At 40.7% G+C, this 41,471-nt stretch carries 36 protein-coding genes, 4 tRNA genes and 1 rRNA gene; 10 read left to right on the top strand and 31 right to left on the bottom strand.

What is annotated here, in order from left to right:
• Nucleotides 1–232 precede the first annotated feature (232 nt).
• The 21 genes from ACQKL0_RS19580 to ACQKL0_RS19480 form a co-directional block, all read right to left on the bottom strand.
• Complete coding sequence (locus ACQKL0_RS19580) at nt 233–1,027, bottom strand: MBL fold metallo-hydrolase (protein ID WP_402991125.1); 795 nt, start codon at nt 1,025–1,027, stop codon at nt 233–235.
• A gap of 6 nt (nt 1,028–1,033) precedes the next feature.
• Nucleotides 1,034–1,828 (bottom strand): two-component system regulatory protein YycI, encoded by a 795-nt coding sequence (locus tag ACQKL0_RS19575; protein WP_402869982.1) that lies wholly within the window; start codon nt 1,826–1,828, stop codon nt 1,034–1,036.
• Nucleotides 1,815–3,140 carry a YycH family regulatory protein gene (locus tag ACQKL0_RS19570; RefSeq protein ID WP_402955079.1) on the bottom strand — a complete coding sequence of 442 codons (1,326 nt, stop codon included), beginning with the start codon at nt 3,138–3,140 and terminating at the stop codon, nt 1,815–1,817. The genes ACQKL0_RS19575 and ACQKL0_RS19570 overlap by 14 nt, the downstream gene beginning before the upstream one ends.
• On the bottom strand, nt 3,137–4,969 hold the full coding sequence (gene walK / locus ACQKL0_RS19565; RefSeq protein WP_402869978.1) for a cell wall metabolism sensor histidine kinase WalK: 1,833 nt from the start codon (nt 4,967–4,969) through the stop codon (nt 3,137–3,139). Before walK ends, ACQKL0_RS19570 begins: the two co-directional genes overlap by 4 nt.
• A 5-nt stretch (nt 4,970–4,974) precedes the next feature.
• Nucleotides 4,975–5,682 (bottom strand): response regulator YycF, encoded by a 708-nt coding sequence (gene yycF / locus ACQKL0_RS19560; RefSeq protein ID WP_402869975.1) that lies wholly within the window; start codon nt 5,680–5,682, stop codon nt 4,975–4,977.
• A gap of 274 nt (nt 5,683–5,956) precedes the next feature.
• Entirely contained in the window at nt 5,957–7,378 is a 1,422-nt protein-coding gene (locus tag ACQKL0_RS19555; protein WP_427591669.1) for a peptidoglycan DD-metalloendopeptidase family protein, read from the bottom strand.
• A gap of 421 nt (nt 7,379–7,799) precedes the next feature.
• Nucleotides 7,800–7,872: transfer RNA gene (locus ACQKL0_RS19550), tRNA-Phe, on the bottom strand.
• 45 nt (nt 7,873–7,917) lie between these two features.
• Nucleotides 7,918–7,993, bottom strand: a tRNA-Asp gene (locus ACQKL0_RS19545).
• Between the two features lie 26 nt (nt 7,994–8,019).
• A tRNA-Glu gene (locus tag ACQKL0_RS19540) sits at nt 8,020–8,091 on the bottom strand.
• Between the two features lie 8 nt (nt 8,092–8,099).
• A tRNA-Lys gene (locus ACQKL0_RS19535) sits at nt 8,100–8,175 on the bottom strand.
• A 221-nt stretch (nt 8,176–8,396) separates the two neighbouring features.
• Nucleotides 8,397–9,689, bottom strand: a complete 1,293-nt coding sequence (locus ACQKL0_RS19530) for an adenylosuccinate synthase (RefSeq protein WP_402869971.1) — start codon at nt 9,687–9,689, stop codon at nt 8,397–8,399.
• A gap of 333 nt (nt 9,690–10,022) precedes the next feature.
• The gene (gene dnaB, locus ACQKL0_RS19525) at nt 10,023–11,387 is read right to left on the bottom strand and encodes a replicative DNA helicase (protein ID WP_402869969.1); all 1,365 of its coding nucleotides are present in this window, start codon (nt 11,385–11,387) and stop codon (nt 10,023–10,025) included.
• A gap of 156 nt (nt 11,388–11,543) precedes the next feature.
• Nucleotides 11,544–11,993, bottom strand: a complete 450-nt coding sequence (gene rplI / locus ACQKL0_RS19520) for a 50S ribosomal protein L9 (RefSeq protein WP_402869967.1) — start codon at nt 11,991–11,993, stop codon at nt 11,544–11,546.
• Nucleotides 11,990–13,960, bottom strand: a complete 1,971-nt coding sequence (locus ACQKL0_RS19515; protein WP_427689127.1) for a DHH family phosphoesterase — start codon at nt 13,958–13,960, stop codon at nt 11,990–11,992. The genes rplI and ACQKL0_RS19515 overlap by 4 nt, the downstream gene beginning before the upstream one ends.
• 33 nt (nt 13,961–13,993) lie before the next feature.
• Nucleotides 13,994–14,935: a YybS family protein gene (locus ACQKL0_RS19510; protein ID WP_402955085.1), complete on the bottom strand. Its 942-nt coding sequence runs from the start codon at nt 14,933–14,935 to the stop codon at nt 13,994–13,996.
• A 335-nt stretch (nt 14,936–15,270) separates the two neighbouring features.
• Nucleotides 15,271–15,510, bottom strand: a complete 240-nt coding sequence (gene rpsR, locus ACQKL0_RS19505; protein WP_053348323.1) for a 30S ribosomal protein S18 — start codon at nt 15,508–15,510, stop codon at nt 15,271–15,273.
• A 45-nt stretch (nt 15,511–15,555) separates the two neighbouring features.
• Nucleotides 15,556–16,086 carry a single-stranded DNA-binding protein gene (gene ssb / locus ACQKL0_RS19500; RefSeq protein ID WP_427591667.1) on the bottom strand — a complete coding sequence of 177 codons (531 nt, stop codon included), beginning with the start codon at nt 16,084–16,086 and terminating at the stop codon, nt 15,556–15,558.
• Nucleotides 16,087–16,154: 68 nt separating this feature from the next.
• Nucleotides 16,155–16,439 carry a 30S ribosomal protein S6 gene (rpsF, locus tag ACQKL0_RS19495; protein ID WP_402869958.1) on the bottom strand — a complete coding sequence of 95 codons (285 nt, stop codon included), beginning with the start codon at nt 16,437–16,439 and terminating at the stop codon, nt 16,155–16,157.
• Between the two features lie 172 nt (nt 16,440–16,611).
• Nucleotides 16,612–17,712 (bottom strand): redox-regulated ATPase YchF, encoded by a 1,101-nt coding sequence (gene ychF, locus ACQKL0_RS19490; RefSeq protein WP_402869955.1) that lies wholly within the window; start codon nt 17,710–17,712, stop codon nt 16,612–16,614.
• Nucleotides 17,713–17,879: 167 nt separating this feature from the next.
• Nucleotides 17,880–18,077, bottom strand: a complete 198-nt coding sequence (locus tag ACQKL0_RS19485; protein WP_402869952.1) for a DUF951 domain-containing protein — start codon at nt 18,075–18,077, stop codon at nt 17,880–17,882.
• 22 nt (nt 18,078–18,099) lie between these two features.
• Complete coding sequence (locus ACQKL0_RS19480) at nt 18,100–18,939, bottom strand: mechanosensitive ion channel family protein (protein WP_402869949.1); 840 nt, start codon at nt 18,937–18,939, stop codon at nt 18,100–18,102.
• 392 nt (nt 18,940–19,331) lie between these two features.
• On the opposite strand from ACQKL0_RS19480, the gene yyaC reads away from it, so the two are divergent.
• Nucleotides 19,332–19,964, top strand: a complete 633-nt coding sequence (yyaC, locus tag ACQKL0_RS19475) for a spore protease YyaC (protein WP_402869946.1) — start codon at nt 19,332–19,334, stop codon at nt 19,962–19,964.
• Nucleotides 19,965–20,057: 93 nt separating this feature from the next.
• On the opposite strand, the gene ACQKL0_RS19470 is transcribed toward yyaC, so the two are convergent.
• The 10 genes from ACQKL0_RS19470 to rpmH form a co-directional block, all read right to left on the bottom strand.
• Nucleotides 20,058–20,918, bottom strand: a complete 861-nt coding sequence (locus ACQKL0_RS19470) for a ParB/RepB/Spo0J family partition protein (protein WP_402869943.1) — start codon at nt 20,916–20,918, stop codon at nt 20,058–20,060.
• Nucleotides 20,911–21,672 (bottom strand): ParA family protein, encoded by a 762-nt coding sequence (locus ACQKL0_RS19465; protein ID WP_402871289.1) that lies wholly within the window; start codon nt 21,670–21,672, stop codon nt 20,911–20,913. The genes ACQKL0_RS19470 and ACQKL0_RS19465 overlap by 8 nt, the downstream gene beginning before the upstream one ends.
• Nucleotides 21,673–21,904: 232 nt before the next feature.
• Entirely contained in the window at nt 21,905–22,771 is an 867-nt protein-coding gene (gene noc / locus ACQKL0_RS19460; RefSeq protein ID WP_402869940.1) for a nucleoid occlusion protein, read from the bottom strand.
• A 351-nt stretch (nt 22,772–23,122) separates the two neighbouring features.
• Nucleotides 23,123–23,839, bottom strand: a complete 717-nt coding sequence (gene rsmG, locus ACQKL0_RS19455; RefSeq protein WP_427591666.1) for a 16S rRNA (guanine(527)-N(7))-methyltransferase RsmG — start codon at nt 23,837–23,839, stop codon at nt 23,123–23,125.
• A gap of 31 nt (nt 23,840–23,870) precedes the next feature.
• The gene (mnmG, locus tag ACQKL0_RS19450; protein WP_402991108.1) at nt 23,871–25,757 is read right to left on the bottom strand and encodes a tRNA uridine-5-carboxymethylaminomethyl(34) synthesis enzyme MnmG; all 1,887 of its coding nucleotides are present in this window, start codon (nt 25,755–25,757) and stop codon (nt 23,871–23,873) included.
• A gap of 21 nt (nt 25,758–25,778) precedes the next feature.
• Nucleotides 25,779–27,164: a tRNA uridine-5-carboxymethylaminomethyl(34) synthesis GTPase MnmE gene (gene mnmE / locus ACQKL0_RS19445; protein WP_402869932.1), complete on the bottom strand. Its 1,386-nt coding sequence runs from the start codon at nt 27,162–27,164 to the stop codon at nt 25,779–25,781.
• Between the two features lie 375 nt (nt 27,165–27,539).
• Nucleotides 27,540–28,160 carry an RNA-binding cell elongation regulator Jag/EloR gene (jag, locus tag ACQKL0_RS19440; RefSeq protein WP_407406703.1) on the bottom strand — a complete coding sequence of 207 codons (621 nt, stop codon included), beginning with the start codon at nt 28,158–28,160 and terminating at the stop codon, nt 27,540–27,542.
• Complete coding sequence (spoIIIJ, locus tag ACQKL0_RS19435) at nt 28,157–28,945, bottom strand: YidC family membrane integrase SpoIIIJ (protein ID WP_402869925.1); 789 nt, start codon at nt 28,943–28,945, stop codon at nt 28,157–28,159. Before spoIIIJ ends, jag begins: the two co-directional genes overlap by 4 nt.
• Before the next feature lie 161 nt (nt 28,946–29,106).
• On the bottom strand, nt 29,107–29,460 hold the full coding sequence (gene rnpA, locus ACQKL0_RS19430) for a ribonuclease P protein component (RefSeq protein ID WP_402955098.1): 354 nt from the start codon (nt 29,458–29,460) through the stop codon (nt 29,107–29,109).
• Nucleotides 29,461–29,541: 81 nt separating this feature from the next.
• Complete coding sequence (gene rpmH / locus ACQKL0_RS19425) at nt 29,542–29,676, bottom strand: 50S ribosomal protein L34 (protein WP_402869919.1); 135 nt, start codon at nt 29,674–29,676, stop codon at nt 29,542–29,544.
• Nucleotides 29,677–30,639: 963 nt separating this feature from the next.
• Between rpmH and dnaA the strand changes: the two genes are divergently transcribed.
• From dnaA to ACQKL0_RS19380, 9 genes are all read left to right on the top strand, one after another.
• Nucleotides 30,640–31,989: a chromosomal replication initiator protein DnaA gene (dnaA, locus tag ACQKL0_RS19420; RefSeq protein WP_402869917.1), complete on the top strand. Its 1,350-nt coding sequence runs from the start codon at nt 30,640–30,642 to the stop codon at nt 31,987–31,989.
• 191 nt (nt 31,990–32,180) lie between these two features.
• A complete protein-coding gene (dnaN, locus tag ACQKL0_RS19415; RefSeq protein ID WP_402869915.1) occupies nt 32,181–33,317 on the top strand; it encodes a DNA polymerase III subunit beta in 1,137 nt (378 codons plus the stop codon).
• Nucleotides 33,318–33,529: 212 nt separating this feature from the next.
• Nucleotides 33,530–33,742 carry a S4 domain-containing protein YaaA gene (gene yaaA / locus ACQKL0_RS19410; RefSeq protein ID WP_402869913.1) on the top strand — a complete coding sequence of 71 codons (213 nt, stop codon included), beginning with the start codon at nt 33,530–33,532 and terminating at the stop codon, nt 33,740–33,742.
• Nucleotides 33,743–33,763: 21 nt separating this feature from the next.
• Entirely contained in the window at nt 33,764–34,882 is a 1,119-nt protein-coding gene (recF, locus tag ACQKL0_RS19405) for a DNA replication/repair protein RecF (protein ID WP_427689124.1), read from the top strand.
• Nucleotides 34,883–34,894: 12 nt separating this feature from the next.
• Nucleotides 34,895–35,146 carry an extracellular matrix regulator RemB gene (gene remB, locus ACQKL0_RS19400; RefSeq protein WP_402869910.1) on the top strand — a complete coding sequence of 84 codons (252 nt, stop codon included), beginning with the start codon at nt 34,895–34,897 and terminating at the stop codon, nt 35,144–35,146.
• Between the two features lie 73 nt (nt 35,147–35,219).
• The gene (gyrB, locus tag ACQKL0_RS19395; protein WP_402871286.1) at nt 35,220–37,145 is read left to right on the top strand and encodes a DNA topoisomerase (ATP-hydrolyzing) subunit B; all 1,926 of its coding nucleotides are present in this window, start codon (nt 35,220–35,222) and stop codon (nt 37,143–37,145) included.
• Between the two features lie 95 nt (nt 37,146–37,240).
• Nucleotides 37,241–39,820, top strand: coding sequence for a DNA gyrase subunit A (gene gyrA, locus ACQKL0_RS19390; protein ID WP_402991096.1), 2,580 nt, complete (start codon nt 37,241–37,243; stop codon nt 39,818–39,820).
• 205 nt (nt 39,821–40,025) lie between these two features.
• The gene (locus ACQKL0_RS19385) at nt 40,026–41,093 is read left to right on the top strand and encodes an HD-GYP domain-containing protein (protein ID WP_427689130.1); all 1,068 of its coding nucleotides are present in this window, start codon (nt 40,026–40,028) and stop codon (nt 41,091–41,093) included.
• 312 nt (nt 41,094–41,405) lie between these two features.
• A 16S ribosomal RNA gene (locus ACQKL0_RS19380) occupies nt 41,406–41,471 on the top strand; the annotation flags it as partial.

Here is a 41,471-nt window from a genome sequence, read left to right as displayed (position 1 = left end):
GAAAAATTTAACGGCCTTTCCCCGATTGAATATCGAGAAAAGGCCGCAGCTTGAAATACTCTTTTTTTATTGTCTACTTGACAGGGTTATGTGCATACTGCCTCTTTTTTTATCATCATTTTTCTATTCATTCAGTACTAACCAACCAATACCCTTTTTAATCCCCTTACTAACTAACCCATTAAAAATAAAAAAGGAATGAAGCAGGTTTCCGCACTCATTCCTTTACTCATTATAGTGTAACAAGCTCTGTTGGTCTTTTGGGATCCGTATCGTAGAGCGAAAACTGCTCGCCAACAATAATCCCTTTCGTTTTTAAGGTTTGCTCCACTGACATTCTTGCAAGGTCTTTCATATTATTATCCATACTTAAATGGGCCAAGTATATCCGTTTCGTCTTGTCCCCTGCCACTTCACTCATGGCAAGAGCAGCATCTTCATTGCATACATGTCCAACATCGCTTAAAATCCGGCGCTTGATGCTCCATGGATATCGACCCATCCGAAGCATGGACACATCATGGTTGCTCTCAAACACATAGGCATCAGCATTCGTGATGATGCCTTTCATCCGATCGCTGACATAACCTGTGTCGGTTATGACCACAAGTTTTTTTCCTCCCTGATGGAACACATAAAACATCGGCTCGGCAGCATCATGAGATACACCAAACGATTCAATATCAAGGCTTCCAAAGGTTTTGACTTGTTCCATTTCAAAGGCGAATTTCTGTTCAGGAGAAATCTCCCCGATGGAACGCTCCATTGCTTGCCATGTCTTTGTATTCGCATATATGGGGAGCTTATGTTTTCTAGCGACGACTCCCAGACCTTTAATGTGGTCGCTATGTTCATGCGTAACCAGGATTCCAGAAAGCTTGGACATATCTCGGCCGATATCCCGAAATAATCCTTCCAAGGCTTTCCCACTCAATCCCGCATCGACAAGGAAAGATTGGTCCTCCGTCTCCACGAACAAGGCATTTCCCGTACTCCCACTTGCGAGTACACTAAAATGCATAGTCATCTATACTCACTCCAGTATTTTTTCTTCTGTATTTAACTCAATCACTTCGCCATCGAACGCATTTACGAATAAATCCGTTTCATCGTTCACGACTACCCACCATGTCGGTACAAGAAGATGTGAGAACGATGTGGTTTGCAACGAATTATAAAATCCAAGCTTTACGTCCGTAACTTCGTCTTTTGATACGATATCACCATGACTATATAAGGCATAAACAGCATCCAGGTCGGAATACAGCTCTTTCGGTTTATTGAACTTTTCAATTCCCACTAAATATGTCTGCTCATAGGAGGTCACTTCGGCTTCCTTATTCAGATACAAAGTGACCTTTCCTTTACTGTTGTTAAAAAACATCTTATTGTCGGAAACCTGATAGCAAATGATGGTTTGATTATCCTTATCATAGCTCCAAAACCCATATTCACTTCCGTATAAAATGTGATCCTTCAGGAATATGGTAACATCCGCGGGATGAATTTCTTTGCCTAAACTGATGGGCGTTTTTAATGAACCGACCAGCTTATTCCCATCTATAATATTTACTTTCTGGTTGTTTAGATTCTTTAGTTCTTTCTTATCAAATGTTTTACTTTTTGCAATTAAGAATTGATCCTTTACCTTTTGCTTCGAGAGCGGAATGGTTTTGATCTCGTCTTCTTTTAGAACTTCCTCATAGGAAGACTCTGCAATGAATTCATATTGGTTATCATTGATTTTCTCAAGAAACTGATACAGTAAAAATATATTCAATATGAAAAATACCATTATGAATATGGATTTTGTATTATTCCAATCCATCGTTATCGCCTCCTGCATTTTCGTCAACAGGCGCAATCAACCACTTTTCACCGGAACGGTAATACCAAGTTGGTTCCAGTGTAACGAGAGTAACGAGTTTAGAGTCCAACGATTTGTTTAACTTATAACCTATTGAAATATCTTGCACACTATCGAGATCGATGTTCCCGTTCTCTTCCAGCTGGTTCAACACTTCATTTCCTGTAGGCAAGGTCACTACAGATCCTTCTGATGGCAAGACGGAAGCCAATGAGAAGTAGGGACGTTGATAACTATAAATATCTTCCTTCCCCCAAATCTGCTCGATTTCAGTCATTCCATATTCGTTGAAAGCTGGATAACCATCTATAAATAAACGGAATACCACACGCTGCTCATTTTCCGACATATAATCAAATCGGTAATTACTACCTTCCCACCCGGCATGATCATTGATGAAATCAATGCTTTTTTCCAACAGCTCACTAGAACTGCCGAACACTTTACTCTTTTGGGCAGGGTTTATATACGAGAGAATATAATTTTCATTGTTGACTGACAACAGTCTTGTTCCGTCGGAGTATTCCTCGCCTCGGGTTACCGTTTCTTGACGAACATATTTAGGATTACTGAATAAGGCATCTTTCAGATTCTTAACGTCCAGATAATCTATATAATATTGATATCGGTTGACTTCCACGGGCTTTTCCGGAACAAAAATCGTCCTTTTATCATGTAACGTATGAGCTGTATAGGTAGGATAACTTTTATTATAGAACTTCTCACTGAACTTTCTAAGGTCCTTAGTAGGGACCATTCCTTGATGGATTTGTTCATGTTCATAAGAAACGAAATAAACGGCTGATTGGTCACCGCTGATATCCTTCTGCTTGATCACGATCCGGTCAAAGGTAAAGCTCGCCATATCTTCGTCCTTTACATCCAGTACCGTTTTATATAAAGACATCGGTACATCATCGGAAAAGTTGATCTCGATTGATCTATCCTCATGGACGAAATCATCGAAGTCCCTTTGAATCATCTTCAATGACATCTGCTTTATATCACTAAACGTCCATTGGGAAAACTCTTTCTCCATTCTTTCGATTTTTTCGGGATCGATTGTCTGGAAATGCTGTCCGTTACGATGAAAAAGAACACTGACGGGTTTTATGACATCACTGACAATTTGTTCATCACTCTTGATTTTAATCAGATCGGATTCATCGATTTTTTTATATTCAGGCTCGTACGTCCAAATACTCCATGTCAAGAAAACGCTTGTCCCAACTAAAATAATCAGTATGATACTTTTCGCACGTTCAAAATTCATGCCCAATCATCCTCTTCTTCCTGTTCGTAAGGAAGTGTAAAGAACACTGTAGTTCCTTTTCCATCCACACTTTCCGCCCAAATTTTTCCTCCATGGGCAACGACCATTTCCTTTGCAATCGCCAGCCCAAGTCCAGTCCCTCCAAGATTCCTTGCCCGCGCTTTATCCACTCGGTAAAATCGGTCAAAAATCTTATCGATCACTTTCTTAGGGATACCGACACCTTGATCGGTTACGCTAATCACGATAAAGTTTTCCTTTGGCCTGATACGGAATGTCACTTGACCTCCTTCAGGAGAATACTTCAAGGAATTCGAGATGATATTATAAAGAACCTGGGTGATCTTGTCTTCATCAATGTCGACAAAATACGCGTCCTTTGGTATGTCTCTTTTAAAAGTAATATCGTCATTTTTCGTCATTTCAAAACGATCGATAATATGGTCATAGAACTTATTCAGATTCACCCATCCGGTTTTAAGCCGGTAATCTTTACTGTCCATTTTTGAAAGCTGTAACAGGTCATTTACAAGCCTGATCATCCGCTCCGTTTCATTTTGTGTGACACTTAAAAAGGCAGGGGCAATCTCTTCATCTTTCCAGGCACCTTCAGCCAATGCCTCGAGATAGCTTCTCATCGTCGTGAGCGGCGTACGCAACTCATGGGATACATTAGCGACAAACTCTCTTCGCTCCCCTTCTATCTTTTCCTGCTCCGTAATATCATGGAGCACTGTAATCAAACCATTAACGAAGCCCGTTTCCTTTTGGATGACGGAAAAATTCCCTCTTAAAATAAACGGTTGACCCTTTTTGCTGTAATCAAGGATGATGGACTCCCTTTCTTCCAGTAAATCTTCGAATTTATATTCTTCCTCAAGTCCCAACAATTCGATGATTGGTTGGTTCATGACGGCTTCACGTGAGACATTCAAAAGCTGTGCGGCAGGTTCATTTATCAAATTCACCCGGCCACGCCTATCCGTCGATATAACGCCATCCGTCATGTTGGTGAGAACAGATGAAAGCTTCCGTCTCTCCCCTTCCGTACTCGATTGCGACTCTTGAAGTTTCTTAGTCAAGTTATTGAAGGTAACGGCTAGCTGCCCTATTTCGTCATCGCCATATACTTTTACCTTTCGTGAGAAATTCCCTTTGGCCATCACCAACGCCTGTTTCCTCATATCAGACATTGGCCGTGTGATGGTCCGCGCAAGCAGAATCCCCAAAATGGCTGTTATGGCCAGAGCGATGGCCGTGCCAGTCATGAAAATGGCGTTGATTTCATCCATTTGTTCGAAGACATTCTCCATCTCCGCAATGACATAGACCGCTCCTATCACCGTACCATTCGCTTCAATGGGTGTTGAAAGGACCCATACACGCCTGCCAGTATTCGGATCTCTATATATTTCATGATCCTCGCCACCATAAGTCAACGTGTTCTTGATGATCGGCAGTGTCGTTTTCTTTCCTACAATCTCTTGGTTACCGGGATCGGACGTCCCAATCACCCGCCTGCTGCGGGTATCGATAACGCGCACTTCCGAAATATCATTCGTTGAGTTGTCGCGATCTTTCAATACCGTATTAATGGCTTCTTCGAGGGTAGGGTCTTCCTCCCCCCTCGATTTCTCCATTTCTTCCCCAATGCTATAGGTAAGCAGGTTAACATGGCCCTTGATCGACTTTGTGAAATTCCCGACGAGATTTTCTTCCAATTCCCCGACAAAATACACCCCAATTATTTGCATGGCTACGAAAATAAGCAACACATAAATCAGGACGAATTTAAAATGAATTGAACGAAAAAAACCAACCTTTTTCATAGATATTACTCCTGTTCAGGGTTACGCAGGTAATAACCGACCCCTCGTCTAGTTACGATCCAACCTGGGTGACTTGGGTTATCCTCAATCTTTTCACGGAGGCGTCTAACGGTTACATCGACAGTTCGGACATCGCCAAAGTAATCATATCCCCACACAGTTTGCAATAAGTGCTCCCTTGTCATGACCTGGCCAATATGTTTAGCTAAATAATGAAGCAGCTCGAATTCTCGGTGCGTTAACTCGATCGTCTCTCCACGCTTAGACACGACATATGCATCAGGATGGATGGTAAGATTGCCTATTGTAATTTCTTTTGGCTCATTTTCTTGATCTGGCACCGGAACGGCTTGTTGACGTCTTAAGTTTGCCTTTACCCGAGCAATTATTTCCCGGGTACTAAACGGCTTCGTCACATAATCGTCCGCACCAAGCTCTAATCCTAAGACTTTATCGATTTCCGAATCTTTTGCTGTTAACATGATGATTGGCGTTTCATATTTCTTTCTTACTTCTCTGCAAACTTCCATCCCATCACGCTGTGGAAGCATGATATCGAGTAAAATCAAATCAGGTTGAAGCTCTTCCACCATTTTTAGAGCTTCATTGCCATCATATGCACAGGAAACATCGTACCCTTCCTTTTTTAAATTGAATTGTAAAATATCTGCAATCGGCTTTTCATCGTCCACTACTAGAATTTTCTTATCCATCTACCTATCTCCTTTTAAAGCATAACTTTACTCTATAAAAAACATGTCCTTATCCGGGACGTTTATTCGTATTGTCCTGATGTTCATACTGACCTTCGTACTAGTAATGCAAATCCTCACACTATATATTCCCTAAAAAACGGTCAAAACACCTAAATCGAGCACATTGTACCTCTTCTACTTTATCATTTTACAGGCATTAAATCATCTTTTACCTATTATTCTCATCTATGAAGATAGCAGAAGAAGTCTTCGAAAAATGTCTCGAAGACTTCTATTGGCTTATATAATCTAACGGGTTTGCGAGAACACCATTTTTATAGATTTCAAAATGAAGGTGAACGCCAGTGGAGTTGCCTGTCGAGCCCATTCTACCAATAGGCATTCCTTTTTCAATCTTCTGTCCTGCTTCGATGTCTATTGATTCTAAGTGAGCATAATCCGTCTTGTACCCATTGTTATGGTTGATGGTCACCTTATTACCATAACCCCCGGCGTTACCGGCAAACTCAACAGTGCCATGATCAGCTGCCGTAATAGTTCTGGTGGTTGGCCTAGCAATATCTATTCCCTTATGAAGCTTGCCCCAACGATGTCCTTGTTTGCTTGAAATATAGCCCCCATCAGCAGGCCATGCAAAGGTTCCGCTCCCTTCTGAAGGAATGATTTTCGTGCCTTTTCTAGTTATCTCATTTTGTGTTGCCGCGGTAATTTCCTTTTTCACGATCGTTTCACTTAAGAGCTCACCGTTTGTTTCAGTGAGTTTATACGTGAATGCCTGAACGCCTTCCTGTCCTTCTTGCTCAACGACAGATTCTTCCTTCAATAGGTTCTTATCCTTTATTACTTTTCTCTCGAAAGGAATTTCAGTTTCTTTCAATACTTCTCTTTCTACCAGCACATTCACAAAAGGAGCTACCTCCGTCACACGGACCTTTTGCCCTTTATGAAGCCTCTTGCCCTCTTCTAGTTCTGAATTAAGCTGTAAAAGCTGTCCTAGGGACATATCATACTGATCGGCAATCTCCTCAAGTTCTTCATCTCCAGTTGCCTCATAGATGACTTTTTCCTTCTTTCCTTTTTCTATCAAGGAAATGGCATCCTTCACAGTCATGAGCTTATCCGGTTCCATAATCGTTTCCTTCCAGGAGATCGGCTTTGAGTATTCAATGGACAGTATCCTGCTTCCTTGCTCGTATAGAGCCATGGGCTGATTTAAAACTCCAGCTTCCTGACTCTCTTCATATTCGGCCAATTCACCCTCATCTATATATAATAGGTGAATCTCTTTTAAAACCTCCTGTGCATCCTCCTTGGAGGGAACGTAAGCAACTACTTGATTATCAATGGCGATTTCATAAGCCTCCGCTTTTACAGCAAACTCTTCCTCGAGTACCTTTAAGGTTTCTTCATCATCTATTTCTGCATTAAATACATTCTCTTGCACATATGTCATCTGTGCTTCCTTATCGAATGTGTATTCGGGATAATCCGCCTCTGCTTCGACTATTTTAGCTAGTATCATTTTTTCTATTTCGGATTCATCACTCACGCTGCCAATGAACTCGTCATCAACATATACATGCTGAATGGAGGAGATTTTTTGAATTTCCGCAGCCGTAGCACGATTCCCTGCAAGCAATAAGATGATGGAAACCATCAACAGGAAACTTCCTTTGCCTTTTGAGCTGAACATTTATTGTCCCCCTTAACGGCCCGTGGGCCCCTTAAGAAACTAATCAAAAAATTAAGATAAATTACCTTGTTTTCAAAATTTATATACACATGATTAATTTCTTTTTTTCCACTCATAACTTTACCATAATGAAAAAAAAATCAAGAAATAGACTTCGTATTGTAATATAAATGTATAAATAGTGACAACAAGTGCCAAATCGCTCTTTTTGCAAAAGAGCAGCGAAGGTATGGTTTCCACGTGGAAAGTAGGTCCTGGTTGGGGTGACGAGTCGATGGTTACTAAGGGTGGCATTAACATTGTTACAATCTAATAACAAACACTTAACAGAAGTGCCATCAAAGAGATTTCCTTTAAAGGGCTAAGACAGTTTAATTTTAAAGCAAACAAAAAAAGCGCCCTAGGGCACTTTACAAAAGAATGGCTCAGGACGGAATCGAACCGCCGACACAAGGATTTTCAGTCCTTTGCTCTACCGACTGAGCTACTGAGCCAAATATTCCATTTTTCATTATGAAAGAATCATGTAAAAAATAAAATGGCGGTCCCGACGGGAATCGAACCCGCGATCTCCTGCGTGACAGGCAGGCATGTTAACCGCTACACCACGGGACCATCAAACATATAATTAAGAAGAAAAGTGACCCATACGGGATTCGAACCCGTGTTACCGCCGTGAAAGGGCGGTGTCTTAACCGCTTGACCAATGGGCCGATAAAAATGGTGAGCCATGAAGGATTCGAACCTTCGACCCTCTGATTAAAAGTCAGATGCTCTACCAACTGAGCTAATGGCTCGTACTAATGAATGTAATCCGTATGTCTTGCAATGTCGCTTAACGTTGTTCTACTGTGACGACGCTTTTTATATTATCATAGTATTTATGGTTTGTGCAATAGTATTTTAAAATAAATTTAAATTCATATATTTTTATATATATCTAACTCCAATTAAACAGGTCTTTTTTTACCAACTAAGTAAAAAAAGAAGCCGCACTTAGTCGACTTCTTTATACCTCTTATGCTAAACGCCAAGGGCTTCTTACGATGTTTGTTTGATTGCGGTCAGGACCGACGGAGAATGTAGTCAACGGAATGCCTACTAATTGAGATACGCGCTCCACATAGTGACGGGCGTTAGCAGGTAATTCATCCAATGATTTGCATCCTGTGATGTCTTCTGACCAACCTGGTAGCTCTTCATAAACGGGCTTACATTCTCCGATTGCTTTCAAAGTAGCCGGCACTTCATGAATGATTTCACCTTTATAATCATAAGCTACACAAATTTTCACCGTTTCAAGTCCTGAAAGCACGTCAATGGAATTTAACGATAAATCAGTGATTCCACTTACACGACGGGCATGGCGAACGACTACGGCATCAAACCAACCGACACGACGTGGTCTACCCGTAGTTGTTCCGTACTCACGTCCAACTTCACGGATTTGATTGCCAATTTCGTCTTGTAGTTCTGTCGGGAAAGGACCATCGCCAACACGGCTTGTATAAGCTTTACACACACCGACAACATGGTTGATTTTCGTTGGTCCAACACCTGAACCAATTGTTACTCCACCTGCGACTGGATTCGAGGAAGTAACGAAAGGATATGTTCCTTGATCGATATCAAGCATGACTCCTTGAGCCCCTTCAAACAAGACGCGTTTCCCTTCATCAAGTGCATCATTCAATACAACGGAAGTATCACAAACATACTTTTGCACTTGTTGTCCGTACTCATAATATTCTTCAAGAATATCCTCGATTTTAAAACCTTCCGTTTCGTAAAAACGTTCAAACATGCGGTTTTTCTCCACAAGATTTTGATTCAGTTTTTCCTCGAAAATTTCACGGTCCAAAAGATCTGCCATACGGATACCATTACGAGCGGCTTTATCCATGTAAGCAGGGCCGATTCCTTTTTTCGTCGTTCCAATTTTATTTGCACCCTTGCGATCTTCTTCCACTTCATCCAATTTAATATGGTAAGGAAGGATGACATGAGCACGGTTCGAGATGCGAAGATTATCCGTGCTTACACCATGACTATGTAAATAAGCAAGCTCTTCTACAAGTGCTTTCGGATCGACTACCATTCCGTTCCCGATGACACAAATCTTATCACTATAAAAAATTCCAGAAGGAATTAAATGCAGTTTATATGTTACTCCGTTAAATTTAATCGTATGTCCTGCATTATTACCACCTTGGTAACGAGCTATGGCTTCTGCATTCTGGGATAAAAAGTCCGTTATCTTACCTTTACCTTCGTCTCCCCATTGTGTACCAACTACTACAACTGATGACATCTGAAAAAAGCACCTCCAAAGGTTCACGTAATACCGATTCTTAACCGGTTCTTATCAAACAAACCTATTTTATCAATAATCCCAAAGGGAAGTCAACATAAAATACGAACATTACATAAATTAATAATAAATTTGTTCGTTATTAAGTGACTTTCATACTTTACTTATACACTTTTTCTTCCCCAAATAAGGAATCCGTGCAACTTTAGCAAGGATTCACTTTCTCCCTTGGCGGTTCTCCTTATTCTTTGCCCAAACTCCTTTAAACTTTCACCTTATTGTAAAAAAAGCCCACCAGAGATAGTGGGCTTTGTTCCAAATATAGAAAGTCAATTAGGCTCCTGGAGACATCGAATCATCATCGAATCGCCGTTCGAGGTTCACGAATTTATTGTACTCTTTGACGAATGCCAGTGAAACCGTGCCAACTGGGCCATTCCTTTGTTTTGCAATGATAATCTCAATGATATTTTTATTCTCGGACTCTTTATCATAATAATCATCACGGTACAGGAATGCTACGATGTCGGCATCCTGCTCTATACTTCCTGATTCCCTAATATCCGACATCATCGGACGTTTATCCTGCCGTTGTTCCACTCCACGGGATAATTGGGAAAGGGCAATGACAGGCACTTGAAGTTCACGGGCCAGGGCCTTCAGTGAACGGGAAATTTCCGATACTTCCTGCTGTCGGTTATCGCCTGAACGACCATCTCCTTGAATCAATTGTAGATAGTCGATCAATATCATCCCAAGACCATGTTCCTGCTTCAAACGACGGCTTTTAGAGCGGATTTCCCCAATACGGACTCCTGGGGTGTCATCAATATAGATACCGGCATTCGACAAACTTCCCATTGCCATAGTCAGCTTGCGCCAGTCTTCATCTGTTAAGGCACCAGTCCTTAAATTTTGAGCATTGATATTTCCTTCGGCACAAAGCATACGCATGACGAGCTGTTCGGAACCCATCTCCAAACTGAAAATCGCGACGTTTTCATCCGTTTTGGTTGCGACATTTTGGGCAATGTTCAAAGCGAAAGCCGTTTTACCAACAGAAGGACGGGCTCCAACAATGATGAGGTCATTCCGCTGGAATCCCGCCGTCATTCTGTCCAGTTCAGCAAAACCCGTCGGGATTCCAGTTACATCCCCTTTGCGGTTGGTCAGGATCTCGATGTTATCATAGGTTCGAACCAAAACGTCCTTAATATTTTGAAATGAACCGGCGTTTTTACGCTGTGCCACTTCCATGATCGTCTTTTCCGCTTCCCCGAGCAGCTCCTCGACTTCATCCTCACGGCTATAGCCTTCCTGGGCGATGTTCGTTGCTGTCCTGATCAAACGACGGAGCAATGACTTTTCTTCCACGATTCGGGCATAATATTCGATATTGGCTGCAGTAGGGACCGATCCAGCCAGTTCGCTTAAATAAGACACTCCACCCACTTCTTCAAGATTCTTCGTGGCGGAAAGTTCTTCCGTTACCGTAATCAAGTCAACGGCTTTACCTTCGTCATTCAACTTGATCATGACGTTAAAGATTTTTTGATGCGAACTTCTATAAAAATCCTCTGGAATCAACAATTCCGAAGTAACGGTCAGCGAAGATGGCTCCAAGAAGATGGCCCCTAGCACCGCTTGTTCCGCTTCTATGTTTTGAGGGGGAATTCTATCCTGAAATTGCTCTATCATATCTTAAAACCTCCCAATCTAAGAGGATATATTTTCATTAATTAATTCGTAGATTTAGTTGAAAAAGAAAAAAAGTGACAGGACAACATAGCCCAATCACATTTTTTTCGTCTCTCTCTATTCTATCAATTTTTTTCAGATATGAAACCACTAAAATTAGTTAATTTCTTTCACTTGCACAGTTAAAGTCGCTGTAACCTCTGGATGTAGCTTCACAGGAACCTTCGTATGCCCCAATGAGCGAATTCCTTCGGCAAGCTCCATTTTACGTTTATCGATTTTAATACCATGCTTTTTCTGAAGTTCTGAAGCTATTTGCTTCGTCGTGATAGAACCGAATAAACGCCCGCCTTCACCGGCTTTAGCGGATAATTCGACAGTCAATTTTTCAATTTCCACCTGCAAGTCTTTTGCATGCTGAAGTTCTTCGGCAGCCAGGGAATCTTCTTTGTTTTTCTGAGCTTCCAATGTTTTTACATTGGAGTTATTCGCCTCGATTGCCAATCCTTGTTTAATCAGGAAGTTATGGGCATACCCATCCGCAACGTTTTTGACTTCCCCTTTTTTCCCTTTACCTTTAACGTCTTTTAAAAATATAACTTTCATTCTTTTCGTCCTCCTTCTAAATATTCATCAATTGCTGCTTTCAACTGGCTCTCCGCTTCTTCAATGGAGCAGACCATCTGTGTGGCGGCATTCGTTAAGTGACCGCCGCCATTCAATGTTTCCATGATAACCTGTACGTTGACATCACCTAGGGAACGGGCACTTATGCCAACTGTATCCTCAGACCGTTTAGCCACAACGAAGGAAGCGGTAACACCATCCATCATCAGAAGCGTATCAGCGGCCTGGGCGATCAGGACCTGATTATGGTTCTGTTCGGATTTTGCGGAAGCAATCGCAAGACCCTTTTTATAAAACGCAACTTCTTTAATTAAATTGGATCGCTTGATATACGTGTCCACATCTTCCCTAAGAAATTTCTGTACCAGTACCGTGTCCGCTCCGTGGGCCCTTAAATAAGAAGCTGCATCGAAGGTACGTGAACCGGTTCTTAAAGTGAAACTTTTCGTATCGACAATGATCCCAGCAAGTAGCGCCGTCGACTCCAGCATATCAATTTTACTGCGTTTTGGCTGATATTCAAGTAGCTCCGTCACCAGCTCAGCTGTCGAAGATGCATAGGGCTCCATATAGACAAGCAGGGAGTTTTTGATGAATTCCTCACCACGACGATGGTGATCAATGACGACCACCTTATCAATCCGATTCAATAATCTTTCTTCTATCACCATTGTAGGCTTGTGGGTATCGACGACGACGAGTAGCGTCTCGTCCGTGACCATCTCGAGTGCATCGTCAGGGCTTATAAATCGCCCATATAAATCCTCTTTATTTTTGATTTCTTCCATCAAACGCAAGACGCTACTATCTAGCTCGTTTGTATTGATTACTATATACCCTTCACGTTCATTCATCTGTGCCACTTTCAAAATGCCTATGGCAGAACCTATGGCATCCATATCGGGATTTTTATGGCCCATGACAATGACTTTATCGCTATCTAGGACGATATCCTTTAAGGCATGAGAAATGACGCGTGCACGCACCCTCGTACGCTTTTCCATAGGGTTGGTTTTACCGCCATAGAATTTCACTTTCCCGCTTGCCTGTTTAATCGCTACTTGGTCCCCACCGCGGCCCAGGGCCAAATCGAGGCTCGATTGAGCAAGCGTCCCCAGCTCTGGAAGGGAGGAAACAGCAGATCCCACTCCAATGCTAAGCGTCAAAGGGACATTCTGTTTAGCGGTCGTTTCCCTGATTTCATCCAGGATTGAAAATTTATCATTTTCCAGCTGCTGCAGGATATGTTCATTAAAGACCGCAATAAACCGTTCAGAAGAAACCCTCTTGAAAAATACCCCATTATCCCTTGCCCACTTATCCAGCAACGAGGTAACCAAGCTATTTATACTACTTTTACGTTGGTCTTCCATTCCCTGCGTCAAATCATCGTAATTATCCAGCAGAATAATCGCAATGGCCGTTCTCTCTTCTTCATATTGTTTTTCGATTTCCACTTGCTCCGTTACATCGAAAAAGTAAAGAAGGCGTTCCTCGCGTTTATGGACCACTTTGAATTTCCGGTCATAAAGCGTAATCGTCTCTGTTTCAATCTCCTGCTTTATGAGCGGGACAAGTGAATCCGCCATATCATAAAGAGACCTTCCTGCCAGTGAGTCTTCACTAAAGCATGAGGCGAGGAATGGATTGGTCCACTCAATATAAAAATCATCATTAAAGAGCATGATCCCGATCGGCATTTCCAATAAGGCTTCCTCTCCCACCTTTTTTAACCGGTAGGATAACGTCGTGATGTATTCTTCGGTCTTGATTTGTTTTCTTTTTTCCATTTTCAATATTAAATAAAACAAACCGGCTTGAATCAACAATCCAATTAGTGCAATAACCCAATTATAGTAAGCCAGTACGCCCAAAAATATCAATCCTGCAACGAGCAACCCGTATAGCAGGGCCTTAACCGAATAATCCTTTAAATAAGATGGCATATTTTCAGCTCCTAAAAGCATCTGTTTAACAGACTATTCCTTTTTCTTGATCGTCTCCCGAAAAGGGAATCCTAAATCTATTATACCTAAAAAACGGATGAGGATTGCGAATATCGGCAGCAACAATGAGGCAACCACTATCAAAACGGGTATAGCCTTAGCCCAGCCCTTGACATCGCTGAAATAAAATATGAGTGAGTAGCCTTGAATCATGATGAAAAATTGAAGAATGAAAAATAGGTTCGTTATGGCCATATATACAAAATCTTTGTTGTCCATATTCACAAAAAGAGCCAAAAGCATTGTAATTAAATAATACCATAAAAGGCTTTTTGGAAGGCGAAGATCTTGGAAACGAGGCCAATTCAGGGATTTATCACTGAACCTTTTAAGTATGGGGTGGGCCGCTAAGAATATCAATAATACCATGATGATAGATGTAATCACGAGCAAGCTCGGAATCAGCGTAGTCAAGGTACTTATCGAGTCGTGCATGCCTTGGATTATCTTTTCAGTTGGGGCCTGACCAAATGATTCCATGATTTTCGCAGAAGAATCAATGGATTCCTCCATTACCGTCATGGTTTCTTCTATGTAATTAACTCCAAATAACACTACTGTGGCAGCATAGGTCACTAATATCCCACCTAGGAACGTAAGGACAGCACTGATGAACATAGGGGTCATCGGTTTATCCCTTTTCAGGAAGGAACCAATCACAATGCCCGTCGCCCCCATTAGCAAGGTCATTGGCAAGGATAAGACGCTACCGATTAAAATGGTTAATAACGATCCAACAAACAAGAATCCAACTGACCACGAAAGCTTTTGCTTACTGGTCACCAGAATGAAAGGAATCGGCAAAAAGAAAAAAGTTATAAATCCCAACAAAGGAATATATATTGTAATGAGTAATAATATACAATATAACGCTAAAAGAGCACCGCCCTCAGCGATTTTTCTACCACTATTCAACCGAATCCCCCCTATCATAAAATCATGAAGTATCTTTCTCTACATATTGTATCCGTTAAGCCCAGGATATTTCAAACTTCCCATTCTTTTTTCCAGATAAATCAGCTTTAAAAATAGGAGTTCTCTTCATTGTTAGTTAAATTTTTTTTGCAAAACAGGCCGATCACGAATTTTAAATACAATAACTAGCTAAAATGAAGCAAATCACGTAGAAACTGTAGAACGAAGATGAAGGAAGTTGGGGCTCGCATCGTTTTTTCAAATGAAAAAGGACCATTTGGGCAAATATACAAAAAAGCACATCAAGGATTTCTCCTCAATGCGCTCCGTTGTTATTATTCACCTGATACGTATGGAAGTAATGCCATAGTACGTGAGCGTTTAATAGCAATCGTTAATTTACGTTGATATTTAGCGCTAGTGCCAGTCACACGACGTGGTAAGATTTTACCGCGTTCTGAGACGAATTTTTTAAGAAGGTCTGTATCTTTGTAATCAATTTTAGTGATACCGTTTGATGTGAAATAACAAACCTTTTTACGCTTACCGCGTCCTTTACGTCCACCCATTGCCATAATAATTTCCCTCCCTGCTTTAGGATTTTCGTTTTAAACAGCTGTTTAAAACGGAAGATCGTCATCTGAAATGTCGATGGTTTTACCGTCATTTGCAAATGGATCATCGTCTACACGAGTGTAGTTGTTGTTATTCCGTTGATTCTGATTAGGATTTTGTCCATACGAATTTTGATCATTGCCGCCATTATTGTTGTTATAGCTTTTTTGACCGCCACCGTAAGAACCGCCATCATTTCTTTCACCCGCTGAACTGCTTCGTGGTTCAAGGAACTGAACACTCTCAGCCAGAATCTCCGTCACATACACGCGTTTGCCGTCTTGTCCTTCATAATTACGCGTTTGGACACGTCCATCCACGCCAGCTAAACTACCTTTTTTCAAGAAGTTAGCCACATTTTCTGCCGGTTTACGCCAAACTACACAATTAATGAAGTCCGCTTCACGTTCACCTTGTGCATTCGTAAAAGTACGATTCACTGCTAAAGTAAAGGTAGCCACTGCAACTCCATTAGGTGTATATCGTAATTCAGGATCTTTAGTTAAGCGTCCTACCAAAACTACGCGATTCATCATCAGAATCAACCCCTAGTTTTCAACCTTGCTTACAAGAAGCTAGATTAGAATTTATATTAAATATTGAATTAAACGTCTTCTCTAGTAGCCATATGACGGATAATGTCTTCACTGATTTTAGCAAGACGATCGAATTCTTGGATCGCAGCACTTTCAGCGTTAACTTTAAGAAGCATGTAGTAACCATCACGGAAATCATTGATTTCGTATGCAAGACGGCGTTTACCCCATTCTTTTGCTTCTACTTCCGCACCATTATCAGTAAGGATTGTGTTGAAACGTTCAACTAAAGCTTTTTTAGCTTCTTCCTCAATGTTTGGACGGATGATATACATAATTTCGTATTTTCTCATCACTGTCACCTCCTTTTGGTCTAAGCGGCCCATTTGGGCAAGGAGCAATTTTTTATAATTACTCACAAGAATAAATTATAGCATAGTTAAACTAGGTTTGCAACGAGTGTCGAATGTATCTTCCTATAGTATAAAGAGACTCCGCAGAATGAATCTGCGGAGTCTCTTTATATTATACGTTAAAGCGGAAGTGGACAACGTCTCCGTCGTTCACTATATATTCTTTACCTTCTAGTCGTACTTTTCCTGCTTCTTTTGCTGCACTATGGCTACCTGCTTCTAGCAAATCATCATAAGCGACGACTTCGGCACGAATGAAGCCACGTTCGAAGTCTGTATGGATGACACCCGCACATTGAGGAGCCTTCATACCTTTACGGAACGTCCAGGCACGCACTTCCTGCACTCCAGCCGTAAAGTAAGTGGCCAACCCTAATAGATTGTATGAAGCACGGATCAATTTATCAAGACCTGACTCTTCGATGCCTAGCTCAGATAAGAACATTTCCTTTTCTTCACCTTCAAGCTCGGCTATTTCCTCTTCGATTTTGGCGCAAATTACGATAACTTCTGCATTTTCCGTCGCGGCGTATTCCCGGACTTGTTGCACGAACTCATTATCAGTCGCATTTGCCACTTCATCCTCACTTACATTTGCCACGTAAAGCATTGGTTTCGCTGTTAGGAGGTGCATGCCTTTCACGATTTTCAACTGTTCCTCAGTGAATTCGACTGAGCGTGCAGGCTTTTCAGCTTCTAAAGCTTCTTTCAATGCAACAAGAATCTCATGTTCGGCCACGGCACCCTTATCTTTTTGTTTAGCCATCTTTCCAACACGATCGATGCGCTTGTCCACAGATTCAAGGTCAGCAAGAATCAATTCAAGATTGATGACTTCGATATCATCAATCGGATTTACTTTTCCTGAAACGTGAGTGATGTTATCATCAGCGAAGCAACGAACAACCTGACAAATCGCATCTACTTGGCGGATATGGGATAGGAATTTATTGCCTAGACCTTCCCCTTTACTCGCTCCCTTTACAATCCCAGCAATATCTGTAAACTCAAATGCCGTTGGCACGGTTTTTTTCGGTTGGACCAGTTCAGTCAATTTTTGCAGACGATAATCGGGTACTTCTACAATTCCGACGTTTGGGTCGATTGTACAGAAAGGGTAATTCGCCGATTCAGCACCTGCCTGAGTAATTGCATTAAACAAAGTGGATTTACCTACGTTAGGCAAACCGACTATACCAGCTGTTAAAGCCATTTATATTTCACTCCTTCAAGATAATTCGTTCATAAGTGTTACTAGATAAATCATTACTAAAGATACACCCAATACCTAAACCTTTCCCAATTATAGATTTCACTTCCTGAAAAGACAAGTAAATCATTGAGAGACAGAAATGCCATCTATACATGGAAAAAGCATGATCACTCCTCATGCTTTAGTAAAACTTTTTTCATTTTCTTGGAAAACTCACGCCGGGGCAACATTACGCTGTGTCCACAACCTTCACATTTAATCCGGATATCCATGCCCAATCGGATGATTTTCCACTTATTGATTCCACATGGGTGTGGCTTTTTCATTTCGACAACATCATTCAATGCAAATTCTTTTTCTTCCATAAACATGTGGCCCCCCCAGCTTTTATGACTCACTGCCTTTGTAAGTAGATTGGATTCCACTTTCTTCAAGGGCAGTACTGATTTCTTTCCTCAATATCCTACTCATTTCAGAATGGCGCATTGGCTTTGTTTCAGCCGTCACACGCAATACGATTTCTTCTGGAGTAATTGTCTCGATTCCCAGTAACTCAGGGTTTCTGACTAAATCATCATATTTTTTCGCTAAACCACCTAAGTGTCGGATTAATACCTTTTCAGCAAGTTCAACGGATCCGTCATGAGGGATGGTCACATCCACCACAGCCTTACTGTTCAATATGGAGTAGTTTGTTACTTGCGTGATGCTCCCATTCGGTATGAGATGCAATTCCCCTTTACTACTCTTAATCTTGGTTGTGCGTAGCCCAATTTCAAGGACTTCACCCTCAAAAGTATTGATTTTAATATAATCACCGACAGAGAAATGATCCTCGAAAATGACGAAGAATCCTGTAATAATATCCTTGACCAAACTTTGGGCTCCAAACCCTACTGCGAGTCCAATAATTCCAGCCCCAGCAAGTAAAGCCTTCACATCGAGTCCGCAAATTTCAAGGATCATAATCAAGGATATGAAATTCACAACATATGTAATGACGTTCTCGAGTAACTTAATGAGCGTCGTTTCTCTCCGCTCCGAGACACGGAGGGGGGTTCTGGTTCGGACCAGAAAAAATTTATTTAGCACCGTCTTTCCTATTCTTATAATAATACGCGATAAGAGGAGAACAAGGAAGATTTTAATAATTCCCTCACCTAACATCAGCCATACTTTTTCATCCAAAATTTCTTCTGTAATTTTACTATATGTAGCGTTTTCCATGCTTTCCTCCTACTCTATCTTTTGCAAATTACTAAAGGGCCCACCGTTTTTCCTGTTGAACTTATTCTCTCTACCCTACGGCCGAGGATGTAATCCAGTATAGGAGAAGTTTTGTTTGTAATATCATTAAATTAAAGGTTTCTGTATAAAAATAACATGGGTATATAGTAAAGAAATTAGAAATTTTTTTCCATTTCAAAACATGATCTTTTTACTATAAATCGCTATGCAACTAGCAACGAGGTAGAGGAAAGGACAGAATCACATTTGCCCTTCAGCCAATTAGCTGTTCTTAATAATTAATTCCCCCCTCAATTTAACCTATATCCCGTATATTTTTTCCTTTTCAACCGTATACTGTTAACACAAAACAAAGTAAAGGAGTGGAGCCGATGAATCTTAATTCTAATCTATTTAATAACAAAACTAGATTAAGTCGTATCCTGCATGAAGATGCGGACGCAACCAATCAAATTTCCCAGGAATTACTCAATCTCTTGCCTTCAGGAAAGCTTCAGCCTATCGTTTTTGTCTGCATTGGCACAGATCGTTCTACTGGTGATTCCCTCGGTCCACTTGTCGGTACCCTACTTCAAGAAAAATCCGAACTAGGTGCTTCTTCATTCCATGTGTATGGGACACTCGATAACCCTATACATGCGATGAACCTGCAGGAAAAGTTAGATGAAATCAAAAAAGTCCATGTGAATGCATTTATCGTTGGCATAGATGCCTGCTTAGGTAAACTAAAGAGCGTGGGGATTGTCCAACTCGGTAAAGGACCAGTGAAACCTGGTGCTGGTGTCAATAAAGACCTACCAGCCGTTGGGCATGCCCATATTACAGGCATCGTGAATGTCAGTGGGTTCATGGAATTCATGGTCCTACAGAACACACGGCTTAACCTGGTTTTAAAAATGGCCAAAACTATAGCCGAGGGCATTCATGAAGCACAACGACATTATCCTGCCAAGCCATCCATCACCCCATTTACCTGGTCATTCAAAAAGGAAAAAACACTTTAATAATGATACTTATAAAAAATAAAGGAAGGGACATCCCTTCCTTTATTTTTTATGCATACATAGTGGGACAAGAAACATTAGAGTCCATGGTTCCTATGAGGAGATGTTTTCTTGGTCGATTAAGTCTAGTATTCTATCTAAGTCTTCTTTTGAAAAGAATTCTATTTCTATCTTCCCTTTTTTCTTGCTTTGTTTTATGGTCACGCTGGTCCCAAGTTTCTCCCGTAGTATGGACTCTCTTTGTTTGATGAATATATCTTTTTTTGGTTGTTTGGCATTCTTCGTTTCACGTGAAACAGTATCATTCAACTGATGGATATAATTCTCCAGCTGCCGAACGTTCATCGTTTCTTTGAGGATTTTATCTATGACAGACTTAAGCAGCTCTTTTTTCTTTAATCCTAGCAATGCACGCCCATGCCCCATGGAGATCGTGCCCTCTGATATATAGTTCCTGATCTCTTCAGGCAAAGAGAGCAAGCGGACATAGTTAGCTATGTGAGGCCGGCTTTTTCCAAGACGGTGTGCTAATTGCTCTTGAGTGAAATTTAACTTTTCGAGCAACGTTTGATAAGCTGCCGCTTCCTCAATCGGATTCAAATCTTCCCTCTGTAGGTTTTCCAATATCGCCAGTTCCATCATCTGCTGTTCATTTAACTCCCTGACAACGACAGGAACCGTTTTTAAACCGGCTTCCTTAGCCGCACGGCATCGTCTTTCTCCAGCTACAATTTCAAATCCTCTAATACTTTTCCGGGCAATAATCGGTTGAAGGATCCCATGCTCCAAAATTGACTGCTTAAGTTCTTCAATCGCTTCGGGGCGGAAGTTTTTTCGCGGCTGATGGGGATTGGGCCTTAATTCCCTCAATTTGATTTCCTGAACAGTTTCATCCTTGCTGACTTCCACATTAGGAAAGAGTGCGTCGAGTCCCTTTCCAAGTCCTTTAGCCATTTGAGACCACTTCCTTTGCCAATTGTAGATAGACCTCCGCACCGCGTGATTTCGGATCGTAAATGATAATCGGTTCCCCATGACTCGGTGCTTCACTCAGACGAACATTTCGGGGAATGATAGTTTGATATACCTTATCCTGAAAGTATTTTTTCACTTCCTCAATCACTTGAAGACCTAGATTCGTTCTGGCGTCCAACATCGTCAGCAAAACACCTTCGATCTTTAAATCATGATTTAAATGCTTCTGCACGAGACGGACCGTATTCAACAGCTGGCTCAATCCCTCCAATGCGTAATATTCACATTGTACGGGAATCAAAACGGCATCGGCTGCCGTCAAGGCATTCAGTGTGAGCAAGCCCAGTGAAGGTGGACAATCGATGACGATGTAATCGAACTGACTTTGCACCTCTTCTAATGCACGCTTCAATCGAATTTCCCTGGAGATGGTAGGTACCAACTCAATTTCCGCACCCGCTAATTGGATTGTGGCAGGTATGGCATATAAGTTTTCAACCTTTGTTTCCAAGATTACGGTACTGGCTTCGACATCATCTACCAATACATCATAAATACACTGTTCCACATCTGCTTTATCAATACCAGTGCCGCTAGTCGCATTACCCTGAGGGTCTATATCGACCAACAAGACTTTCTTTCCTATATATGCAAGGCAAGCACTGAGGCTGACCGAAGTTGTCGTTTTTCCAACACCGCCCTTTTGATTGGCAATGGCAAGAATCTTCCCCACGAATTCACCTGCTTTCAACAATCTCATCTATCTTAAACGTACTATATTTCTTCTATTTTATCATGAATAATGATGAAGGAACTCGAATTCTTAAATTCGACGAAAAATTCGGTATTCTTTTAAATTAGTCAAAAAATGCAGTTTTTGGAGATAAATATTTCGTTTTTTTCACTGCGAATCACAAGAAAAAAGCTTGGTAATCGATGACTACCAAGCGGGGGATGATACCAGATTAAGACTTTTTCTTTGGAATTTTTATCGTAAACTGATAATATTCCTCGAATTCCTCTTCTTCTGCATCCAGGTTTATGCCATTATCCGTTACCATGGTCAGCGATTGGCGAATCGTGTTAACCGCAATCCTCATGTCCCTACTAAATGCCTTGCGTTTCGGCTTTGGCTTTGAATGATCCTTTGTACCAGTAAGAAGCTTGACAACCAGCTCTTCCGTCTGCTTGACGTTTAAACCTCTTTCAATGACTTCTTGAAGCAGCTTGACTTGATTTTCCGGGTTTTTCAACGGAATCAGCGAACGGGCATGACGTTCCGTAATCTGTTTTTGAAGCAGTGCTTCTTGGACTTCCTGTGGCAATTTTAACAACCGAAGTTTATTGGCAACCGTCGATTGGCCAATTCCCAATCTTTGAGCGAGTGCTTCCTGCGTTAAGTTATGGAGCTCAATTAATTTCCCATATGCTAACGCTTCTTCAATCGGTGTCAATTCTTCACGTTGAAGATTCTCTATCAACGCTACTGAAGCCGTTTCTGTATCCGTGAAATCTTTAATTATGGCTGGTGCCAACTCCCAACCAAGCTTTTGCATAGCACGAAAACGACGCTCACCTGCAATGATTTCATACTTTCCTTGACCATATGCCCTAACTACAATCGGTTGAATGATACCATGTGTATGAATCGTCTGAGCTAGTTCCGAGATTTTATCGTCGTTAAATACAGTCCTTGGTTGAAATCGATTTGGCACAATATCAGAAATGGAAATTTTCCTTATTTCTTCATTATTATTGCTTGGTGCCTCCATCTCAAGTTGCTGTTCTTCTTTTTCGCCAAACCTTAAGAAACGCGAAAAAGGATGCTTCATCTTCCTACACCACCTTTTAAAACTCCCAAATAACATATTCTCTATGGAAAGAACAAGTCCTCCATACATTTCCCGACATGAAAATACATATCGACCATTGCTGTATAACCATGTCGACTGGCGTCACCAATGCATTTCCATAGCCTAAATGTCTTGCTAATATTAATAGTAGACGCCTGTCTAAGATTATTTCCCCGCCGATTTAAGAGTCCCCAACTTTTTCCCACCAAACTGGTTCACTGGGACAGCTTACATTAAATAAAATGGAAATTATATTATTTATAGTAAAGGAAAGGATCGTAAAGTGCTAGTCGTGTATGAATCGTGATAAACAGACTATTCACGTACCGGTCATTCTATAGGTTGTTTATTCGGTGTACCTGGTTTTCTTGGATATTTTTTTGGAGTCTTCTTCACTTTTTTCACCGTAATGATATTTCGCTCACTATTCTCTTCTGGCAATATGAACGGGTATATTTCCTCAATTTTCCCACCTAATGTGAAGATTGCCTTTTTTCCTGTATCCATCTCATCATGGGCACTGGCCGCTTTCATCGCAATGAATGTCCCATCCGTTTTAACAAGGGGTAAACATAGCTCGCTCAAAACAGACATTCTTGCCACCGCTCTTGCCATAACAACATCATAGGTTTCACGATGTTCCGGTTTCTGAGCAAATGTTTCGGCACGATCATGATAAAACGATACGCCTGACAATTGTAAAGAGTCAGCAAGATGGTTTAAAAAAGAGATGCGCTTATTCAAAGAATCAACGATTGATACATGAATATCCGGGAAACAGATCTTCAAAGGGATACTCGGGAAACCAGCTCCGGCACCCACATCGCAAATACGATGAGGCTTGTTGAAATCGAAGTAAAAAGCTGCGCTGATCGAATCATAAAAATGCTTTAAATAGACTTCTTCTTTATCGGTTATGGCCGTTAGGTTCATCTTTTCGTTCCATTCCACCAATAAATGATAGTACATATCAAATTGCTCAAGCTGGCGTGGAGAAAGTTCAATGCCTTTCTCCTGCAGCGCTTGTTGGAATTGCTCAATATTCATGATTACTTCAATCCTTTTCGGGTATTTCCGTTTACTTAGAAATTCTAGCGATCTTTCCTTGTTCTAAATAAACTAGCAAAATAGAGACATCAGCAGGGTTCACACCTGAAATCCGTGAAGCTTGGGCAACGGATAGAGGGTGTACCTGTTTTAATTTTTGGCGAGCTTCCGTAGCCAATCCATTGATTGCATCGTAATCGATGTTTTCTGGGATTTTTTTATTCTCCATTTTCTTGAGGCGGTCAACCTGCTGTAAGGATTTTTCAATATATCCTTCATACTTGACCTGGATTTCGACTTGTTCCTTCACTTCATCACTTAGGTCGACATCACTTGGAGCAAGCTTTTGAATGTGGGAATAATCCATTTCTGTCCGCTTCAATAAATCCGAAGCGCGAATCCCATCTTTTAGTTCGCTCCCACCACTTGCGATGATAATCTCCTGCACCTCTTGAGTAGGTTTAATGAAGGTGGATTTCAACCGTTCTCGTTCTGCCTCCACGGCCTCTCTCTTTATAAGGAAACGATTATATCGCTCTTCTTTGATCATTCCAATTTTAAAACCGATTTCGGTCAGGCGTAAGTCTGCATTATCATGACGTAACAGTAAGCGGTATTCTGCACGTGAAGTCAGCAGGCGATAAGGCTCATTCGTACCTTTTGTCACAAGATCATCGATTAAAACGCCAATATATGCATCTGACCGGCTTAGAATCAGTTCTTCTTTTCCCAATGCTTTCAAGCCAGCGTTAATACCAGCCATTAATCCTTGGCCCGCCGCTTCTTCATAACCTGATGTCCCATTGATTTGACCTGCTGTATACAGGTTTTTCACTTTTTTCGTTTCCAATGTTGGCCAAAGTTGTGTCGGCACGATCGCATCATATTCAATCGCATATCCTGCACGCATCATCTCAGCCTTTTCAAGACCTGGTATGGTCTGAAGGATCCTAATTTGGACATCCTCGGGAAGGCTCGTAGATAATCCTTGTACATATACTTCTTTGGTATTGCGTCCTTCCGGTTCCAAGAATATCTGATGGCGTGGCTTGTCATTAAAGCGTACAACTTTGTCTTCTATCGATGGACAGTAACGAGGGCCAGTCCCTTTAATCATCCCAGAATACATTGGGGAACGGTGTAGATTCGCATCAATGAGCTGGTGAGTTCCTTCATTTGTATACGTTAACCAACATGGCAATTGGTCGGTGATGTATTTTGTCGTTTCAAAGGAAAAAGCACGTGGAACTTCATCACCCGGCTGTATTTCCGTTTTACTGTAATCAATAGAAGAACTATTGACGCGCGGAGGCGTTCCCGTTTTGAACCGGACCAAATCAAAGCCCAACTCTTCCAAATGCTCGGAAAGCCTGATGGATGGTTGCTGATTATTAGGACCACTTGAATATTTTAGTTCCCCTAAAATGATTTCGCCCCGTAAATAGGTCCCAGTCGTAATAACGACAGTTTTCGCACGGTAAATGGCACCCGTTTTTGTGATGACACCTTTACAAACGCCATCTTCAACAATCAATTCCTCAACCATTCCTTGAATTAACGTTAAATTCGGCTCATCTTCTATCGTCTTTTTCATTTCTTGCTGATAAAGAAACTTATCTGCTTGTGCACGTAAAGCACGAACGGCCGGACCTTTCGCTGTATTTAACATTCTCATCTGAATGTGCGTTTTATCGATATTTTTACCCATTTCGCCGCCTAAGGCATCAATTTCCCGGACCACAATCCCTTTTGCCGGTCCTCCAACAGAAGGGTTGCATGGCATAAAGGCAACCATATCCAAGTTGATGGTGATCATCAATGTTTTGGCACCGACTCTAGCAGATGCAAGACCCGCTTCACTACCTGCGTGGCCTGCCCCAACTACGATGGCATCATAGTTTCCTGCTTCATATTGCATATCATTTTCCTCCCTCTACTCTTACTTTCCTAGACAAAATTGTGAAAACAATTGATTGATTAAATTATCCTGGACACTTTCACCAATAACTTCCCCGAGTAATTCCCATGCCTTTGTGAAATCGATCTGAACTAAGTCAATCGGCGTACCCATCTCGATTGCTTCCATGGAATCCTCGATCGATTGCAAGGCCTGTCCGAGCAGCGCAATATGACGGGCGTTGGAAACATAGGTAATGTCTCCTGCTTCCAAAGAGCCCTCGAAGAATAAAGAAGCAATCGCTTCTTCCAATTCATCGACACCTTCATCTTCCAGTAAAGATGTAGTGACTATTTTGTGTGCGGCTGCCTTTTCCTTAACCTGCTCCATATTGATTTTCTGTGGCAGGTCCGTTTTATTGATAATGACGATGACATCCATTCCTTCGACTGCTTGGAACAGCTTTTCATCTTCCGGCGTAAAGTCATCGGAGTAATTTAAAACGAGTAAAATCAGGTCCGCATCTTTTAATACCGCCCGGGAGCGTTCCACACCAATCCGCTCAACGATATCTTCCGTTTCACGAATACCAGCTGTGTCGACAAGTTTTAGCGGCACCCCACGCACATTGACATACTCCTCAATAACGTCTCGAGTTGTCCCTGGGACATCGGTAACGATTGCCTTATTTTCATGCACTAAGCTGTTTAGCAAAGACGATTTTCCGACATTCGGACGCCCGATGATAACCGTCGCCAAGCCATCCCGCAAAATTTTTCCTTGCTGGGCCGTCCTGAGAAGTTTTTCAATCTCTGCCTTGACATAACTGCCCTTTTCCAAAAACAATCGATGTGTCATTTCTTCAACATCATCATATTCTGGGTAATCTATATTCACCTCGACCTGTGCGAGAGTCTGTAATATTTCGTGTCGTAGCTTTTGAATTAATTTCGAAAGCCGCCCTTCCATTTGACCCAACGCAACATTCATCGCTTTATCCGTTTTAGCTCGGATTAAATCCATGACAGCTTCTGCCTGAGAGAGATCGATTCTCCCATTCAAAAAAGCTCGTTTCGTGAATTCACCAGGCTCTGCCAAGCGTGCTCCCTGTGAGAGGATAAGCTGTAAAACCCGATTAACCGAAACGATTCCACCATGACAATTTATTTCAACGACATCTTCTCTCGTAAACGTTTTAGGACCTTTCATGACAGAAACCATAACCTCTTCTATGACTTCTCCAGTTTTAGGTACAACCAAGTGCCCGTAATGAATGGTATGTGAATCCACTTTCCGTAAACTTTTACCGCTTGGTCCTTTAAATATTCTATCGGCTATTTCTATGGCCTCATCACCGCTGATTCTTACGATGGCAATTGCCCCTTCCCCTAAAGGAGTTGAAATGGCGGTGATTGTATCGAATTCCATGCTTTCACCTCTTGTATATTAATGTTTCTCTAATTTATTTGATAAACAAAAATCTTGAATCCCTAAATTACAACAATAACACAGTATAATCATGAAAAAAAGTAGATACTCCTTCCTTTCAAGAGTTATCCACATGCCTTAAACCTTATATTTCTGTACCCTTCATTTTAACTTATCCACATGTGAATAACAAATAAAGCCTGACTTTCTTTCTATGTCCATTTTTTAAGAGTCAGCCTTAGAAATTGAAGGGGTGGAATGAAAGGATAATATGTGATCAGGATTTAGTTAAAGGAGCATTTGATAATGTCGACATTCCTTTCGGTTCGCCTCTATATAAAGCAAAAAAAAACCTCCGCTTAATTAGCAGAAGGTTTATTTAACCGGAGTGATGACCAAATGGCGATATGGTTCTGTACCATTGGAAGTCGTCTTGATTTTCGGATAATGAAGCAGAGCCTTATGTATTACCTTCCGTTCATATGACGGCATCGGCTCCAATGCAACAGTTTTACCAGTTTTCAGGGATTTATTGGCCATTCTTTCAGCTAATTGGATTAAAGTATCCGTTCGACGGTTGCGATAATCCTCTGCATCTACAATCACATTCAAAAACTGCTTCGAATAGCGATTGGCTACCAATTGTGTTAAATACTGAAGGGAATTTAACGTTTGACCCCGTTTACCAATTAATAAAGCAATTTTTTCACCTGACAAATGGAACGTTACGTTCTTCCCCTGGCGTTGAACCCTGATTTCCGACTTAACTCCCATTTTTTGAGTGATATCCTGCAGGAACTTTAGGGATTCTTCAACGGGATCAGCAGGCAATGTCACGTGGACGATTGCTTGCCTGGCCCCAAACAAACCCAAAAATCCTTTTTTTCCTTCATCCTCAATTTCAATTTCCACGCGATCTCTTGTGCTGTTAAGTTGAGCTAAAGCTGAATTGACTGCTTCTTCGACAGATTGTCCTGTAGCAGTTATCTTTTTCACTTTTTCTTTGCTCCCTCCGCGTTTTCCGCAGCTGCTTTTCTAAGATCTGGACCTTTGATGAAATATGTTTGAACGATGCCGAAAAGGTTACCCACTACCCAGTAAAGTGAAAGAGCAGCTGGAAAATTAATTGCAAAAATAACAATCATGACTGGCATGATGTAAAGCATCATTGTCATTTGTGCCGCCATTTGCGGATTTGAGTTCATTCCCGCCATTGACAACTTTTGCTGAATGAAAGTTGTAATACCCGCTATGATCGGCAAGATATAATAAGGATCCGGAGAACCTAAATCGAACCAGAGAAAACTATGCAGGGAAATCTCATGCGTACGGCTGATTGCATGATAAAAACCAATCAAAATTGGCATTTGAACCACTATCGGTAAACATCCTGCCAATGGATTCACATTATATTTTGAAAATAACGCCATTGTTTCTTTTTGTAGTTTTTGTTGTGTGGCAGCGTCTTTTGAGCTGTATTTTGCTTGAAGTTCTTTCATTTCTGGTTGAATGGCTTGCATTGCTTTTGAACTTTTCACCTGTTTAATCATAAGTGGAAGTAATATCAAGCGTATGATTAAGGTAACCGCAATGATTCCCAAACCGTAGCTTCCGCCAAATAATTCAGAAATATAAATAATGAGGGATGATAACGGATAGACAATATATGAATTCCAGAACCCTTCACTATCTGCCGTTATCGGTTCTTTGATCTCCGTACATCCTGATAGCAACATCATTATCGAAGCTAATCCAATGATGAGTAATATTCGTTTCTTCAACCGTTTTTTCCTCCTAACTTCAATCAATCTTTTTGAATAAATGTAACCCGTTCACAAGTGAACTACAAGGAAAAGTCACCCACTTATCAACTTTTAACGATGAAATTCTATTTTTTCAAAGCATAATTAATAACTATGTCGAAAAAGGAGTTTTTAAGGGTTTATTTTATTTTTTTGAAATTTAGCGATTTAGAACGCTTCAGGACATGGATCAAACTGCTTTTCACTTGAGAAAAGTCCATTTCTGCCGCTGGTTTTCTAGCAATCACAATATAGTCTTTTCCCTCTTCTATATCCTCTTTCAATTCTAAAAATGCTTGCCGTATGTATCTTTTAATTTGATTCCGAACAACGGCATTCCCAATCTTCTTACTGACAGAGAGGCCTATGCGGAAATATTCCTGCTCGGGCTTTTGAAGGACATAGATAACGAATTGTCGATTGGCAGAGGATTCTCCCTTTTTAAAAACGAGTTGGAATTCGTCCTCTTTCTTTATCCTTAACTTTTTTTTCATCTTTACACCTTCATTAGAATGAATTGAGTCTCAGTAAATCCTTTATTTAGCGAAAAAAAACCACTGAGACTTTTCAGTGGTCTATGCAGATAGTACTTTTCTTCCTTTACGGCGACGTGCAGCGATTACGTTACGTCCGTTTTTCGTGCTCATACGTGCACGGAAACCGTGAACTTTACTATGTTTGCGATTATTCGGTTGATAAGTTCTTTTCATTATATGACACCTCCCTGAGGAATAACAGTTAAAGACAGTCCTTACAATTATATAGATGTTGCTTTCTACTTGTCAACTACATCTAGAAAAATATTTACTTTTTGCTTAATGTCCAGTGGGTTTTTTACTACCTAGCCTATTGTAAATGATTTTGCCTATAACTGATATAGAAATTTTTGGTCAGAGGGTACATTTCATGAATTTTAACCTAATTGATCCCTCTTCATACTACTTTACCATGCATATAACGAATCGACAAAAACATTTGTGAACTTCCGCTTTCGTTTTATAGAGGAACTAGGGACACCTGAATGGCATAAATGCAGTGATGGGGAATCAGTATACAACCTGTTTTAGTTCCATCCATCAATAAAATAATTTAGAGGAATTCGACGCCATCACTCCATCTGTGGATAAAATTCGACATGTTTTTTTCTATCCACAGCCCATTTCGTATAGTTTTACACAAAAAAGAAGCCTGTGGAAAAGTTTTTCCCACAGGCCCTTTGAGTTGTGGATAAAGTTCACTAAGCCATTGCAAGACGTCCAAATTTCTGATATTATATTTGTGTTTTCACTCTGAATAACTTTATCAACAGATAACGGTTATCCACAGACTGTGCATAACTTGTGGATAGTTTATTCGACCTGTGAATATTAATCTGTCCACAAACAGTGGATATTGTCGAAAAACCTATTATCTTCTTATTATATATTTCAAGACATGCCTGTTGATGAATAAACATACGGACCTGCATCTTATTACAAGATGTTATTTATACAAAGGTTGTACAATGCGCGATATCGTTCCAGGGACCTCACCTTTTAGTGACATCCAACATCCCTTATACAGCTCACCGAACTTTTGCTGTCCAAATTTTTTTAAGACAGCGATCGATGAGTTTATTTGTGCCTAGACCTTTTAATACTTATAGAAAAATATTTTGCAAAGGAGGGATAAGTTTGGATAACATCGATAGCCTCTGGAATCAGGCACTCGGAAAAATTGAGAAAAAGATCAGTAAACCAAGCTTTGAAACTTGGCTTAAATCAACTAAAGCTTATTTACTTCAAGGTGACATCTTAACAGTCACCGCTCCCAATGAATTTGCTAGGGATTGGCTTGAGGAACGTTATTCTCACCTTATTTCTGATGTTTTATTCGAACTGACCGGCGAAGAATTGGAAGCGAAGTTCATTATTCCGCCCAATCAGGAAGATGATGACTTTTCCGCTCCCGTTCAGCCTAAAAAGATAAAAAAACAGGATAAGGAAAACAATCCATTTCCACAGCATATGCTTAACTCGAAAAATACCTTCGATACGTTTGTCATTGGCTCCGGCAATCGTTTTGCCCATGCTGCGTCTCTCGCTGTCGCAGAAGCACCCGCCAAAGCCTATAACCCGTTGTTTATATATGGAGGAGTAGGGCTTGGTAAGACTCATTTAATGCATGCCATTGGTCATTACGTACTTGAGCATAATCCAAAGGCAAAAGTCGTTTATCTATCCTCTGAAAAATTCACGAATGAATTCATCAATTCTATCCGGGATAATAAGGCCGGGGAATTTCGTGATAGATATCGTACGGTAGATGTTTTATTAATTGATGATATTCAATTCCTAGCAGGAAAAGAACAAACTCAAGAAGAGTTTTTCCATACATTCAATGCCTTGCATGAAGAAAGTAAACAGATCGTCATCTCGAGTGATCGTCCACCCAAAGAGATTCCAACACTTGAAGATCGTCTCCGTTCCCGCTTTGAATGGGGCTTGATTACGGATATTACGCCACCTGACTTAGAAACGAGGATTGCCATTTTACGTAAAAAGGCCAAGGCGGAAGGACTCGATATTCCGAATGAAGTAATGCTTTATATAGCCAACCAAATCGATTCGAACATCAGGGAGCTTGAAGGTGCACTTATTCGTGTTGTCGCCTATTCTTCGCTGATCAATAAAGATATTAATGCTGATTTAGCTGCTGAGGCTTTGAAAGACATCATTCCAAGCTCAAAACCTAAAATAATCACGATCTTGGAAATTCAAAAAACGGTCGGTGAGCATTACAGCGTAAAACTTGAGGACTTCAAAGCGAAAAAGAGGACTAAATCCGTAGCTTTTCCAAGACAGATTGCTATGTACCTCTCCCGGGAAATGACCGACTTTTCGCTGCCTAAAATAGGCGATGAATTCGGAGGGCGAGACCATACGACCGTCATCCATGCCCATGAAAAAATCTCGAAACTTATGCAAACGGATACCCAGCTGCAACGTCAGGTCAAGGAAATCCAGGATCAATTGAAGGTATAATAGATTCTGGATAATGTGTATAACTGATGACTACTTACACACAGTCTGTCCACATGTGGATAGACTGTTTTATCTTAGCTTCAACCGGGTTATCCACATATCCACAAGCCCTACTACTATTACTACTATCTTTTTTAAATAAAATTATTAATAAATATGCCATTTAGGCAATTAAAATTGGAGGATGGAACATGAGATTCGTAATTCAAAGAGATCGATTAGTTCATAGTGTCCAAGAAGTAATGAAAGCTATCACATCGAGAACGACGATTCCTATTTTAACGGGGATAAAAATAAGTGTGACAACAGAAGGAGTTACCTTAACAGGAAGTGACTCGGATATTTCCATACAGTCATTTATTCCAGCTGAAGTAGATGGTGATGAAATCGTCGAAGTTAAAAGCAGCGGTGGAATTGTCCTTAATGCACGCTTTTTCAGTGAAATCGTCAAAAAACTACCGATGGATACAGTAGAAATCGAGGTCCAAAATAATTTTCAAACGATCATCCGGTCTGGTAAAGCTGAATTTAACTTAAATGGATTAGATCCTGAAGAATATCCTCATTTACCGATCATTGAAGAAGAAAATATCTTCAAACTTCCAACGGATCTTTTAAAAACACTGATTCGTCAAACCGGGTTTGCAGTGTCCACCTCAGAAACACGACCTATCTTAACAGGTGTAAACTTGAAGGTTCAGGATGACGAATTAACCTGTATTGCAACAGATAGTCATAGATTGGCCATGAGGACAGCTAAAATTGAGAACAAGATTAACGGAGCTTATAGTGTCGTCATTCCAGGGAAAAGCCTAAGCGAGTTAAGTAAGATTCTGGATGATACGAATGAACTTATAGAAATCGTCATCACGGATAACCAAGTCTTATTCAAAGCAGAAAACCTATTGTTCTTCTCACGTCTACTTGAAGGAAACTACCCGGACACTTCCCGATTGATTCCAACCGATAGCAAAACGGATGTGACAGTCCATACAAAAGACTTCCTGCAAGCGATTGATCGGGCATCTTTATTAGCTCGAGAGGGAAGAAATAATGTGGTTAAACTAACAACCATAGAGGGTCGCATCATCGAAGTGTCTTCCAATACACCAGAAATAGGTAAAGTGAGCGAGGAAGTACAAGCTGAAGCCATCGAAGGGGAAGACTTGAAAATATCCTTCAGTGCAAAATTTGTCATGGATGCATTAAAGGCATTAGAAGGATCCGATATCAAAATAAACTTTACTGGTGCTATGCGTCCATTTGTCATCCGACCGTTACATGATGAATCAATGCTCCAATTAATCCTGCCAGTAAGAACTTACTAAAATAATATTTCACAAAATTAAAGACCTGCTACCGGGTCTTTAATTTTTTAGCTCAAATGTATGGGGAGACAAGGATTAGCCAAGACTGCAACCTATGCAAAGAAGGTACAATCTGTTAAATAAAGGATAAGCAAAAGCTATACTTTGTCTTAATCCAATTTATTTAGTAAAATAAAGTATTAAAGACTACTTAGAAATGAGTGAGGCACCTAATGGACTCAATAAAAATAAGCACGGAATATATTACGCTAGGACAATTCTTGAAGTTGGCCGATTTAATTCAAAGCGGCGGCATGTCAAAATGGTTTTTAAGCGAATATGAGGTTTTCATCAACGGCGAATTAGATGTGAGACGAGGCAGAAAGTTACGGTCAGGTGATAAAATCGAAATCCCTGAATTCGGCACCTTCACAATAACAAGCTAAAACATAAGGGAAGAGCGGATTATGTACATTGAAAAAATAAGTTTGAAAAACTACCGCAACTATACCGAATTAGACCTTACCTTTGAAAATAAGGTCAATGTAATCCTTGGGGAAAATGCCCAAGGAAAAACAAATGTAATGGAATCCATTTTCGTATTAGCAATGGCAAAATCCCACCGTACCTCAAATGACAAAGAACTTATTCGCTGGGATGAAGAGTATGCTAAAATAGAAGGCAGAGTAAGAAAGAGAAATACATCAATCCCACTTGAGCTGACCATTTCGAAAAAGGGTAAAAAGGCGAAGTGCAACCATATTGAACAGAGAAAATTAAGTCAGTATGTCGGCAATATGAATGTGGTCATGTTTGCTCCTGAGGACTTGAATCTCGTAAAGGGAAGTCCTCAAGTCAGACGCCGTTTTATAGATATGGAAATTGGCCAGGTTTCTCCTGTATACCTTCATGATATGAGCCAATATCATAAAATACTTCAACAAAGAAATCATTACTTAAAGCTTCTGCAGACCCGTAAACAAAAGGACGAGGCGATGCTTGATGTATTAACTGACCAGATTATTCAGTATGCAGCGAAAATTGTCGAAAGAAGGTTTCACTTTCTTTCTAAGCTTCAGCAATGGGCAGAGCCGATTCATTCAGGGATCTCCAGGAATCTAGAAGTATTGAAAATCCAATATAAGCCGTCGCTTGATGTATCAGAATCCATGAATTTGACGAAAATAATAGAAGTATACACAGAAAAATTTGATAAAATAAAGGCAAGAGAAATTGAGCGGGGCGTAACCTTGATAGGACCTCACCGGGATGATTTGACTTTTTATGTAAATGGCCGTGATGTCCAGACCTATGGTTCCCAGGGACAGCAGCGTACGACTGCGTTATCTTTGAAACTTGCTGAAATTGAATTGATTCATGAGGAAATCGGTGAGTATCCGATTTTACTATTGGATGATGTGTTATCGGAACTTGACGATTATCGTCAAACTCATTTACTAAATACGATACAAGGAAAAGTGCAGACGTTTGTGACGACACCTTCTATCGATGGAATCGATCATCAAACCCTCAGAGAAGCGTCCACCTTTTATGTGAGTCAAGGCAGTATAAAAAAGCTTAAATAACGAGGTGAAAGCATGTATCTCCATATTGGTGAGGATATTCTTGTGAAAACGGATGATATCATAGCTATTTTAGATAAAAAGATGCTTCACTCCTCTCCCATAATCGATGAATTCTTGGAGAAAAGGGTAGATGTGATCTCTCATTTAACAAAAAACTCGATTAAATCGATTGTAGTGACAGAAAAGCAGGTCTATTATTCACCGCTTGCCTCGGTCACCCTGAAAAAACGCTCGCTGCAGTCACCTTCCTTAATCGATGAATAAATGCTCTATAGATTATTGTTATCCTTTAAAGTGATAAATGCCAAAAGAAAAGTGTAGGTGGATACGTATGACAATGGAACAAAAAGAAGTACAAGCTCAGGCATACGATGAGAATCAGATACAGGTTTTAGAAGGCTTAGAAGCAGTACGTAAGCGTCCCGGCATGTATATCGGTACCACATCTGCAAAAGGACTTCACCATCTTGTTTGGGAAATTGTCGATAATAGTATTGATGAAGCGCTAGCAGGTTTTTGTGATGAAATAAAAGTGACAATTGAAAAGGACAACAGTATTACTGTTGTCGATAATGGTCGTGGTATCCCAGTGGGTATACATGAAAAAATGGGTCGTCCTGCAGTAGAAGTAATCATGACTGTACTTCATGCTGGTGGGAAGTTCGGCGGCGGAGGCTATAAGGTTTCCGGAGGTCTGCATGGTGTAGGTGCCTCAGTCGTAAATGCCCTATCGACAGTGTTAGAAGTATTTGTTCATCGTGACGGAAAAATACACTATCAACAATTTAATCGTGGTGTACCTAAAGAGGACCTAAAGGTTATCGGAGAAACTGACCATACGGGTACAACGGTCCACTTTGTTCCGGATAAGGAAATATTCACGGAATCCATAGAATATGATTTTGATACGCTGGCAACTCGTATCCGAGAGCTCGCTTTCCTAAATAAAGGATTGAAGCTGATCATTGAAGATAAGCGTGAAGAAGAGGAAAAAATCAAGGAATTCCACTATGAAGGTGGAATTAAGTCATATGTAGAGCATTTGAACCGTTCTAAAGAAGTACTCCATGAAGAACCCATTTTCATGGAAGGCGAAAAAGATGGCATTTCTATCGAGTTAGCTCTTCAATACAATGATAGCTATATTAGTAACCTTTTTTCTTTTGCCAATAATATTCATACCTATGAAGGCGGTACGCATGAATCAGGTTTCAAGACTGCGTTGACCCGCGTAATCAATGATTACGCTAGGAAAAACGGACTTTTGAAGGAAGCGGATAATAATTTCTCTGGTGAAGATGTGCGTGAAGGATTAACCGCAATCATATCGATTAAGCACCCTGAGCCCCAATTCGAAGGGCAAACGAAAACAAAACTGGGGAACTCTGAAGTCAGGACTGTAACGGATTCCATTCTTTCCGAAAGGTTGGATTCCTTCTTATACGAAAACCCTGCAGTCGCCAGAAAAATCATAGATAAAGGGCTTATGGCTGCAAGGGCAAGAATGGCTGCCAAGAAAGCACGTGAGTTAACAAGAAGAAAAAGTGCATTGGAAGTCTCCAATCTACCGGGTAAACTGGCGGATTGTTCGTCCAAGGATCCTAGTATCAGCGAATTGTACATCGTGGAAGGAAACTCTGCCGGAGGATCTGCCAAACAAGGCCGTGACCGCCACTTCCAAGCTATTTTGCCACTACGGGGTAAAATTTTAAACGTTGAAAAAGCGCGATTGGATCGAATTCTTCATAATGAGGAGATTGGTACGATTATTACTGCACTTGGAACGGGTATTGGCGATGAATTCAATATTGAAAAGGCAAGATATCATAAAATTGTCATCATGACCGATGCGGATGTAGATGGTGCCCATATTAGAACGTTGATGCTGACATTCTTCTACCGCTATATGAGAAAAATCATCGAATATGGTTATATCTATATCGCCCAGCCACCTCTTTTCAAGATTCAACAGGGGAAAAAGGTGGATTATGCCTATAATGACCGGGAGCTTGAAACAATAATGGCAAGCCTTCCAAGCACACCGAAGCCTAACCTACAGCGCTATAAAGGGCTGGGGGAAATGAATCCAGAACAACTATGGGATACGACCATGAGCCCTGACACGAGAACGTTGCTTCAGGTTAGTTTAAAAGATGCCGTTGAAGCGGATGAAACGTTCGAGATGCTCATGGGGGATAAGGTTGAACCACGTCGAAATTTCATTGAAGAAAACGCGATTTATGTAAAAAATCTAGATATTTAATTTGTTTAACAGGATGATCTTATATCCTGTTCTTTACATAGTTCACGACCCGATCCAAAAATGAAAGTATAAGCTTTATAAAGGAGGTTGGCTCCATGTCAGAAATAGAAAGATCAGGTGTGCAAGAGATAAATATAAGCAAGGAAATGCGGACGTCCTTTTTGGATTATGCCATGAGTGTTATTGTAGCTCGGGCTTTGCCTGATGTAAGGGATGGCTTGAAACCGGTGCACCGGAGAATTCTTTATGCAATGAATGATCTTGGGATGACGTCGGATAAACCATTTAAAAAATCAGCCCGTATTGTAGGTGAAGTAATCGGTAAGTATCATCCTCATGGTGATTCTGCTGTGTATGAAACGATGGTCCGGATGGCGCAGCCCTTTAACTATCGTTATATGCTTGTCGACGGTCATGGGAACTTCGGATCTGTCGATGGTGACCAAGCGGCTGCAATGAGGTATACGGAAGCAAGGATGTCGAAAATATCGATGGAATTGCTTCGTGATTTAAACAAAGATACAGTTAGCTTCCAAGATAACTATGATGGTTCGGAAAGAGAGCCTGCTGTTATGCCGGCTCGTTTCCCAAACTTATTAGTGAATGGTTCTTCAGGGATAGCTGTCGGAATGGCAACCAATATCCCTCCTCACCAATTAGGCGAGGTAATTGATGGCGTATTGGCATTAAGTAAAAATCCAGAAATTACGATTCCAGAGTTGATGGAACACATTCCTGGACCCGATTTCCCGACTGCAGGGCTTATATTAGGCCGGAGTGGTATCAGGAAAGCCTATGAAACAGGAAAAGGTTCAATCATTCAACGTGCTAGAGTTGAAATCGAAGAGAAAGCCAATGGTAAACAAGTCATTATCGTTAAGGAAATCCCTTATCAAGTGAACAAGGCAAGATTGATAGAAAAAATTGCCGAGCTTGCTCGGGATAAGAGGATTGAAGGCATAACCGATCTACGGGATGAGTCGGATCGTAACGGTATGAGAATTGTCATGGAGCTTAGGAAAGACGTAAATGCGAATGTCCTCCTAAATAATTTATACAAACATACTGCCATGCAAACGACTTTTGGAATTAACCTGCTTGCTTTGGTAAACGGGCAGCCTAAGGTCTTGAACTTGAAGGAATGCCTGTATCATTACTTGGAACATCAAAAGATTGTCATTCGTCGTAGAACGGAATTTGAACTGCGTAAAGCGGAAGCTCGGGCCCATATACTAGAGGGATTACGAGTAGCACTTGATAATTTGGATGCAGTCATTGCATTAATACGTGGTTCACAGACTACTGAAATAGCTAGAGAAGGGTTAATGACTCAATTCTCGCTTTCAGAAAAGCAAGCCCAAGCTATTTTGGATATGCGTTTACAACGCTTAACTGGTTTGGAACGAGAAAAAATTGAAGAAGAGTATCAAGCCTTGATGGCATTGATCGCAGAATTCAAAGCGGTCTTGGCCAATGAAGAGAAGGTTCTTGAAATCATTCGTGAAGAGCTTCTAGAAATAAAAGAGCGTTTCAATGATAAGAGGAGAACTGAAATTACATTAGTAGGTTTTGAAAGTCTGGAAGATGAGGATTTAATCCCTGAAGAAAATATTATCGTGACCCTAACGCATAATGGATATATCAAACGGTTACCTGCCACTACGTATCGTAGTCAAAAACGTGGAGGGCGAGGCATACAAGGTATGGGTACAAATGCTGACGACTTTGTCGATCATCTGTTAACGACATCGACTCACGATACATTATTATTCTTCACCAATAAAGGGAAAGTCTATCGTTCTAAAGGATATGAAATACCTGAATATGGACGGACAGCAAAAGGGCTCCCTCTTATCAATCTGTTAGAAGTTGATAAAGGAGAATGGGTCAATGCAATCATTCCAGTGAGGGAATTCACTAATGATTGGTACTTGTTCTTCACAACAAGACACGGTATATCTAAGCGTACACCGTTGTCATCCTTCGCTAATATCCGAAATAATGGATTGATAGCTGTAGGTCTCCGTGAAGATGATGAACTGATTTCGGTTCGACTCACGAATGGCGAAAAGCAAATTATCATCGGTACTAAAGCGGGAATGATGATTCGTTTCCCAGAAACCGATGTCCGTACAATGGGACGTACAGCTGCTGGGGTAAAAGGAATTTCCTTAAGAGCCTCCGATGAAGTAATCGGCATGGAGATTTTGGAAGAAGATGAAGAAGTACTGATTGTTACGAAAAATGGTTATGGAAAGCGGACAAACGCTGAGGAATACCGTATCCAAAGCCGTGGTGGTAAAGGTATCAAAACTTGTAATGTCACAGAGAAAAACGGTGAGCTTGTTGCCGTGAAAACCGTTACAGGGGAAGAAGAAGACTTGATGCTGATTACAGCTGCCGGTGTATTGATCCGAATGGAAGTTGAAGGAATTTCTAAGACAGGTCGTAATACACAGGGTGTTAAGCTTATCCGTCTTGAGTCTTCGGAAAATGAATATGTTTCGACTGTGGCTATCGTTGGACGTGAAGAGGAAGAAGAAGAACTTCTTGAACCAGTAGAAGGCATCGATGAAGATGCTCCTGTTGAGGAGTCAGTTCAAGACGCTGGTGAAACTGCAGTGAACGATGAAACTGAAATAGATGTAGATACAGATACAGATACGGAAGAATAAAAAGATGTAGCAAAGGGGACCCAGGCTAATTTAGCTGGGCCTTTTTTTGTTGTACATACACCAATGTAGTTATAAATACCTAACTTATTTTTTGAATCGTTGAATGATTAATAGGTAATTTATCATAAAAAGATGGATATCTCCGTAAATTTCTAGTAAAATAGTCTGTGTTAAATAACTGTTACAGAGGTGAACAGTTTTGCTGGTGAAAACCGACTTTTTAGTAGAAGGTTGCATACTTTCAAAAGATATTAAGGGATACATGGGCCACCCTATCATGAACAAGAAAACGATATTGACTTCTGAATTGATAGAAGTCTTGAAAGTCTTCTTAATACAAGAAGTTAGTGTTGAAAAGATGTTGATTGACGGAGAAAGATTTATCCCGAAGGAAATCATTGATAAGGAACTAGACGATACAGAAGATTCCTCCGACTTCATCACCCACTATTTAAAAACTGTCCAAACCTATAAGCAGCTTTTTAAAAATTGGCAGGCAGGTAGTAAAGTCGAAGTGGCCATCATTCGGTCGTCTCTTATCCCTCTAGTGGTTAAAGCATTGGAAGAACCTAGTGCTATCCTGAAGCTTAATCATTACAGCAATAAAGAAGATTATATCTATCACCATGCTATATCAACTGGCTTAATAGGAGCACTCATCGCGTTTAAAATGAAATGTGAGTTAGCTGATATCTACCAAGTAGCTCTTGGTGGGTGCTTGGCAGACTGTGGGATGGCCAAACTCCCCCCCAGCATTTTCAATAAAGCCACAAGCTTGTCTTTGGAAGAGAATGAAGAGGTCCAGAATCACCCCATTTCCAGTTATCAAATGATTAAAGATAGTTCAATCATTACGGATAGCGTGAAGCTAGCAGTACTAGAGCATCACGGGAGGTTGGATGGGAGCGGGTATCCTCACAAGATGAGAGCGAAAACCATGCATCTATTCTCGAAAATAATAGCAGTGGCGGATGTTTTTCATGCAATGACATCCGAAAGAGTCTATAGAAAGAAACAGCCGCCGTTCAAAGTAGTGGAAATGATTCTCCATGATAGTTTTGGCCAATTTGACATTACGGTCGTTCAAGCGCTTTTAGCTTGCTTCTCCAGTTTTGCAGTTGGGACCAAAGTCAAATTAAATGATGGTTCCATAGCTGACATCATGTTCATAAATGCTAATTCACAAACTAGGCCACTGGTTCGTTTATATGATAATGGTGATATAATTGATTTGGGATCCAATAGGGAAATATATATAGAGGAAATCCTATAATTTATGGGTAGCTTACTAGATTAATTAGTAAGCCTCCTTATAAAAGGGGGACGATTCAAGGTGAACCTATTGGTCATTTTATTTTATTTTAAAATAACACTTGCAATTAGTAGCGATAATAGATATACTAATTAAGTCGACAGCGAGTTAATAAAAAGTTGTTGACAACAAATAATATATTTGATATATTATTAAAGTCGCTTCAGGGCGATTGAATAATTGCTCTTTGAAAACTGAACAAAACAAAGCGCCAACGTAAATTTTGAGTGAGCACACACTATAAAAAAAAGCAAAATGAGCAAGTCAAACATTTCTTCGGAGAGTTTGATCCTGGCTCAGGACGAACGCTGGCGGCGTGCCTAATACATGCAAGTCGAG

It is taken from the genome of Peribacillus sp. NPDC097264, from assembly GCF_050277925.1.
Lineage (GTDB): Bacteria > Bacillota > Bacilli > Bacillales > DSM-1321 > Peribacillus.
Note: the sequence above shows the minus strand (reverse complement) of the source record. Positions and strands in the feature narration are given on the sequence as shown.

What these genes read in the sequence shown, in the direction of transcription:
- ACQKL0_RS19580 (WP_402991125.1), bottom strand. Translation starts at nt 1,027, where the DNA reads ATGACTATGCATTTTAGTGTACTCGCAAGTGGGAGTACGGGAAATGCC.
- ACQKL0_RS19555 (WP_427591669.1), bottom strand. Translation starts at nt 7,378, where the DNA reads ATGTTCAGCTCAAAAGGCAAAGGAAGTTTCCTGTTGATGGTTTCCATC.
- yaaA (WP_402869913.1), top strand. Translation starts at nt 33,530, where the DNA reads ATGGACTCAATAAAAATAAGCACGGAATATATTACGCTAGGACAATTC.
- ACQKL0_RS19480 (WP_402869949.1), bottom strand. Translation starts at nt 18,939, where the DNA reads ATGGAAAACGCTACATATAGTAAAATTACAGAAGAAATTTTGGATGAA.
- yycF (WP_402869975.1), bottom strand. Translation starts at nt 5,682, where the DNA reads ATGGATAAGAAAATTCTAGTAGTGGACGATGAAAAGCCGATTGCAGAT.
- ACQKL0_RS19470 (WP_402869943.1), bottom strand. Translation starts at nt 20,918, where the DNA reads ATGGCTAAAGGACTTGGAAAGGGACTCGACGCACTCTTTCCTAATGTG.
- mnmE (WP_402869932.1), bottom strand. Translation starts at nt 27,164, where the DNA reads ATGGAATTCGATACAATCACCGCCATTTCAACTCCTTTAGGGGAAGGG.
- gyrB (WP_402871286.1), top strand. Translation starts at nt 35,220, where the DNA reads ATGGAACAAAAAGAAGTACAAGCTCAGGCATACGATGAGAATCAGATA.
- remB (WP_402869910.1), top strand. Translation starts at nt 34,895, where the DNA reads ATGTATCTCCATATTGGTGAGGATATTCTTGTGAAAACGGATGATATC.
- ACQKL0_RS19530 (WP_402869971.1), bottom strand. Translation starts at nt 9,689, where the DNA reads ATGTCATCAGTTGTAGTAGTTGGTACACAATGGGGAGACGAAGGTAAA.
- dnaB (WP_402869969.1), bottom strand. Translation starts at nt 11,387, where the DNA reads ATGATAGAGCAATTTCAGGATAGAATTCCCCCTCAAAACATAGAAGCG.
- walK (WP_402869978.1), bottom strand. Translation starts at nt 4,969, where the DNA reads ATGAAAAAGGTTGGTTTTTTTCGTTCAATTCATTTTAAATTCGTCCTG.
- mnmG (WP_402991108.1), bottom strand. Translation starts at nt 25,757, where the DNA reads ATGCAATATGAAGCAGGAAACTATGATGCCATCGTAGTTGGGGCAGGC.
- rpmH (WP_402869919.1), bottom strand. Translation starts at nt 29,676, where the DNA reads ATGAAAAGAACTTATCAACCGAATAATCGCAAACATAGTAAAGTTCAC.
- rpsR (WP_053348323.1), bottom strand. Translation starts at nt 15,510, where the DNA reads ATGGCAATGGGTGGACGTAAAGGACGCGGTAAGCGTAAAAAGGTTTGT.
- recF (WP_427689124.1), top strand. Translation starts at nt 33,764, where the DNA reads ATGTACATTGAAAAAATAAGTTTGAAAAACTACCGCAACTATACCGAA.
- yyaC (WP_402869946.1), top strand. Translation starts at nt 19,332, where the DNA reads ATGAATCTTAATTCTAATCTATTTAATAACAAAACTAGATTAAGTCGT.
- rpsF (WP_402869958.1), bottom strand. Translation starts at nt 16,439, where the DNA reads ATGAGAAAATACGAAATTATGTATATCATCCGTCCAAACATTGAGGAA.
- noc (WP_402869940.1), bottom strand. Translation starts at nt 22,771, where the DNA reads ATGAAGCATCCTTTTTCGCGTTTCTTAAGGTTTGGCGAAAAAGAAGAA.
- ACQKL0_RS19570 (WP_402955079.1), bottom strand. Translation starts at nt 3,140, where the DNA reads ATGAATTTTGAACGTGCGAAAAGTATCATACTGATTATTTTAGTTGGG.
- ACQKL0_RS19485 (WP_402869952.1), bottom strand. Translation starts at nt 18,077, where the DNA reads ATGGAAGAAAAAGAATTTGCATTGAATGATGTTGTCGAAATGAAAAAG.
- rnpA (WP_402955098.1), bottom strand. Translation starts at nt 29,460, where the DNA reads ATGAAAAAAAAGTTAAGGATAAAGAAAGAGGACGAATTCCAACTCGTT.
- dnaN (WP_402869915.1), top strand. Translation starts at nt 32,181, where the DNA reads ATGAGATTCGTAATTCAAAGAGATCGATTAGTTCATAGTGTCCAAGAA.
- ychF (WP_402869955.1), bottom strand. Translation starts at nt 17,712, where the DNA reads ATGGCTTTAACAGCTGGTATAGTCGGTTTGCCTAACGTAGGTAAATCC.
- gyrA (WP_402991096.1), top strand. Translation starts at nt 37,241, where the DNA reads ATGTCAGAAATAGAAAGATCAGGTGTGCAAGAGATAAATATAAGCAAG.
- ssb (WP_427591667.1), bottom strand. Translation starts at nt 16,086, where the DNA reads ATGATGAATCGCGTAGTTTTGGTAGGACGCTTAACTAAAGATCCTGAA.
- ACQKL0_RS19515 (WP_427689127.1), bottom strand. Translation starts at nt 13,960, where the DNA reads ATGCCATCTTATTTAAAGGATTATTCGGTTAAGGCCCTGCTATACGGG.
- rplI (WP_402869967.1), bottom strand. Translation starts at nt 11,993, where the DNA reads ATGAAAGTTATATTTTTAAAAGACGTTAAAGGTAAAGGGAAAAAAGGG.
- ACQKL0_RS19575 (WP_402869982.1), bottom strand. Translation starts at nt 1,828, where the DNA reads ATGGATTGGAATAATACAAAATCCATATTCATAATGGTATTTTTCATA.
- rsmG (WP_427591666.1), bottom strand. Translation starts at nt 23,839, where the DNA reads ATGAATATTGAGCAATTCCAACAAGCGCTGCAGGAGAAAGGCATTGAA.